Source organism: Larkinella rosea, assembly GCF_003858635.1.
Taxonomy (GTDB): Bacteria; Bacteroidota; Bacteroidia; order Cytophagales; family Spirosomataceae; genus Larkinella; species Larkinella rosea.
This window is the reverse complement of the sequence record NZ_RQJO01000011.1, coordinates 1-57,671: the sequence shown is the minus strand read 5'-3', so window position 1 is coordinate 57,671 and position 57,671 is coordinate 1. Positions and strand designations below refer to the sequence as shown.

The window sequence follows — 57,671 nt, the reverse complement described above, 5'->3', positions numbered from 1 at the left end:
CTTTCAGCAAAGCGACGGTTTTGGGCGTAACGCCGTATTGCACCGCCGGACGAATGTTGCTCAGATGCACCCCGACCAGCAGCACATCGTAGCCTTCCAGTTCTTTCCGAATCCGCTCAATCGTCGTATCTGCCGTGCTGGCCGCGATATTGAACGACTTCACCGCCGTGTAATTGGCGAGCATTTTCTGAAACGACGTTTCCTGAGCCGCATCCAGCGAAACCGACGCAATTCGCTTGGTCCCCAGATTCAGCAACGGAATCAGCGGTTCGCCCGACGGTTCCCTGTCATTTTTCAAAACGGTCAGGGCTTCTTCCGTCAGCAAACGATTGATCAGATTCGATTCCGGTTCATTCAGATCCCGAACGAGGTTCATCAGATCGACCGGTTTGTAGCGATCCAACCCCGACCAGGCTTTGGCCGCCAGCACTTTTCGGCAACGGGCGTCGATGTCGGCCTGCGAAAGTCGTCCGTCGGCGATCGCCTGTTTCACTTCGGCGATGGCCCGCGGAATGTCAAGCGTGTATTCCAGCACATCCATCCCTGCTTCAAGCCCCATCCGATCGGCAATTCCGGACGGGAAATACTTCATGACGCCTTTCATGTTCATGGCGTCGGAATAAATCAGCCCCCCAAAACCCAGTTCATTTTTCAACAAATCAGTGACTACTTTGCGCGAAAGCGTGCTCGGCAGGTTGGGTGTCGAATCCAGTGCCGGAATGTTCAGGTGGGCAATCATCACGCCCGCAGCGCCCGCGTCGATCAGTTTCCGGAACGGATACAGTTCCAGTTGATCCAGTTGTTCGCGGTTTTTCGAAATCAGCGGTAAGTCATAGTGCGAATCCGTTCCGGTGTCTCCGTGGCCGGGAAAGTGTTTCAGCGAGGTCAGTAATCCGTTATCCTGCATGCCTTTCATGTACGCCAGCGCCTTGCGGGCCACGGCTTCCTTGTCTTCGCCAAACGAACGAAAGTTGATAACCGGGTTGTTCGGATTGTTGTTGACGTCGGCCACCGGGGCAAAATTGACGTGAATCCCCAGCCGACGGCTCTGGCGGGCCACGGCCGCGCCCATTTTATAAATCAGGTCGTCGCGCCCCTGAATGGCACCCATCGTCATCTGGTACGGAAACCGCACCGTGCTGTCGAGCCGCATGCCCAATCCCCACTCGCCGTCGAGCGCTACGAGCATCGGCACTTTGGCGACGGTTTGCAGCCGGTTGATCAGTCGGGCCTGCCGGATCGGTCCTCCCTGAAAGAAGACGATGCCCCCAATCTGGTAGGTTCGCACCAGCGTCATCAGCGAATCTTCGTAGGATTGGGTCCGGTTCGAAAAACCGGCCACCATAATGAGCTGCGAAATCCGCTGGTCGGGCGTCATGGCATTAAAAACCGAATCGACCCAGCGCGGATTGGCTTTCAGAAACGAGGGAACGGTCTGGGAATGAACCGTTTGAGCGAAAAATAAAACAGACAGAGTGCAAGCCAGCAATCGCTGACGGACAGACAACGGCATAATCAACAGATTCGTTAGTTACACAAAGTAACAAAAAGAGGGGCTAATCTGCTCAAAAACCGAATTCAAATCCATTATAAGGATTGGTCATACCGCCAGATTGGGCAAATCAGCGGTTAAAACGCTCCTTCGTCGCTACTTCTTCCGGTTTTTAGCCGCCTGCGCTTTCTCCCGCTGTTCTTTTTCGTACGCTTCGCGGTGGCGTTTTTCGGCCGACAGGTTGCGGTAAAGACCGTTCAGGACGTAAATATCGTCCACCTCGTCGATTAGCCGGTGCAGGTGTTCACGGATTTGGTCGATGTTCATAAGTAATTACGAATCAGTCTATTGACTGAATAATTCATCCAATAAAATAACATTTGTGTACCCTCTGGCGCGAAGCCCATCGACCAAAAGTTTATCTCGGGTAAGCAGAGGAACGTCGTACTGCAATGCCAAAGCCAGATAAGAAGTATCGTCTGGATCTATATCGCGGCACAGGAGGAAAGCCTGAAAGTAATACTGAGTCGATATAAGAAAGTTGGGAATAATAGTAATATCTTTAAATATTCGAGCGGCAAATTCATGAAAACGATCTGCAGGAAGCCGCGTCTTCTTCAATATAACGTCTTGATGCTCACGTAATTCATCAACTACGAAATCCGGTGTTGCTATGTTGTAATTAACAAATAGATTTAAATAGTCTTTTCGCCCACTAATCAAACAGCTAAAAAGCACATTAGCGTCAATCACAAAATCATAGGCGGGCTGTTGAACCATCAATCTTTTTTGTTACTCAAAGGCTTCGGGAGGAAGTTTATCTTTAATTGTATACTTATACTTTTCCCAGGCTCGTTTTTTAGCTTCTTTAGCCATTTCATCATAATCAATACCCGCTTCCTGTAGCGCTGTGCTGATTTCCTTCGCCCGTGCACTTAAATCTTCCCACGCCAGCAATTTTTCAAGACGTTCCGCTAATGCCTGTGCGCCATAGCGAGCAACCATCTCGTCGCTGACTTGAATTTGTATTGTTTGCATAACAGAACAACGTTTTTCCAAAGATAACAAATTCCCTGCGGCTTTTGCTCAGTGAAAAAAGAAGTACCCCAGCGCAATGCCGGCGACGACACCCGCCAGATCGGCGATCAGACCCGCCACGATGGCGTACCGGGTTTTCTTGATACCTACGGAGCCGAAATAGAGCGCAACGATGTAAAACGTGGTGTCGGCGGCCCCCTGAAAAATACAGGACAAGCGGCCCACGAACGAATCCGGCCCGAATTCCTTCATCGCGTCGATCATCAACGCCCGCGACGCGCTCCCGCTCAAGGGCCGCATCAGCGCAACCGGGAGCGCATCCGTAAAATCGGTGTTGATACCCACCAGGCCGATCACGTATTTCATGCCGTCGACAATGTAGGCCATCGCCCCGGAATTTCGCAGGGCACTGATGGCCACCAGCATCCCGACCAGATACGGAATAATGCGGACCGAGGTTTCAAAACCGCCTTTGGCCCCTTCGATAAATGCATCGAAAATATCGACTTTCTTCCGCATGGCGCCCAACAGAAAGGCAATGATGATCACAAACAAGGTCACGTTGCCGACCACCTTGGACACCCGCTCGATTTCTTCTTTCGGCAGCGACGACAAATACCATAACGCCAGCGCCAGAAAAGCCGTAATACCGCCCAACCAGCCCATCACCAGCCCATTAAACAGATTGATCCGTTGCCGGAGCGCTACAATAAACATGCTAAAAACCGTCGCGACATACGTTCCGACGAGGCAGGGGATAAAAATATCGGAGGGGTCCTGCGCACCCAGAATGGCGCGCTGGGCCATAATTCCCAAGGGAATGATCGTCAGGCCGGAGGTGTGCAGGACCAGAAACATGATCTGGGCGTTGGAAGCCGTATCTTTCAGCGGATTCAGTTCCTGCAAACTCTGCATGGCTTTCAGACCAAAAGGCGTGGCCGCGTTGTCCAGACCGAGCATGTTCGCCGAAAAATTCATGATCATCTGTCCGTTGGCGGGGTGGTTTTTCGGGACTTCCGGGAAGAGTTTATTGAAAAACGGCCCAATGATCCGGGCCAGAAAATTGATCGCACCGGCTTTTTCGCCGATGTTCAGCAAGCCCAGAAAAAACGTCATCACGCCCGCCAGCGGCAGGGCAATATCCATAACGGCGACTTTGGAGGAATCGAACAAGCCTTCGACGATGGTCTTGAAGATTTCGGTATCGCCCAGAAAAATCAGTTTAAAGAGCGCAATTAGAAAGGCAATCAGAAAAAAAGCTACCCAAATGTAGTTAAGGGCCATAGTAAGGGGACACGTTTAGATAGCAAAATAGGTGGTTTTTCGTTATTTCGCAACGCACTAACCCTGATCAACCCTGATGCACTCTGATTAACTCTGTGTAATACCCGTTTCTCAGGGCTAATCGGAGAACATCAGGGTTAATCAGAGATTTATTCTATTATGAAGTATTTATTGCTTTTGCTGCCCAATATTCTCTTTGCGCAGGGGAAACTCGAACAAGCCATGATCCGGCAGGGCCTGGTGGATATTCAGACGGTTGACCGCACCATTCTGGTGGAGTTGAAGTATTCGACGACCGATAACTTTGTCGGCAAAGACGTCTATGACGATCTGACACGGGCGTACCTGCAACCGATGTCGGCTAAAAAACTGGCGAAAGCAAGCGGTTTTCTCCAGCAGAAAAATCCGGAATTCCGCCTGCTGGTCTACGACGCCACCCGCCCCCGTTCGGCACAGTGGGATTTGTGGAAAACCCTGAGTCATCTGCCGGTCAATGAGCGCGGGAAGTATGTGTCCAACCCGCGCAACGGTTCGGTGCATAACTACGGTTGCGCCGTCGATCTGACGATTGCTACGAAAGACGGAAAACCGCTCGACATGGGCACGAAATTCGATTACTTCGGCGAGCTGGCCTATCCCGAAAAAGAAAACCAATGGCTGAAACAGGGGAAGCTGACCAGAAAACAGGTCGAAAACCGGCGGCTCCTGCGCTCGGTTATGCAGAAAGCCGGTTTTTCGTCGCTCAAAACCGAGTGGTGGCACTTCAACGCGCTGTCGCGGGCCGAGGCCAAAAAGATGTACAAAATTGTGGAATGAACCCTAAATGCTCACCCGCCGGGACTTGATCAGTCCGTGCCGGTCGTTCGTCAGCAGCAGTTCAAAAAGTTTGACGGTAGCGGCCGCGTCGCCATCGGCGCGGTGGCGGTTTTTGACCGGGATTTCGAGGGAGCGACACAACTTGCCGAGGCTATACGAGGGCAGGCCCGGAAAAATCCGGCGGCTAAGCTGCACCGTGCAGAGCCGGTGACGCTCAAACGGCAGGCCAATCCAGGAAAACTCTTTCTTCAGAAAACCGTAGTCGAAGGGCGCATTGTGGGCGACAAAAACCGCCCCTTCCGTGACGCGGGCAATTTCGTGGGCAACGTCCTCAAAATCCGGGGCCGATTGCACCATCTCGTCCGAAATACCGGTCATGCGGGCAATAAACGGCGGAATGGGGCAATGGGGATTGAGCAACGAGTGAAAACGATCGACCACCTCAACGCCGTCGAATCGAAAAATAGCCACCTCTGTCAGACGGGTTTGTCCACCGATTCCCCCCGTCGTTTCTACGTCAACAATTGAAAACATCGTTCTGCAAGATACGTTTTTTTCCAGTTCAGTACGGTTTTCTGGATTGGAAGTGCAGAAAAATGGCAACGACAAAACCGGGTGGCCGATAACAACCGAATCCGTTCAACCCGTTACTTCTTTTTGTAAAAGTTATATACGATCGATACCTGGTACGTGCGGTTATAGTATTTTACAATGGAATTATCGGAGATGTTGTTCAAACCGTAAATATAACGCAGGTTCAGGCTGAATTTCTCGGCCATATCCAGAAAGTCGTAGTGAATGCCAATGGCAATTCCGGTGTCCGAGCGTTGCCCCGGCCCGTTCGTTTTGGGCGTATTGAGGGCGTAGCTGAACTCAGGGCCGGCCTGAATCGCGATGCCTTCGGTCGGAATCCAGCCCAGCATCAGCGGAACTGTCAGGTAATTGTAGTTATTGCGAATGATCTGCGAATTGACACCCAGGCGTTTGAACGTTCCGCCTTTTAATGAGTACAACAGTTCCGGCTGCACAACGAAACTCTTGTAGCGCAGGCGATAAATGCCGCCCAGATGGAATGATGTGTGAAAACGCGAAATATACGGGGTAATTCCTTCCTGGGCGGTGGTCGACGAATTGGCTCCGACTTTAAGACCAAAGACCCCCTGAAACTGAGCAAACGAAGAAAACGAAGCGAACGATAACGCGAATAGTATTAGTAGTCGGACTTTCATTTATGCGGTTTTTGGGAAATAAACGGATCGGTCCATCCTCCTGACGACGAACCGGCAGACAAATAACGGGAGAAATTCAGTTATCTTACGGCAAGAGTCCGAAGTTTCGGGGCATTTTCACAAAAATTAAGAGAATGACCATTGACGAATGACCATTGACCATCGTCAATTGTCGATCGTCGATCGTTGATTTCCCGTTTCAATTCAGGCGCGGGTCGACCGGATAATGCGAAAGTACCCGGTATTGGCCGCCCATCTGGCGCAGAATGCCCCGCCAGAACTGATCGGAGGGCGTATCAAAAATGAAGTTTGAATCGGCCTGGGTCACAATCCAGGCGTTTTGGGCCATTTCGTCGGCCAGTTGCCCGCCCGACCAGCCGGAATAGCCGACAAAAAACCGCACGTCGGTTTCTTTCACTGCCCCGGCATTAATGAGTTGCCGCAACCGGTCGAAATTACCGCTCCAGTAAAGTCCGTTCGGCAAGGCAATGGATTCTTCCAGCGCATGACCCAGCCGGTGAATGTAATGCAGCGTATTTTGCTGAACGGGCCCGCCCACGTACAGCGAATAGTCGTGGTACATCTCATCCGTCAGCACGTCGTTCAGTTTGACCTGCGCAATCTGGTTCAGGACGAGGCCAAAGGTACCGTCGTCGTTATGGTCGCACACCAGCACGACACTTCGTTCAAAATTCGGATCGCCCAGAAACGGTTCGGCGATCAGCAGGCAGCCATTGGAAATCTTTTGCGAGTTCATATCGGTTGTATTCAGGTTATAGCAAAGGTGAATATAAAAATATATACGAAAGACTCCCTCACTTCGGTATACGGTGTTCGCTATTTCCATAACACAATCTTAATACCAGAAATCAGTCTTTGACGGGAACCCTCCCGAAATTTGATTTTTTGGCCCAATCCGGCATCCGAATCGTAAATTGATTAAATTGTCCTCAAACCCACGCGAATGTCCAGCCAAACTAGTTTACGCAATCCGTTCGTTTTTGTCATTTTTGGGGCGGTTGCAGCTTTTTGCACGTATGCCTGCATGTATGCGTTCCGGAAAGGAATTACGGCGGTTATTTTCGACGGGATGAGTTACGCCGGAATCAACTACAAAATCTGGCTCATTACGGCGCAGGTGCTCGGCTATGCGGTTTCCAAGCGGATTGGGGTGAAAGTGGTTTCGGAAATGAAACCGGCCCAACGGGCCCTGAACGTTTTGCTTTTCATCGGTCTGGCCGAACTGGCCCTGCTGGGTTTCGCGCTCACGCCCCCGCCCTACAACATCGTTTTTCTGTTCCTGAACGGCCTGCCGCTGGGCATGGTCTACGGCATTATGCTCGGTTTTCTGGAAGGTCGGCGCCAAACCGATGCGCTCGTTGCGGGGCTGACGGCGTCGTTCATTTTCGCGTCGGGATTTGTCAAAACCGTTGCCCTGACCATCCGCAACGCCTGGGGCATCTCGGAATTCTGGCTGCCGTTTGTCACGGGTTTGCTGTTCGTCGTTCCGCTGTTGATCTCGGTCTGGATGATGACGCTGCTGCCTCCGCCCTCGCCCGAAGACCAAGCCCTCCGAACCGAGCGTCGGCCCATGAACCAGTCCGAACGCCGTCAGTTTTTGCAAACCTTTTCCGTCGGCCTGACGACGCTCATCATTTCCTATGTGCTGCTCTCGGCCTTCCGTGATTTCCGCGACAATTTTGCGCCCGAAATTCTGTCGGCGGTCGGTATCACCAACCCGGCGGTTTTTACAAAAACAGAAACCACCGTCGCCGTCGGGATTCTGGTGGTGATGGGGACGTTGCAACTGGTAAAAGACAACTTTCTGGCTTTCCGGCTGATCAACATCGTGATGCTGCTGTCTACCGCGCTGATTGGGGTGAGCACCTGGTTTTTTCAGCAGGGAATGCTGTCGCCGGGCACCTGGTTTACGCTCGTCGGCCTGGGCTTATACGGGGCGTATGTACCTTGTAACGGGTTGTATTTCGAGCGATTGGTGGCGTCGTTTCGGTACGTCAGCACGGTTGGATTCATCGTCACGCTGGCGGATTATTACGGTTACATGGGCAGCGTGGCGGTTACGCTCTACAAAAACTTCGGCCAGCCCCACATCAGCTTCCTCGATTTCTTCGTGTATTCAGCGTATGTTATTTCTGTTGTCTACGGTGTACTGATCGTCGTTTCGTTCGGTTATTTTCAGCGGAAGTATAATGATGGAGTTGTTTCGCGGAGTTTAGCAGAGTAAAAGGGAGCTTAGCGGAGTAAAAAAAAGAGTTAAACAGAAACTCTGCTTAACTCTTTTTTTTACTCCGCTCAACTGCCGGGCGGCCCCGTCTGCGAAACAAAATCTACTCTACCACGCTCAACTTCACTGTATTCGTTTTCAGGTTTTCCATCAACGGCATGCTGAGCGTGTTGATGAAAATATCGCCCGACGCCAGCACACCGCGTTTCACCAGCAGATCCTTGATTTCAGAAACCGTTTCATCCACCGTATTCGACGGTTTTGGTTCGTAGGGAATCACCTGAACACCCCAATACAAAGCCAGCGTGTTCATCATCTTCTTATTCGACGAAAATACGAACAACCCTGCTTTGGGACGGTGATGCGACAACCGGAAAGCCGTATAACCGGAAGTAGTAATACCAATGATTGCCTTCGCTCTCGTATCACGCGCCAACCGGCACGCACTCATTACCACATTGTCGTTCAGGACGTTTTTGCCCGGTTGTTCATTGACAAAGGCGTGGTAGCGGTAGTAGATTTTATCGCTCAGTTCTTCAACTTTCAGGATGGTATTTGACATGTTCTCGACCGCCAGAATCGGGTATTTACCCGAGGCTGTTTCGGCGCTCAGCATCACGGCATCGGCACCGTCGAGGACGGAGTTGGCAATGTCGTTGACCTCGGCGCGGGTAGGGCGGGGCGAGTCGATCATGCTTTCGAGCATCTGCGTTGCCACAATAACCGGTTTGGCCGCCTTGTTCGATTTCTCGACAATCATTTTCTGAATCATCGGCACCTCTTCGGCGGGCAATTCAACGCCCAGGTCCCCACGGGCAACCATCACACCATCGGTCGCGGCAACGATTTCGTCGATGTTTAGAATGGCTTCCGGTTTTTCAAGTTTCGCGATAACGCGGCACGATTTGCCCCGCGCCCGGATGTATTCTTTGATCTCCAGAATCTCGGATGCCTGCCGAACGAACGACAACGCGATCCAGTCGACTTCGTGTTCCAGACCAAAATCCAGGTCTTCGAAATCTTTTTCGGTTACGGAAGGCATCGAAACCTTCGTATTCGGCAGGTTTACGCCCTTTTTCGATTTCAGCGGACCACCATACACCACTTCCGTAATAACGTCGGTGCCGTCCGTACCGATCACTTTTACTTCCAGTTTGCCATCATCCAGCAGGATGCGCTCGCCGTTCCGAACATCGCGGTACATGCCTTTGTAGGGCGTACTGACGCGTTCGGCTGTTCCAATGACCTCCTCATTGGTAAATACCAGCTTATTACCGGGGTAAATCATGACGCCATTTTCGTCTTCAACTTTACCGATCCGGATCTTAGGGCCTTGCAAATCCTGCAAAATGGCGAGGTTCAGACCGTATTCTTCGTTGATTTCCCGAATGTTTCGAATGCGCGCCAGGTGATCTTCGTGGGAACCGTGGGAAAAATTCAACCGGAAAACATTCACACCGGCGCGGGCCAAAGCCAGCAGTTTTTCTTTGGTGTCGGACGCCGGGCCGACCGTGGCAACAATCTTGGTTTTTTTCAATGACATAGAATTTGACAGAAGTCAGTAGACCATACAAGTGCAAAATAAGCAACCCTTTCCGACAATCCAGCAAATTTTCTGTAAAGGTTGTGTAATGCCTGCCAAAAAAGTCAACCATGTCGGGAAATAAACCGAATAGACGTCTGTTTTTCAACCGGTTTTTTCGCGCATCAATTGCAGATAAACGCCGTTGGTCCAGCCAAAACCGTCCTGGTTGGGGTAGTTTCCTCCGCCCGTCGTCAGGGTGTCGTCTTCTACATTGTATTTCTCCATCAGCTTGCCGGTTCCCCAAAAAACGCGGTCGTTGAGCGCCAGCCAGCGATCCCGGCCTTCGATAGCGGTTTCCGAAAAACCGTAGTTCATCAATCCTTTGTAGACAATCCACTGCAGGGGTGCCCAGCCGTTGGGCGCATCCCACTGCTGCCCGGATCGGACCAGCGTGGTTACCCAGCCGCCCGGTTTCAGAAAGTTTTCGCGCAACCGGTCGTGAACACACGTTGACTGTTCGGGCGTTGCCAGGCCAAAAAACAGCGGAAAAGCGGCTGCCAGTGTCAACGAGGTGGTTGGGCGGTTCGTTGCCAGATCGTAATCCAGGTAAAAGCCCCGGTGTTCGTTCCAGAAAATCCGTTCGATGGCGGTTTTGCGGTTTTCCGAAAGTTGTTCAAACCGCCCGGATTCGGCCAGATCACCTTTTTGCCGGTATGCATCGCCTATCATTCGTTCGAGCGAATACAACAGACAGTTCAGATCGACTGGTAAAATCAGAGCTGCACTCGTGGTGGCCAGCGATTGGCCGTCGCTGAACCACCGGCTGCTGAAATCCCAGCCCGATTCGCAGGCCGCCCGCATGTGTCCGTAAAGCGTCTTGGACTCTATTCCGAGCGCGTTGGCCACTTCGGTCAGCTCAATTTCCTTAAGATAGGCTTCCGGGCGCGGCCGGGGAGTAGCGTCAAAATACCGGTTCAGGACCAAACCGTCTGCCAGTCGGACCACGCGCTGGTTCATCGGATGTTCGTCGGATACGTGTTCGAGTCCGGCCATCCAGAAAGCATATTCCTGCTCCAAATGCGGTAAATACTTCATCAGAACGCCAGGCCCATCCAGTTCGGCCAGCAACTGCACCATCAGCGCAAAAAACGGCGGTTGCGATCGGCTGAGGAAATACGTGCGGTTTCCGTTCGGAATAAAACCGTAGGTATCAATCAGGTACGCAAAATTATCGACCATATTCCGAATCAGGTTGATCCGACCCGCCTGTTTCAGTCCCAGTAGGGTGAAGTAACTATCCCAGTAAAAAATCTCGCGAAACCGTCCACCCGGCACCACGTACGGGTACGGCAGCGGCAGCCGCGAACTGCCTTCGACCGGCAAATCGGGCGAGCGCGTCAGCACGTCCCAAAGCTGGTTGATGTGGACAGTCGTTGGAACGGTCGCATCGCTGGAATAACCGGATGCGGGTGATTCGGGCGAAGTAAAATGCTGATTGACAAAGGCTTTCAGGTAAAAATTCGGCTTGTTTCTCTGCGACTCATACAAGGCCAGAATGGCTTCCGGTGCCATCAGCGGAACGCAATCGACGAATGTTTTGGAATCCGGGAAAATACGGCTCAACTGCACGTCAAGGAAAAAATCGCCGAATAAGTCATCCGGGGCCAGGGCGGTTTGATACGGTTTCAAGGGCATTTTATGGCAATTTTATTTGATTCATTCCACACGTAGAGACGCGATTAATCGCGTCTCTACCGCATTTTCCCAAACATCTCGCTCCTGTATAGGTTAGAATTAATACCTAAAGGACCTGATCCGTGAATCTTGACGAGAAAACTATGGTGACGAAAAAAAAAGTTCTGGACGATAAACTCCATTGGTACAAAGATGCGGTCATTTATGAGTTACATATTAAAGCATTCCGCGACAGTAGCAACGACGGCATAGGCGACTTCCAGGGATTACTCGAAAAACTGGATTATTTGCAGGATTTGGGCGTTACCGCCATTTGGGTCCTGCCCTTTTATCCGTCTCCCCTGCGCGACGACGGCTACGACATCGCCGATTATTACAGCATCAATCCATCCTACGGTAACATCGAACAGTTCCAGGAATTTCTCCAGGAAGCCCACAACCGCAACCTGAAAGTCATTACCGAACTGGTCATCAATCATACCTCCGATCAGCATCCGTGGTTTCAGCGGGCCCGCAAAGCGCCGAAAGGATCGCCGGAACGCAATTATTACGTCTGGACCGACGACCCCAACCAGTATAAGGATGTCCGGATTATTTTTCAGGATTACGAAGCCTCCAACTGGACCTGGGACCCCGTAGCGCAACAATACTACTGGCACCGGTTTTTTCACCACCAGCCCGATCTGAACTACGACAACCCGCTGGTGCAGGAAGAAGTTTTCAAAATTCTCGATTACTGGTGCGCAATGGGCGTCGACGGTTTTCGGCTCGATGCCATTCCCTACCTCTTTGAACGGGAAGGCACGAACGGCGAGAACCTGCCGGAAACCCACGCGTTTCTGAAAAAACTGCGGGCGCACGTTGATCAGACCTATCCCGAAACCGTGCTGCTGGCCGAAGCAAATATGTGGCCCGAAGACTCGGCGTCGTACTTCGGCGACGGCGACGAATGCCACATGAACTACCACTTTCCGGTGATGCCGCGCATGTTCATGGCCGTTCAGATGGAAGACCGCTACCCAATCACCGACATTTTCGACCAGACACCCGAGATTCCGGAAACCTGCCAGTGGGCGATTTTTCTCCGCAATCACGACGAGCTGACGCTCGAAATGGTGACCGACGACGAGCGGGATTACATGTATAAAATGTACGCCAAAAATCCGAAAGCGCGCATTAATCTCGGCATTCGGCACCGGCTGGCTCCGCTCATGGACAACGACCGGCGCAAAATTGAGTTGCTGAACAGTCTGCTGTTTTCACTGGCTGGCACACCGGTTTTGTATTACGGCGACGAAATCGGGATGGGCGATAACGTCTACCTGGGCGACCGCGACGGCGTTCGGACTCCGATGCAATGGTCGCCCGACCGGAATGCCGGCTTTTCGATTACGAATCCGCAGAAACTGTATTTGCCGGTCATTCTCGATCCGGCCTACCATTATGAAGCCGTCAATGTGGAAACGCAGTGGCAAAATACATCTTCATTGCTGTGGTTTACGAAACGGATGATCAACATGCGGAAACGCTACAAAGCGTTTGGACGGGGTAATCTGACGTTTTTGAACGTCGAAAATCCAAAGGTTCTGGCGTATACACGGAGTTACGAAGACGAAACGCTGCTGATTGTGGTCAATCTGTCCAAGCATTCGCAACCGGCAGAAGTTGATTTAAATGCTTACGCGGGCTTCCGACCCGTAGAGGTGTTCAGCAAAAACCGGTTTCCGGTCATTCATGAAAACGAGACCTATCCGTTTACGCTGGCACCTTATGACTATCAGTGGTTTGTGCTGCAAAAAGCACATCCGGACACCGATTTGGAAAGTACGATTCCGTCGCTGACGCTGGCCAAATGGGAAGATCTGACATCGATCAAAGGCCGAACGGCACTCGAAAACGACGTTCTTCCGGGCTATCTGGCGAAAGCTTCCTGGTTTATCGGTAAGGGTCGGGAAATTGACACTTTCACGATTGCCGATCAGTCGGTTATTGCGCTGGATGATAAAACCGGTACGTTGCTGTTGGTTGAGGTTTCGTACGAACAAGGGCTGGCGGAATTGTACCAGGTTCCGGTGACGTTTGTGCAGGGCGACCGAGCCAGCCAGCTTACCAAGAGTTGTCCTCAGGCCGTTTTGGCAAAATTAAAACTTGGCGACGAAGACGGCCTGCTCTGCGATGCATTTTTTACCGCCAGCCTCCAGCAAATGCTCTTTGCAAAGCTCGCAGCAAGCCAAACGGTTTCGGCCAAAAAGGGCAGGCTGGTTTTTATGGGGAACGACGCCCTGAAAAAATACGAACCGGTTTCCGACGGACCCAAATCCAAAATACACACCTCCGACCGGGATTACACGGCCATCACCTACGACAACCGGTTTTTCCTGAAGATGTACCGGAAAGTAGACTGGAACATCAATCCGGATGTGGAAATAACCCGGTTTTTGAGCGAAGAAGCCGGTTTTGAGAACGTTCCACCATTCATTGGTACCATCGAATGGCAGTCTGAAAAAGGCACGATTGCGCTGGGAATGATGGAAGAAATGGTGGAAAACCACGGCGACGGCCACAGCTTCATGCTGGAACGAATTCAGAATTACATCGAACGGATTCTGGCACGGAGCAAGGAAACGCTGGCGGCCATCAGTCGGCAGGGCAGTTGGATCGAACCGCTCGGTTTTGACGATCTGACCACCGAAAGCCGGGAATTGCTCGGCAGTTCGGCCTCGGAACAGGCTCGCTTACTAGGCATCCGAACCGCTCAGATGCACCTCGCGCTGGCGTCGAAGACGAACGCCGATTTTACGCCTGAAGCGTTTTCGCTGCACTACCAGCGGTCGCTGTTTTCCGGCATGCAAACGCTCGTTCGGGAAAGCTACCAGAGTCAGAACAAAAATCTAAAAGATTTGCCGGACGGCAGCAAGCAGGAAATTGAAGCTATTCTGGGGAAAAAACAGGCGGTTTTGGCGGCCATGAAGCGGATTTATGACCATAAATTTGACGCGTTGAAAATCCGTATTCACGGCAATTACCATTTGGGCCAGGTGCTGTTGACGGGCAAAGACCTCGCCATTCAGGACTTTGGCGGTAATCCGCTTCGAAGTTTCAGTACCCGGCGCATCAAACGGTCGCCGTTGCGGGATGTGGCCGCCATGATCCGGTCGTTTTACTACGTGGCCTACAAAGGATTCCGGTCGACCAGCCAGGTACCGAACGCCGGCATTGAAAGTCTCCTGCCGCATGCCGATTGGTGGGCGTTTCAACTCAGCCAAATCTTTGTAAAAGCGTATTTCGATACGGTTCAGGAAGGCGGTTTTTTCCCGGAAAACAAAGACGATCTACAGGTGATGCTGGAAGCTTATTTGCTGGAACGGGCTATTTTTGATCTGAATTATGAGTTACAAAATCGCCCCGATCGCGTACTGGCGCCCGTACGGATCATAAAAACCATTATCGACTAAAGGCTTGTTGTACGGTATCCGGTTATAGCATTCAAACTCTTTTTATATAACTGGATACCAATCAATTACCCTACTCCCTGCCTGCATTTTCAACGATCGAAACTCCGATTAGAATTTCTCTAATCGCGCGGTTTTGCGAACCATTCCGTACAGAATGGCCTTATTTAAGTACGCAATCTGATTCGTATAAAATCGTACGTTATGAAGAACAATCGACTCATCATCGTATCCTACCGTTTACCATTTGCCTTCGAAACCGTCAATGGCGGCACGATCGTAAAAGCCTCTTCCGGTGGATTGGTAACGGCTATGAAATCACTGGATTTTAGCAATGCGACCGAAAAACCGGTCTGGGTCGGTTGCGCCGATTTTTCCCGACGAACCTGGGAGAAAAACAAACACCTGGTCAACGAGGATTTTGAGTATGTACCGGTTTTTTTAGACCGCAAAATCCAGCAGGACTTTTACAACGGCTTCTCCAATTCGGTTATCTGGCCGCTTTTCCACTATTTTACGACGTACGTCGATTACCAGGAAAAGGATTTTGTAGCCTACCAGAAAGCCAACGAAGCGGTGAGCGAAACTGTCGCACAGTTGATGAAACCGCAGGATATTGTCTGGGTACACGATTATCATTTCATGGGGTTGCCCAAACTCATCCGCGAAAAGCAGTCTGACGCAACCATCGGTTTTTTCCTGCATATCCCGTTTCCATCCTACGAACTGATCCGCATTTTACCCCAGAAATGCAAGGAATACCTGCTAACGGGCCTGCTAGGGGCCGATCTGATCGGTTTTCACACGAACGATTACAACATTCACTTCCTGCAATCCGTCCAGATTAACCTGGGTGTTCAGCACAAAATCTGGAAGGTTAATTACCAAAACCGGCTCATTCAGTCGGATGCGTTTCCGGTCGGAATCAACTATTCGCTTTATCACGATTCGTACGACAACGCTGATGTTGTGGAGGAGCGGGCGGCTTTGAAAAAAGCTTACAAAGACAATAAAATCATCTTTTCGGTCGACCGGCTGGACTATACCAAGGGCGTCATGCAGCGACTCGATGCGCTGGAAGCCTTTTTCCGGAAATACCCCGAGTGGACTGAAAAACTAACCTTTATTCTGGTGGTCGTTCCTTCCCGCGACGAAATTCTGAAGTACGGCGAACGGAAAGTGATGATTGAACAGGCGGTTGGACGAATCAACGGAAAATACGGCACGCTGATCTGGCGGCCCATCGTGTATCGTTACGGTTCGGTGTCGTTCCCGCAACTGGTTGCTCTTTACTCCGCCTGCGATGTGGCGCTGATCACCCCCATTCGCGACGGCATGAATCTGGTGGCCAAGGAGTTCGTGGCCTCCCGTAAAGATCATCAGGGTGTACTGATTCTCAGCGAGATGACCGGTGCTGCCAATGAACTCAGTACGGCCTTACACATCAATCCGCTTGACGAAAACGACGTGGCCGATAAAATGCGGATTGCCCTCGAGATGGAACCGGAAGAACAGGCCCGCCGGATTGCCATCATGCAACGCCGACTGAAAGAATACGATGTCAAAAAATGGGCCACCAGTTTTGTCGAATCCCTCCTCAACATGCACAGTGTCCAGCAAATCGAACCAACACCTTTGTTAAAATCAGAAACCAATTTTTCGCTTCAGGAACGCTACGCGCAGGCCCGCTCACGTTTGCTGCTGCTCGACTACGACGGTACGCTGGTGAATTACAAAACGAAACCCGAACAGGCCGCTCCGCCCCTGGAAGTCATTAACGTGTTGGGACGGCTGGCGAGTCGGCGGGAAAATTACGTGGTGATTATCAGCGGCCGCGATCAGCAAACGCTCGACGAGTGGCTCGGTTTTCTGCCCATCGACATGGTCGCCGAACACGGTTCGTACATCAAACAGCAGGGCTTGTGGCGACGCGATATTCTGGACGACGGTTCCTGGAAACAGATTGTCAGCCCGGTTTTGATCGATTTTGTGACGCGCTGTCCGGGCTCGTTTGTCGAAGAAAAGAGTCATTCGCTGGCCTGGCATTACCGCAGTGCCGAATCGGAAACCGGTTTTGTGCGTTCCCGTGAGCTGATCAACACACTGGAAAATCTGCTGCCCTATCAATTGCGGGTCATTGATGGCAATTGCGTGGTTGAAATCAAAAGTACTGAAACCGATAAAGGCAAGGTAGCCAAGCAGTTGTCCCTCGCCCGGCCCTACGATTTTGTACTGGCCATCGGTGATGACCGTACCGATGAAGACATGTTTTCGGCCCTGACGCTGGAAAATCAATATACCGTCAAAGTCGGTCCCGGCACCACCAGTGCCGCCTACCGCGTCGAAGGTGTTCACGAAGTGCTGGGCTTATTAAAAGACTTTACGTCCGAAACCGTGCCGCTGTAATGGCATTGATGAATCCAAAAAAAAGATAGTAAAATACAAGCATTTTGTCCTTTGATGGGGGTACTACGTCAAGCAAACCCACCGATGGATGTCCTCCTTGTTTTACTGCCCCTGGCCTTTTTGATTTTTGTTGCTTACCGGGGATTTAACGTCATTTTATTCGCGCCGATTGCGGCTTTGCTGGCCGTTTTACTGGCCGATCCCGCGCTTGTTCTGCCTTTTTTCTCGGGTGTTTTTCTCGATAAAATGGCCGGTTTTATCAAGCTCTATTTTCCGGTTTTTTTGCTGGGAGCGGTGTTGGGAAAACTGATCGAAATGGCGGGTTATGCCAAATCCATTTCAGTGGCGGTGATTCGTTTAATTGGTAAAGACCGGGCCATTCTGGCGGTTGTGCTGGTTGGGGCCATTCTCAGTTACGGGGGCGTTTCGTTGTTCGTAGTCGTCTTTGCGGTGTATCCGTTTGCGGCCGAACTGTTCAAAGCCAGCGACATTCCCAAACGGCTGATTCCGGCCACCATTGGTCTCGGCGCGTTCACGTTTACGATGGACGCTTTGCCGGGAACTCCTCAGATTCAGAATATTATCCCGACCACCTTTTTTAATACGGATGCGTGGGCGGCTCCGTGGCTGGGCATCTGCGGTAGTATCTTCATCTTCTCAATTGCCCTTTTTTATTTACAATGGCAACGGAATCTGGCGGCAAAACGGGGTGAAGGCTACGGAAAAAACCACATCAACGAGCCGGAAAAACGCGATGAAAAAACATTGCCTTCCGTCTGGATTGCTGTTTTACCGCTGCTGATCGTGACGGTTTTTAACAAAGTATTTACGTGGCGTATTCCGCAATTCTACGGAAAAGCATTTGACTTTTCGAGCGTTGGAATTGACGCAGTACCGGCTATTGATATTTCCAAACTGACGGCTGTCTGGGCGGTTGAAGGGGCATTGGTTCTGGGCATAACGACCGTACTTATTTTCGCTTTTCGGACGATAAAAACCGGTTTTACTGCGGGGCTTAATCTGGCGATTGGAGGTTCATTACTGGCTACGTTAAATACCGCATCGGAATACGGTTTTGGGGCGGTCATTGCGGCTCTTCCCGGATTTAAAGTAGTAAGTGCGGCCATTGCATCGGCGTTCAAGGATCCCCTGGTTAATGAAGCTGTGACGACCACCACATTGGCCGGCATTACCGGCTCGGGTTCGGGCGGACTGAGCATCAGCCTGGCCCTGATGAGTAAAACGTACCTCGAACAGGCGACCCGACTCGGCATTGATCCGGAAGTACTGCACCGGGTGGCTGCCATGGCCTGTGGCGGAATGGATTCGCTGCCGCACAACGGGGCGCTGATTACGTTGCTGGCAGTCACCGGTTTAACGCATCAACAAGCCTACAAAGACATCTTTCTGCTGACGCTCGTTAAAACCGCAGCCGTCTTCTTTGTGATTGCCCTCTATTATCTTTTCGGGATTGTGTAAAAACAGGAAGAAGGGAAAAAAGAAATAAGGGAAATAAGGTGAGGCTACTCCTTCTCTCCTTTACTCCCTTTTTCCCTTCTCCCCTTTTTTAATCTTCAAAAATGCCTTTATAGACCAATGCCGCGACAATACCGCCGACGATGGGGGCTACAATGAACAACCAAAGTTGTTTTAAAGCCAGACCACCTGCAAAAATAGCCGGTCCAAAACTACGGGCCGGATTGACCGACGTTCCCGTTACCGGAATGGCTACCAAATGAATCAGGACTAACGTCAACCCAATGGCCAGACCGGCCATCGTGCTGTTTCCGATCCGGGATGTGGTGTTGAAAATGACCGTTAGAAAAAGGAAAGTCATGACCGCTTCCGTAATGAAAGCTGCGGTTGTATTATACGCTCCGAGGTAACCGGCTCCCCAGCCGTTGGAGCCCAGCGCCCATTCGCCCATCGTAAAACCGGGTGCTCCGCCCTGAATCAGATAGAGAACGCCAGCACCCAGCGTAGCGCCGACGAACTGGGCAATGATGTACCCAACCGCGTCGCCCGCTTTTATTTTTCCGGCCACCAGCATCGAAATCGTAATGGCCGGATTGATGTGACAACCCGAAATCGGGCCGATGGTGTATGCCATGACCACCACGGCCAGCCCAAACGCAAATGAAATTCCAAGAAGGCCGATTCCGGCGGGACCGGTGGAAGAAATCCCGGAAATACTGGCGGCTCCGCACCCAAAGAGTACCAGCGAAAAGGTGCCGATGAGTTCGGCCAACGACTTTTTCATACGAAAGTTTCGAGTTTAAGAGAACGGTTTAGTTAATTTCTCTTTTGACCTCAAAAACCGTATAAAGTCACTGTTAGCAGACTTTCGTTTGCCGCTTCTTACTTCAATTCCTTAATTTTCATATTCTTGAAGTAAATCGGTGCCCCCGCGTGTTTACCCTGAAAACCGACGTAGCCTTCGTTCGGCAGTTCGGCCCAGGGTTTGTTGAGCCAGTTCGGAATGGCCGAGCCGTCGGGGTTATTTTTGCCGGACGTCCACAGGCTCATGTCGATCTGATTGACCAGCTGACCGTTCAACAAAACCGTAATGTTTTTCCCCTGACAGGTGATCGTGTAGCGGTTCCACTCGCCCGCCGACTTCACCACTTTGGGCAGCGTGGCGGGTTTATGACCAAAAAAGGCCCCGCATTGCCACGATGCCGGGGCTTTGGACCACTGGTCGCTGTAGTCGTCGGCAATCTGGATCTCCACCGAATTCGGAATAAAGTTGGCCGTATCGCTGCAATAAACGAAAACGCCACTGTTGGTGCCGGGCGCGTTCTTGAATTCCAGGTCCAGAATGAAGTTTTTATACGGTTTTTTCGTCCAGATCGGAATGTCCTGCGTAGCCGTCAACACACCGTTTTCGACGCTCCAGATGCCTTTCGGAAAACCGGCATCGGACAAATCAGCCGCAAAAAGCGGTTTCCAGTCATTGCCGGACGTATCGGGATGTTTCTGAACGGTTTGGGCAAACGTCAGGCTGGTTACTAAACAGCCAATAAACAGGAGAATTTTGTTCATGGAATCAATTTGTTTCAAAATAGATTAGTTACCCGAAGTTGACAGACTTTTCCGAGAAAAGAAAAGTTTTCTAAAACTATCCGGCTTTTTGAAAGTTAATTATATACCAATCAACGTTCGAAAAAGATGGATAAGGCACAAAAATTTGAGTTAATGAATAAAATCGTTCGTGAACTGGAAGACCTGCAAAACAGTCAGACGGCGCTCATTACGAAGATTAGCCAGATTGAGGTCAACAACATGAACCTGAATGACGCATACCTGGATAAACAACTGGACGAAATGCACATCAAAATTGCCAACAACGTCGATACGGTGAATGACATTTTCACCCATTTTGAGGGCATTCGCGATAATTTCGCCAAAGCCAATCACCTGGATGTTGAGGAAGCCCCAGTGGAATAGACCCGATCGCTAAAGCGTGTCGAGTTAGAATTTTGCTAGTGAATACCGAAAGAATTGCCAGACCTCCCGGTCGGGCCGGACAAAATTGTGAACACGGTTTAGTCCAGCCAGCCCGGGAGGTCTGGTATTGAAACGATACCTCCACTGCATTGGGTCTTACCACCAGACTTGCTGGTTGTCCGAATAGGTAAACACTCGTTCACAGCTCGCTCACCGGAATAGCTTATTGGGAAGTCACTTTATCGAATCCTGATGCGTGGGAATACCGCCTACTGCGTTACTCCAATCACCTCACTCACCGCCGAAACCCCGTTTTCGTTGAAGCTCTCAATCGCAAAATAATACGGCACGCCCACATTCAACGCCCTCAACTCCAGTCTGTTCGGCTGATCGTTCCAGATCTGGTACGTTTGGTAGAGTTTGTCTTTGGCAATCCCCCACAGAATGTTGTAGCCGACCGCACCGGGAACTTTCTCCCACGAAATATCGGCATTCCGCTGGTCTTTTTGCCGCACAACCGACAATTTCGCGGGCGTCGCCGGTGCTTTTCCGAGTCCATTTCCAAACACCCGAAAACCGTTGATGGCGACGTACGGCCCGGCCGTATACACATGTTCATAACGTACGTACCGGGCGCGAACCGGTGCGGGTAATTCGACATAGGCACAGGCCCGGTCGCGTTTCGGTTGTTGAGTCAGATCGGCCACTTTATCCCACTTCTTCCCATCGCGGGAAGCATACAACCGGAATTGGGTATAAACCGTAGAGTCACTATCGAAAACCGTATTCTTATAGTCGACGTAATTGACCTGAATGGCCCGAACGTCGTGGTCGGCACCGAGGTCGGAAGTCAGCGTTTCACCCGGTTTATTCTTCGTCGGCACCCAGAATGTCCGCGGGTTTTCGTCTACGGTTAACTCAGCGCGCAACGTATCCAGTGTCGATGAGGCCCTGACCGGTTTTTTATAATTCAGCAACATCCAGCCGCTAAACAGTTCGTTGCTGTTCGTCCATTTTTTCGTGGAAAGACGGTGCGGAAAATCGCCGAAACGCGTATTGGCGTACAGCTGATCATCTTTATCAAAACCGGCGGGGTGCATCACAATCCGCCGTTCCATGCCCCAGACAATGCCCAGCCAGGTGGTGCCGGTATTCCAGTAGTTTCCGAAATTATCCTGAAACGTATTGCCATGCCCGGTACCGGTGGCATAACCGCCCGGTTTGTAGGCAATCGGGTTATAGGGCGCGTATTCAAACGGCCCCAGCGGGTCTTTGCCAACGTAGGTGCCGTTGGCATACACGTTGTATTCGGTTCCCGGCGCCCCGTATTGCAGGTAGTATTTCCCGTTGTATTTGGTCATCCAGGCGCCTTCCGTAAACGGCTTGATGGGATCGGAATGGTTCGGCCCGAAGCGTTCCCAGCCGTGCTGCCACGGATCGAGCCAGAACATCGGCTGGTAGGCTTTCGACGGTTCGGGATTCAGGTAGGTAAGTCGGCGACGGTGGTCGAGTTCAGCCCCGAAAATGGGGTATACGTTTGAAGAACCCCAGTACATAAACCACTTGTCGGTATCGGGGTCGTGAAAAAGTGCCGGATCCCAGGGACCGATGTCTTTGGGCAGACGCGGCAACCAGCGGTTGTAAAATTTCAGTTTGCCGTTTTCCGGTTCGGTAGAATAAAAAATAGGTCGCTGTTCGAACGTCGATTGGAACAAAAACAGCGTATCGCGCACCGACAAAGCCGCCGGGGCACACATATCTTCCATCGGCCATTTGTCCGGTACGACAAACTGCCAATTGACCAGATCCTTCGATTTCCACCAGCCGCCCGAAATGGTTACAAACAAGAAGTATTCTCCTTTGTGGTTGACAATCACCGGGTCAGCGCCGGAGCGGTAGGAAATCCGCTCGTTCAGCTGTTCGAAATTGTACCGGTAGCTGATGTCCATCGGGTTGCAGTAGGTCCGCTGCTGGGCAAACCCGGATGCTGTTCCGAAAAACAAAAGACCGAGGAAGAAGGCGGTTTTCAGCAGGTTTTTTTCCATATCAATTTTCTTTTACCGGTTTCCGGGTCTTTTCCCAGGCTCAACCATTGCCTAATGGTACAAAAAACCGCTCTCATTTTTATTCTACCTTAACGATCCTTACCAAATCAATGGTGATGTCCGTGTGGCCGATAGAACAAAATGAGGTTACAAGAGTTTTAACAGACGAAGACCGAACACCATACCGTTCATTCCGTTCAGGAAATAGTCTCCTATCTTTTCCCAATTTGGTATGCTTAGAGCTTCTGACATTCGCATTCTTAACCGGCGTTCTCCGTTGAACAAACCCGTGTTCAGTAGCCATAAACCGTATTCACTGGTGTTATGTACGAGTTGGCCAAAATACCGCTAAACAACGAGCAAAGTCTGGTTTTAGCGCACAAACGCACCATGAAGCTGGGCGAATTGGCGGGGCTTTCGCTGGTTGCCCAGACGAGTTTTGCAACGGCTGTTTCCGAAGTTTCGCGGGACGCTATCCAGGATGGCGTCGATGCTTCCCTGACCCTCGGAATCAATCCCGAGCCAGAATCCGAATGCGGCATCGTCGCGAAAATCAACGATCGTCGCCATTTAATTATCAGACAAAAAAACCCGCATATTGATTCGGCTCGTCACCTGGTCGATACCTTTACGATTTCAACGTCCGAAATGGGGTCGGAAGTGCAGCTTGGCGTGCGGTTTCCCGCCGGTTTGTGTTTCAACGATGCCCCAATCGAGTGGTGGAAAAAACAGTTTACTACTGAACCGACCGAGTCGCCATCGGACGAAATCAAGCGCAAAAACAGCCAGTTGCAGGAGCTCGCCGAGCGACTCCGTACCAGTGAAAAAAAGTATCAGGCGCTGACCGATTCGCTGCCGCTGATGATTTTTACGGCCGCGATTGACGGAAAACTCCTCTACGCCAACGACTGGCTGAAGAAATATACCGGTCACTCGGTTGCGTCGCTCAATGAAACAAACTGGGCAACCGTCATTCACGACGACGATGCGGCCATCTGGTGGAGTAACTGGGCCGAAACACCTTCGAACGGAAACACATTCCGGGCCGAGGTCCGAATCAAACATGCCGAAGCGGATGTCTATATCTGGCACCTGGCAACCGTCAAAGCACTTCGGGATGAAAAAGGCGTTCTGTTCTGGAGCGGTTTTCTGGTGGATGTCCAGGCGCAGAAAATGGTGGATCGGACGCTGAAAGACAACCTGGAGCTGATGGAAACCAAACAGAAACTGGAAAAATACCAGCACGAACTGAAGCTCAACATCGGCGAACTGAACCGCAGCAATCAGGAACTGGCGGAGTTTGCGTATGTAGCGTCCCACGACCTGCAGGAACCGCTGCGAAAAATTCAGTCGTTTGGCACGGTGCTGGTCGAGCAGTTTCGAAACGAGTTGAGCCCTCCGGCGCAGGACCTGGTTCAGCGAATGCACCAGGCCGCCGAGCGCATGCACGTCCTGATCAAAGATATTCTGACCTATTCCCGCTTAAATACGCAACACCAGGCGTTCCGGCCGATCGATCTCAATGTGCTGGTGCAGGAGGTGTTGGGAGATCTGGAAGTCAATATCGGCGAGAAAAAAGCCCGGATCGGGGTAGAACCGCTTCCCAGTCTGTACGGGAATCCGCTGCAACTGCGGCAGTTGTTCCAGAATCTGCTCTCGAACGCCCTGAAATTTTCGGCTCCGGATCGTAGCCTGCAAATCCACATCTTTGCCCGCGAAGTCACCATTTTCGACATTCCGACGCCGGTTCGCAACCGTGAACCGGCTTATCTGGCTATCAGTGTGGAAGACAACGGCATCGGGTTCGACGAGCGGTATCATAACCGGATTTTTCAGCTTTTCCAGCGACTCCACGGGAAGGATCAGTACGCTGGTACGGGCATTGGCCTGACCATCTGCAAGAAAGTGGCCGAGATGCACGGCGGAACCATTGCGGCCCAATCTCATCCCGGCCAGGGCGCTACGTTTACGGTTTACCTGCCGCAGCGGGTGGCGGTTTAGGAATCGGATTTCCCGTTGATCGCTTACATCTCCACGACGCACCAACTCGGCGAAAACTATTTTGGGTTGGATTGCCGGGATAAGGTGGCTTGTTTGAAGACAGTACTCCTCATTACAGCCGAATAGTACCCCAATCCCTACTGCCACCTGATTGGGTTGTTCGCTTCAGCCTTGTTTGTCAACACACCCCCATTTTTCTATTTCCGCAGTCATAAAAAAGTTTTTTGGGGACATCGCATAAACGAAAATTTCAATACATTGCAATATTGTATCAAGAAACATTCATATGTTACCGATCATCTTTTTTTGTAAACAATAACTTTACAAAATCTTCAATACAATGAACATAATTGAAATCTTCTATCCAAATCACTTCCGGTAACGTTGATTTTTGTAACCAATTACTTCAATAAAATAGCATTAGGCTTGAAACCTAATGAGTTGATTTAGACCGGTATCATTACGCACCTATTCCCGGCAATATATCTGCTTCGACGTACTAAAAATAGTAGCTTACTTCCACCTTATACGTGCAATGAAAAATCAGTTTTTTAAGAACTCCACCTGGTGTAAATGGGTATCTATACTTATTCTATTTCTTCCTGTCGCATTCTATGGCTCTGTCTTTATACAATCGTTGGTCAATTTCCCATTCTACGATGATTTTTTCTGGTATAATAAGCTTATTCTTCAAGCCCATAACCAACCATTTCTGACCCAGCTTCAATTAATTATCAAGCAACACAGTGATCATCGGCTTATCCTTTTAAAAGGTAGTGCATTACTGATGGCGGCTCTGGGGCCTTTTGATTTCCGATGGCCAATCCTGCTCACCAACGGCATCTTTTTTTTATTTTCGGCCCATCTGGTGGTCACTCTTTATCGGGTCACCCGGTTTTGGCTGTTTGCCGCCCCCTGCGTGTTCATACTCTATCAATTTTTGCCCTACACGGCTGTTTTTTCCTACGGACTGCAGACACTCGGAATTCTATTATTTCTCTACTTTGCTTTTTTTTATGTCTGGAAAACCGACCAGCTTGCCTATATTCTAACGGGACTGGCGGCACTTGCCTGCGTTTTGACCAATACCAATGGCTTACTCGTATTGCCAATCCTGGCGGTATTATATAGCCTGACCCATCGTTTCCGGGCCGCCTTCGTATATGGACTGTTTACGGTACTTGCTTTTGGGACTTATTTTCTGGGTAATTATCAGTGGAATGCCGGTACAATCAATGATGCACATACCCAAAACCGGATTTTTCAGTCTTTTCTATTTTTAGTGGAAATGCTGGGGGCGGTTTCAAATACAAGTCTGGTTTATGGCCATGCAGTGGCGGTTGGACTCGGCTTACTCGTACTATCGTTTATTAGCTGGGCTATTGTGAACCAAATGCAGCAAGTTGACTGGCGGCATTGGTACATAAGCCCGGTAGCAAAGCCTGCCGACGCCAGACGCCATCTCATCCTAACGGCCATTTGTATGTTAGGATTCATCCTGTTTACCTGCCTCTTATTAACCTACAAGCGATTTAATGGTATTGCCACGCAAAACAATATTGCCCCCCATTACCGACAATACTCCTCGTTCGCGCTGTGTTTTTGCTATGTAGTGGGTCTTTTACTTATTTCAAGACCGCGCGTATCATGGATTTACCTGATTGTCTGTACTTCTGTAGCCATTATGATCAATGTATTTTCTTATTTATACATTCATCAGGAACTGCGTTTTTATACGCTATCCTTACGTGCTGATGCATACAATTATAAAGCAAGCCGATCCATTCTGTTCTTTCCACCCATTGATGGGGATCAAGCCAGGAAGACGGTCACAAACGAAATGGTGCTGTCTTATACGAAACACCTGATTGCCCTTCCTCCAGCACCTGTCAAATCCCGCATCATTCCGGGCGTACTTGCCGCCAACGTAAATGAGATCCCCGACGGCCTCACCATTGCGTTGACCGATTCAACGCAAAAGATTCCTTATTTAAGAGACGCTTTCATTATTCTTCGGAATTCCAAAAACGACTTTTACTTTCCTTTTATCAATAAAATCAATACTCCCCGAACAATTTTGCGAAAGCAAGCTGTCGTCGGCCAGGCAGGATATGCCCATATCAGCCGGTACATACCCAATTTTGTATTACCGGCTGGTAGGTATCAGGCGTTTTTATTTGATGAAGGACAGCAAACGATTCAGCAACTTAGTTCACGGATCGAAATACCCTACCGACAAAGCACTACTAACTATTGAAACCGCTTTACTTCCCGGCCCCCGTTACTTTATAAATCCGGCCGTCAGCTTTGGTATAAATGTAGAAATCCTGATTCAGGCCCAGGCCAAACCGCAGATCGGTTTTTTTGCTGCCGCTGAGCGTCTGGAGGTTAGCGGTTTTTCCGGCCACCTGTAATGTAAATTCCTGAATCGGAGCCTGTTTCCCCAGCTTAAGCTGGCTGCTTTCCACGAAGAAAACCCGACCGCTGACAATGTCGCCGAAAATGTATTTCCCCATCAGCGCCGGAATGGCTTTGCTTTCGTAGACAAAACCGGCCGAAAAGGCGTTCCCTTCGTCGTGGTCGTACTGAACAACCGGATAGGTGTATTTGAACTTGGCATCGTCGGCGGGCAGGGCATACACCCGGTCCATGCGCCCCCGGTGGTTGATCACAAACGTCCCTTCCCGCTCCGGCCAGCCATAATCGGCCCCGGCAACGCCCAGATTCAGTTCTTCGGCCTGCGCCTGACCAATGTCCGAAATCAGCATTTTTCCGTCTTGCGCCCAGGTAATCCGGTTTGGATTGCGGAATCCCTGGCAAAAAATTTCCCCCAGATACGCCTTATTGCCCGCAAACGGGTTGCGGGCTGGAATGCCGTACTTGCCATTTTTGCTGTTATTGCCTTTCGGATCAATGCGCAGCACCTTACCCCAGGGGCGGTTTTTGTCCTTGCAGATAAAATAAAAACCGTTTTCCGTCGCGCCACCGTCACCGATGCCGATGTATAACAGGCCGTAATCCGGCGTTCCGGGTTTGGCCAGCGGATTAAACGTAATTTCCTGAACGCCGTGAATCGGACTCACCATGTTGATCCGAAACAGTTCCCGACCCGTTCCGGCAAACTCCTTCGCAGCCGGGTCGTTCACTTTCCACTCGGTCAGCACCCATTGCAGCGTCACCTTGATCGAATCGGCGTAGGCAAAATCGGCGGGTGCGGTATTGGCTTTTTCGGTATGCGTCGTATAAAACAGACCGTTCGTCTGAAAATCCGGGTGAAATGCGTAACTACCGAGACCGGTTGCCAGACCGGGCGTGTGAATGAAATTGGGTCGTTCTTTCGCGAAATCCATGAAAACCCGCAGCGAATTTCCCTCCATTTCGTAAAACGTTCCCCGCAAATCTTCCAGAAAAAGCCGGTCTTTTTTTCCGGGCAACACCTGCATTTTGTTGATGCGGGCCAGCGGGACCTTCTCGGCGCTGGCCGGAGCCGTGGCCACTTCCTGCAATTCGAGGTGCAAACCGGATTGCGGTATTTTGGTTGGAATCGGATCTTTCAGTTCAGCCCCCAGCTTTTCGCTGCCGACATCGACGTTCGATACTTTCCGTTTCGAGTGAATAAAGGCCATTAGCGCTTCCACGTCGCCATCGCTCAGGTGGGTGAACGGCGGCATCGTCTGCTTGTATTCCTCAAAAAGCGCGTACGCCCGGGCGTCGCCACTTTTGATCACTTCCGGCGCGTTGTGAATAAACGTTTTCAGCCAGGCCGCCGGAACTTCCAGCGTTACCGTCGCCAGATTGGGCCCGATGCCTTTCTGCAGAAAATTATGGCAGGCCGTGCAATTCTGCTGGAACAACTGCTGACCTTTGGCCAAAACCGCCTTGTCGGTTGAATAGGCCGGGTTGGCCGGCACGACCGGTTTTGCACTGGACTGCGGTTTAGCGGTTTGCTGCCCGTACGATTGAATCGACAAACTAATGAGCACCAAAGCCCGGAGAACAATGCGTTTCTTGAAAGAGAAGTACGTTGAGGGGAATGAGTTGGCGAAAGGGGTCGGAATGTTCATGCGATTAATTTCATTTTCGTTTGAAAATTAGGTCAATATCTTGCCAAAATCAAACGCGAACCTCTTTCAATCTGTCCTGTTCACGAAAAAATGCTACGCCGGTTCGCCGGTGATGCGGTTTTGCCCGGTAAGAAAGCAATGACCGCCAGAACCAGGTCCATGTGTTCGGAACCAGATTCTGGCGGTAACATTCGCCCGCTTTTTGCCTGAGGAACTTACGCGAAAACCGCTCCGGCCTACGCCTGTTCCAACGTTGCCATATCCAGCTTCGACATTTTCATCATGGCCTGCATCTTACGTTTGGCTTTTTCGGGATCTTTGTCCTGCAGCAATTTCCCTAAATTGGAAGGAATAATCTGCCAGGAGACGCCGAACTTGTCTTTCAGCCAGCCACACCGCCCCGGTTCTCCCCCATCGGCGGTCAGTTTTTCCCAATACGCATCGATTTCTGCCTGCGTCTCGCAATTGACGAACAGCGAAATGCCTTCGGAAAACTTGAAATGCGAACCGCCGTTCAGCGCCGAAAACGGCTGGCCATCCAGCTCAAACGTCACGGACATCACGGTTCCGGCGGGGATCGGGGCGCCTTCGCCGTAGCGGCTGACGCTGGTAATTTTCGAGTTTTTGAAAACCGACGTATACAGTTGAGCGGCTTCTTCGGCCTGGTCGTTGAAGGTCAGAAATGTGGTGATTTTTTGCATGTTGTTTACCGGATTGGTGAATGACTAAGGCAAAGGTAGCGGACGGCTTGGTAACTGCAGGAGGGGAAAAATGACATTGTTGGGGTGGTTTGCGACAAACTGTAAAACAAGCGATTCAATCCGGAATTTTGCCTTCTAGGGTTCCTTCAATCACAACGCAGAAACTGTTTTCTTGGGTCATGAAGCATTCCGGCCAATTTTACACTGCCCGCCAACTACCACCGCTTATTAAACCGCCGAAGCCCTGAATAATCCCAATTGAAACCGCCTACAACGTCTTCCCCGAAAACGTAATGATCGGAAAGCATTCCGGCACGTGGGAATCCCAGACGCGGTGAGCGTTCCAGGCCCAGCCGCCGTGGTCGGTGGCCGGAGCGGCTTCCTTGTAGGTGTTGAAGCGCGAGAAATCAATCCGCCACTGGTCGTTGTTTTTCGGTGGCAGCGCGCGGTGGTCGGCTTTCGCGAGCCAGTCCATGCCTTTCCAGGGAAACGCCAGTTCCACGGTCCACCGGCGGTCGCGGTCGCGGTTGTCGTTCAGCGTGCCGTCGATGGAAACCGCACTTTGCAGGCCCGGAAACCGGAAATCCCAGGACCCGATCCGCAGTCCGCGGGGGTGTTTTTTGAAACCAACGCCATTAAATTTCCGGACGTTCGGATTCGTGAGCGCAAAGATCGGATCAGCACTAAAACCGCCATTTTCGTAGGCTTCCTGCCACACAAAAAACACTTCGTAGCGCGTCCCTAAGGCGTTGATTTCGAACTCGTAATAGGTATCTTTCCCAGCGATAAACACCTCAACATCATTATCGGTATAAATCGGGTCGTTTTGCTTCGTCAGTTTGCCGGTGATCTGCGGTTCTTCCACCCAGAAGGCGATGTACAGATTGTCGGCATCCCAACAGACAGCCGCCCGCGTGTCGTGAATCGTTGGCTCCGCCGACACCAGATCGACAAACCGGGGAGAGCGCGGTATTTTGGCCCAGATTTCTTCGTCTAATTTTCCATCGATGACGGGCGGTTTTGGGGTTCGGTAGGCGGTATACCGTTCGATGGTATTTTTATTACAGGGAAACGCCCAGCCGGTTGTATCGGCAGTTGTCTGATCGGTCGCGCGAAAGGGAAGTTGCAACACCGAACCCTGAAAGAAGAACAAACCAAGAATACTAATCAGAAAGGAAGGCAAGCCGGCGGAGTAGTTTTTTTTCATGCGTATGTAGGGAGCGTCATCCCTAAAAATAGCGCATCGTACGCGAAGTTCGCCAACTATTTTTAAAAAATTTAAAATATTGAACTTTACGAATAAAAACCGTCCAATCAACGCCAGGGCGCTGCTCACGCAAACATCTCCGCGACCACAAACTGCAAATCCGGCACAACGGGAGCAGTTGAGATAACATCCTGGTCTTTGTAGGTTTTTGACTCATCGGGTGAGCTGTACGCGAAGATTTTCCGGCGTTTGGGGGCGATGTACCACACCAATTGAGCCCCACCGTCGAAATAATCCTGCAAGTTGTCCAGCACGTCTTCATACGATTCCGAATCCGACAGAATTTCAATGGCGAAAAGCGCACTGATTCGTTCTTTCCGACGAATGGCCTGATGCTGTTCGGCTGTAATGTATATTAAATCAGGAATCCGCTTTCTGGCGTTATCTACATAAGAATCTCCTTCCGGCATCAAGCTGTGTCCTTGTTGAAAAACCGCTGTGTGGATAAATTGGCGTACTAAAAAGTCGGCGATGTAAAATTCTTCCTGTTTCATGGCGGGCTTTGGTATGATTTGTCCGCGCACAAACTCGTAATTTCCCTCGTGGTGATAGGTCCGCTCCCACGCTTCAAACTCGTCAACGGTTTGCAGGTGAGTTGGCAAGGTAAGTGTAGTTGGCGTGGCTATCATAACGGTTCATTGTTGTGTCTATCCAAATTTACAACATTGGTGGCAGAAATACATGCTTTCCGGTTTGAGGCCCTACCCGCGGTCAAATAAGCACCAATGCCCTCTGTCGGTTAATTGTTGAAGCCGATGGTTCACCGTATGTACTTTTTTAATAAATTGTTACATTAATTCCACAAAACCGGTCAAAACCGCTTTGGTACCCGGTTTTCACTTCCTTAAACCGTCAACCTATACTTCTACCATGAAACCGTCAAGACGTAATTTCCTGCACTCACTGGGTGTGAGCATGGCTGGTTTGGGCCTGGTTCAGGAGTCTGCCGCAGCGGAGTCGCGACCACCTAAAGCCCTGAAACCGGCGGGCGATGAGCAGGTTCTGTTTGTGGGCGACGACATCGCCATTGCCAACACCGAATACGGAAAAGTTCGGGGGTATATTCTCCGGGGCATCCATCACTTCCTGGGCGTACCTTACGGGGCCGATACATCGGGGAAAAACCGGTTTATGCCTCCACAAAAACCCACGCCCTGGACCGAAATCCGGCCCACGCTCTGGTGGGGAAATTCGGCACCCCAGATCATGGAAAAGCGATACGCCAATCCGTACTCTTCGTTCGTCGATCACTGGAATTACGACGATGTGTCGGAAGATTGCCTGAAACTGAACGTGTGGACACCGGCGCTGGATAACCAGAAACGGCCGGTCGTCGTCTGGTTGCACGGGGGTGGCTTCGTCAACGGAAATGCGATTGAACAGGACGGGTATAAGGGCGAAAACCTGGCCCGGTTTGGCAACGTCGTCTTTTGCTCACCCAATCACCGGCTTGGTGCCTTGGGGTATACGCATTTGAAAGCCGCCGGAGGCCATCCGTCTTCCGGTAATGTCGGGAACATGGACCTGGTGGCGGCCCTCGAATGGGTCAAAAACAACATCGCCCATTTTGGCGGAGATCCGAACAACGTCACCATCATCGGTCAGTCCGGCGGGGGTGCTAAAGTGACCACGCTGATGAATATGCCATCGGCGAAAGGGTTGTTCCATAAGGCGGTTGCCCTGAGCGGCAGTTCGCTGACCGGCGTCAATAAGGAATACGCCGAAAAATTAGGATTGAAAGTGCTGGAAGAGGCTGGTTTGAAGCCCGGCGAAATTGACAAACTCCAGCAGATTCCGTGGCGCCAGTACATCGACATCGCGAACCGGGCGATGGAAAAAATGACCGATGAAGCCAAACGGCTCAACCTTCAACGGGGCGGTTTTACCCCGGTGGCCGACGGTACGTCGATGAATGGCGGTGCTTTTTTCAGTGATCCCACTCATTTCTCGGCCGATATTCCCCTGCTCATCTGCTCGACCTTCCATGAGCAAAATCCCAGCCGGACCGATTCGGCCCTGGAAAAGGTTTCGCTGGCGGAAGTCAAGGAAAAACTCAAACCACGTTTTGGCGAAAAATCCGGTGAGATCATCGATGCCTACGCTAAAAACTTCCCGAAGGCGCGTCCCGTCGAAATCTGGGCGTTGGTAGTTTCCAACCGAAAAAACGCCATTGCGGCCGCCAATGCGAAGGCATCACAGCAGAAAGCCCCCGTTTATGTGGCCTGGTTTGGCTGGCAACCGCCCCTGTTCGACGGCCGGATGCGGGCCTTCCACTGCGACGATATCTGCTTCTGGTTCTACAATACGGATCTGATGCTGACCCATACGGGCGGTGGCAAACGGCCCAGAGCATTATCGGAAAAGATGGCCAAATCCTTCCTCAATTTTATCAAAACCGGCAATCCCAACGGCGGTGGTTTGCCCAGCTGGAAGCCCTATTCCATTGAAAACGGTGAAACGATGGTGCTTGACGACACGTCCATGCTGGTCAACGACCCGGACCGGGAAGCCCGGAAATCCCTGGCGTAATACTCAATAAACCGGTATGGGGCGCAGACGTTACCCCATACCGGTTTTTTTCTTTCTATAGCAACTCGTTAGATAAAAGAAGCGAGATTAACGCATTCATTTTAAAGCGATTCGTCTCTTGTCTATTCTCTTTTCTCTTTGTTCTGAATCTCAATACCGCCCCAGCGTCTCCCGCAACGATGTCACGATTGTTTGTGCCAGACTCGCCGGTTTCAGCACTTTCACGTGTTCGCCGTAGCTGCGGAGGTGCATCAACAGGTCGCGATTGGGAGCCAGTCGCAGTTGAACAACACACTCGGTATCGTCGTCGCGCAACACCACCTGCGTCTGATGAATGGGTTTGGCTTTCACGTAATAGCCAAACAGGGGCGAAAACGACAGCACAATTTCTTCCACCGGATCGGTGGTGTCCGTAATCCCGTAAATATGGTCGAATAATTCCGCCACATACGCCAAAACCGCAGGTGGCACGGCGCAGGGTTCGTCCAGAATTTCCAGGTCGCTCATCCGATCCAGGGCGTAGGTTTTTTCCTTCCCGCTGGTGTCATCGTACCCGATCACATACCAGCTATCGGCCACTTCGCGCAGCAAAATCGGATGCAGCGTACGTGGGCGATCGGCCGATTCGGGTAGCGCATCGACGTGCTTGCGGTAGTGAAACGACACCTGCCGGTTCTGGTTGACGGCCCGAATCAAAACCGGTACGTGTTGCCGGTTTCCGCCGAGCACTTTCTCTTCGACATACACCACTTTCCGGCCCGGCCCCACCGCATTGCCATCTTCGGGCCGCACTTCGCGGACTATATCCAGGCTCTGCCGCACTTTCTGGAGGGCGTTGGTCAGTTCGGCCACTACCGACGCCCCCTGGGTAGCCGCCAGCACTTCGCGGGCGTAGTCGAGGGCTTCCATGTCGTCGGGCGTAAGCATGAGCCGCAGAAGCCGGAACTGCGGATCGGTGTAATAATAGCCGTTGCAGCGTTTGTCGTAGGCAATGGGCGCATCATGGTCTTCGCGGAGCCGCTGAATGTCTTTTTCCAGTGACGAAACCGAGCGAATCCCGCAGCGATCGTGCAGTAAGTCAAAGAGTTGCTGTTTGGAATACCGGCGGGGATAGCGACTGATGACTTCATCGATCAGGCGGTACCGTTGGAAAGCGGAACGGGTGATGGGCATAGATCCGGTTTTTTGTCCCGACAAAAAAGGGGAAAATTATTTCAAAAAAACAGAAGGCCGTAAAAAGATTACGTTTTGGCCGGATCAATTTTGTATCGTCCAAACCGGAGATCAGGTCTAAAAACCGCATCGCCGGATCAACGTACTACTGAACACCTTTTGCCATGAACACACTTGCTTCCCTCGCCCCGGCCTTCTACCGCCACTCAACGACTGCCAACACTGGTTTGACCAGCCAGCGTCCCGGTCGCCGACTCCCCAGACTGTCGGCCCGCCAGCTTTTCGATGTTGAACTCGGTCTGTTCCTGCTCTCGGAACTGATGCCCTCGGCCTCGCCCGACGCCCTGCCCGGTTTGCTGAGTACCACCGATTCGGCCTGGACACCCCGGCAGCACAAATTACGGAGCCGCGGGCTGGCCCTGCTGACCCACTTTTCCCAGTATACACACTGGCGGGATTTGCTGGAGACCTACATGGCCGTTCCGGTTCATCTGCAAGCCTACGACATCAGCCGCGACTATAGCTCTTTCCGGTTGAAAACCGTCGGTTTTTCGCGGAATCGATTAAGTGTGCTGCGGAAAGTGCTGAGCTGACTTTTTACCCTTTTCTCTGTCTTACCTTCATTCTTTACGGACATGCTGAATCAACTGCTCCGGCACATAACCCATTTCATTGCTCCTGCCACCTTGCTTAAAACGGTGCCCGCACCGGTCAATCCCAATTCACCCGTTCAAACAGATTCCTCCGCAAAACCGTCTGCTGCTCCCGCAAAAAAACTTCGTACCGTGAAACTGATCATGGTAACCGCCGAAAACAACAACAAATACTATGAAATGCGGGAGCAGCCGGACGACACCTTTACCGTTCATTACGGACGGGTTGGCGGTTCAAAAAGCGTCACTACGTATCCGATGGCCCAATGGGAACGAAAAATTCGGGAGAAAGTAGCCAAAGGCTATTTGGATCAAACCCATCTGTACGCCGAAAAAACGGCAACGGCCGATCCCAACACCATTTCCGATGCCGAGGTGCGCGGTCTGATGAGCCGGTTGATGGAATTTGCCAATCAATCCATTTACCAGAACTACGTTGTAACGGCGCAGGAGGTAACGCGCAAACAGGTCGAAACCGCCCAGCACCTTCTCAATGAACTGGCGGAACTGGTGGCACCCGGCGTAGCCATAGACGCTTACAATCCGAAGCTGCTGGATTTATTCAAGGTCATTCCCCGGAAGATGGGGAAAGTGGGCCGGCATCTGTTGGCCAAATCGCCGGAAACGCCCGAAGACATCCAGCTTTTGCGCGATCAGCTGGCCGCCGAACAGGATACGCTCGACGTCATGCGGGGGCAGGTTGAATTGAATCAGTCGAACGAAACGCCTGATCATCCGTCCGCCAATTTACTCGAAATGATGAAGCTCGAGGTGCAGCCCGTCACCGATAAACGCGTTCTGACGCTGATCAAGCGAATGATGGGGAACGATGCCGACAAGTTCGATGCCGCTTTCAGCATTTGCCAGACGGACACCCAAACCGCGTTTGATACCTACACCCGCAGTCGTTCAAACCGCAAAACCCAGTTGCTCTGGCACGGTAGCCGCAGCGAAAACTGGCTGTCGATTTTAAAAACCGGTTTGTTGCTCCGCCCCGCCAACGCCGTCATTACGGGCAAAATGTTCGGATACGGGATTTATTTCGCCGATCAATTCAGTAAATCACTCAATTATACCTCGTTACACGGTGCCGTCTGGGCCAATGGAAAGCAGCAAGAAGGCTACCTGGGAATTTACGAGGTGCATGTGGGCGAACAGCTGAAATTGACCCAACACGATGCCTGGCACATGCAGCTGGACGGCAATGCCCTGAAAAACATTGACCCCAAATATGACTCGGTGTTTGCTCAACGGGGTGTCAGCCTGCTCAAAAATGAATTTATCGTATATAATTCCGCCCAGTGTACGGTGCGGTATATGGTCCGAATTAAACGCTAACGATGAACGCAGGAGCGAAGAAAATCAACCAGCAGGCCGTGCGCATGGCCGCTACTACCCTGATTCTGGCCGAAGGCAGTACCACGACGCTGGACGTCAAAATCCACCTCCGCAAACGGGGTTATCAGGCTTACCAATCCGACGTATCGGATTTGTTGTTCGCGGTAGCGCAAGGGGAAAACTGGGCCATGAATGACAACGGAACGTACCGGGTTTATTATTTCCCCAACCTGACGGCCCTGCCAAATTATAGGCTCAATCTGCCCAAAAATAATTCAAGAATTTTCTGACAACGTAAAAAGATTACGTTCTAGTGGGTTTATTTTTGTTCAGGTTAAACGTCGAACTGACCGACAGTAAACAACATACTTATGAACGCGCTACCCATTTCCGACATTCTGATTGCCCGCCAGTTGAGCCCGTTTTCGCTGCACTGGCAGGAACCGCTGGCGACGCAACTCCGGTTTCAGTACGAATTGCCGGGGCAGTTGGCCAACCGCTTGCTGAATGTCGAACTGGGGCTTTTTCTGCTGGCGGAGCTGTTGCCCATGGCTCCGCCCCAGGCCCTGCCCAACCTCCTGAACGGTGAGGGAGCGGTTTATGGAGATCGTCCGGTCTGGAAACCGCGCCAGCACCGGTATTTAAACCGCGCCCGCGCCCTGCTGGCTCCGTATCAGGACCGGGCGGTCTGGCTGACGGCCCTGGCAAAATACGATTCGTTGCCAACCAGTCTGCGGGCCTTTTGCGAACACAGCGCGGGGAGTTGCGGGTCGGAAGTAAGCCGGAGCAATCTGCGCAATCGGGAAGAATTGTTTCGGAAAGCACTGGCCTAAACCGATGGCATCTTTTCTCCAATCCGCATCCATTACCCTCGTCATGGCGTTTAAAATTCTCCTGCTGATCGTTTTCCAGAATAAACCGCTGGTGGTTTTCAGACTATTCTGTTACGCCATCAGCATTCGATTGGGCGTACTTATTCAACTGTTTCTCTATCGTCAGGGCCATCCTTTCCGGCTTTACCGACGAGAATGAACTGTAAAAAAAGCCCGCTTTGAAAATCGGTTTTCAAAGCGGGCATCTTATTTCAGTTATCCGAGCTTCTGATCTACAAGGTATCCCACCAGTTTTTGACGGCCTGCGTATCACCGCCAATGTTTTTGGCGGCTGCCGCGCTATTGACGGTATTGCTCACCCGGCTGCTGCTCGGGTATTTCAACCGTTTGGGCACATCTTTTATATCCGGGTCCAGACTGCCGGATGCCGGATCGATAAACAGGATGTCGCCGTTCGGTTTTTTAATATCCAGCCGCAGCCGTTCCATCCAGGCCTGTAAGCCCTGCATATAGAGCGCCAGCCACTTTTGGGTACCAATCACGTTTTTCCAGTTTCCCGCTTTATACGGCACGCTTTCCAGGTAGGTCGCCACCACTTTCGCATCCACCACACCCCATTGCGCCAGGGAAGCGGTCACGGCTTCCTTGTACAAATCTTCCGCCGTGCCGGTTCCGACATTCATGCCACGGGCGGCTGCTTCGGCTTTGGCAAACGCAATTTCGGCGTAAGTGATCATATATCCCTTGGCCGAACCGCTGAAGGCAACCACGCCCGGTTTCGACAACATAGTCATGAGTGGCGAATTGGCTTCGGTACCATACACCTTTCCGATATACGTTCCTTTGGTGTCGTCAGGCCGGGCGTAAATCGGCAAACGGGGATCGTTAATGGATTTCAAATAATCAACCAGCGTGGAGGTAACCGCGAATTCGACCAACGGCCGTTCGACGTCATTGTATGGAAACCGGCTGGTTGTTGCGGTTAGGTTATACGGGAAAAAGGCATCCTGATTAATACCGGTAAAGGTATTCTTCACCGCTTCTTCAATCACCGCTTTCGATTCGGCAGGCTGAACATCGGCGGCCCGTAAAGCAATTCGGATGCGGAGCGCGTTGGCAATCCGGACCCACTGTTTGGCGTCGCCATTGGCAATAATATCGCCCCGAATAGGGTTGGAAGGCGCCCCCAGAACATCTATCTGTTTTTTCAGCGATGCCAGAATCCCGGCATACACATCTTTGCCTTTGTCAAAAACCGGCTGCGGAATGTCGTCACCTTTGAGCGCCTGTGAATACGGAATGTCGATGTAGGCATCGGTCAAAACGTGAAACAGCCAGGCTTTCAGGATTTCGGCGACAGCCAGTGTATGCGGATTGCTTTCTTCCGGATGCCGGTTGTAATAATTCTGAATTTCCTGCAAATCCATCAGCGGGCCGGAATACAGACCCGTCCACAAACCGTCGTTGGTGAACAAAAACCGCGCGTCGGAAGTTTTGTCGGTTCCTGTCCAGTATTGCGACACTTCCATGCCGATTCGTCCGTTTAAATACGTGTCATACATCAGGTCCGACGCTCGTTTCTGGGCACTAGACAGTAAAAATTCCGGTTGGGTTTCGCTGGATCGCGCCGGATCGGTATTTAATTCCTCGAAGTTTTGACATCCTGAAAAAGCGACGAGCAGAGCCGCCAACAGGAAAATGGTATTGAATTTCATGGCGATAATGTTATCAGTTGGAGTTCCCGAACCGGTCTTAGAAAGTCATGTTGATGTTAAAGCCGTAACTGCGCACGGGGGGCAACGCACCGCCTTCAAAACCAATCTGGTTGCTGATGGAATTGGTAATATTGGCCGGGTCCACATTCGGTGCGCTGCTTTTGATGAGCCACAGATTGCGCCCCGTCAGCGTGAATCGCAGTGCCTGCATCCGGATCTTTTTGGCGACGGCATCCGGGAAATTCCAGCCCAGCCGAACTTCGCGTAAGTAGATGTAGCTGCCGTCGTACAGATTGGCGCTGCTGATGCGGTTTCCGCCGTCGGCGTTGAAGTGCGTCCGGGCCGTAACGACCACATCATTCGGCGTTCCGTCAGCTTTTACGCCCGGATTGATCAGTCCCTTTTCCCGAATGTCCCCCTCGGCGGTTTCTTTTAGCATCCCGGATTTATAGCCGTACAAATTGGTGTACGAGAAAAAATCGCCCCCTTTTTGAAAGTCAATTAAAGCCGAAAGATACAGGTTTTTGAAACTAAACGTGTTGGAGAAACCGCCGATGAAGTCCGGATTGGCATCGCCGATGATAACCGGTGCCGGTGTTACATCGTACGTCCCATTGGCGCCAACAATCTTATTTCCTTTGGCATCGTAGACAAAATCGGTGCCCAGCATGGTGCCCAGCGACATGCCTTTCTGCGCCACCATCGACACTTTGTTCGTGCGTCTTTCCGTACCAATAACAAACCGTTCGATGCCCTGGATGTTGTCCGTGTTCAGGTCGAGAACGGTATTTTTGTTTTTCGAAAAATTCAGAGCGGTTCTCCAGCTAAAGCTCCGCGTGGTAACGGGAGCGACCGAAAGTGTCAGTTCAATCCCCTTATTCTGTACGGTACCGCCGTTAACAACCTTGGTCGTAAACCCACTTTCGGCCGGAGTCTGTATATCCCAGATCTGGTTCTTGGTCCGGCGGTCGTAATAGGTCGCATTGATTCCGATCAGATCGCCGAAAAATTTGAAGTCAAAACCGCCTTCGATTTCCGACGAAAGCTCTGGTTTTAATTTGTTATTGAATAATTTGTCGGAGGTACTTTGCAGCGGAAATGTATTGAACGGAGCTACGTAATCATAATAACGGGAAACGCTGTACGGAATGGCGTCATTGCCGACCTGCGCATACGACAAACGCGCTTTGCCGAGAGTCAGCCAGTTGCTTTTGGGCAGCACATCCGAGAAGATAAACGAGCCGGCCAGGGATGGGTAAAAATAAGAGTAGTTGCCAGTCTGCTGCAGGGTCGAAGCCCAGTCGTTTCGCCCCGTTACCGTCAGGTACAGGTATTTTTTGTACCCCAGCGTGGCCGAAGCAAAAATGGAATTGGTTTGCCGATTGCCGTAGTTATTCGTAATCGTGGCCGGTGTAGCCGAATTTTGCAACACATATACCAGCGGATTCTGAAGGCCGCCGTTCGTCGTGCCCGCATCCACACTCGATTTGATGCTCAGGATGTTTCCACCCGCCACGGCTTCCAGCGTGAGTTTGGAATCCAGAAACGATTTGTTGAGATTCAGTGTACCCTGGTAGTTCGTTTCGCTGTTGACGGCCACCCGTTTGGCGTACGATCCGACGAAAAACCCTTTCGCACTTCTGACTTCGTCGAGGTGATTCAGGTAATCCGAAAACATGCGGACGTCAGCCGAAAGCCAGTCGGTGATTTTGTACGTCAATCCGGCATTGCCGAAATACCGGTTGTTCTGGTCGGTATTAAAGCTCTCATACTGATTCCAGTACGGATTTTGCGTAAAGGCCGGTTTTTGGATATTCCAGGCCGTCCGGTTCCACGACTGCTCCGTGCCGTCCGCATATTTATACTCTTTCAGGTACGCATCGTCGATCTGCCGCTGGCCGTACATGACGTAAAACAGCATGGGATTGTTGCCGAAAAAACCGGTGCCGGGCCGCCCCTTGGAGTCGTCGTGCACGTAATTGATTCCCCCGCTGAACGTGAATTTGTCGGTAAACTTGTAAGTCGTATTCAGGCTGATAAAGTAACGATTCAGCTTACTGCCGGGATAAATAAAGTTCTGCTTCGTTTGCCCCAGCGAAAACCGGATGGAGCCTTTGTCGGTGCTGCTGGCGACCGACAAATTGTTGGAAAACGTAAAACCGGTTTTGAAGAAATCCTTCGCATTGTTGGGATGAGCGCTCCAGGGGGCGGTTTTTCCGAAGTTCGGATTGTTCCGGTCCTGGTCCCACGACCAGTAATGCCGCACCAGCGTTCCGTCCAGTTTTGGGCCCCAGGATTCGTCGGTCGCGTAGTCGGGAATCAGGTCGTATTTTCCTTTGCCGTCGTTGTCGTCAAACGTGCCTCCGCCGGGCAAAAAACCGCTTGGATTCTGATTGACGTACAATTTGGTAAACGTAGAGCTCCCTCCTCCCCCGTACGAATTCTGGAGCTTGGGCAGCAGGGAAACCTGATCGACCTGCATGTTGAGGTCGTAATTGATCGAAATGTTGCCCGAGCCTTTTCCCGATTTGGTCGTGATGTAAATGACCCCGTTCTGCCCCCGGCTTCCGTACAGGGCGGTGGCGGCCGCTCCTTTCAGAACCGAAATATTTTCCACGTCATTCGGGTTGATCAACTGCGCCGGGTTGCCGTAATCGTAACCACCGCCACCGGTTCCCTGCCCGCCCGTTACGCCGTAAGAATTGAGGTTCATGTTCGCCATCGGCACGCCGTCCACAATAAACAGCGCGTTGTTGTTACCGGAAATAGATTTCAAACCACGAATAGTAACCCGTGACGAACCGCCCATCGAACCGCTGTTGCCGCCGATCTGCACCCCCGCCAGCTTGCCCTGCAGCGAGTTGATAAAATTGACCTCGCGGGCTTCCTGAATATTTTTGCCGTCAATCTGCTGAACGGCGTACCCCACATTTCGGGTATCCCGCTGAACCCCGAGGGCCGTTACTACGACCTCCGACAGACTTTTAACGTCCGGCAGAAGCTTGACGGTTACCTTCGACATGCCGGGTGAAACGTCGATTTCCTGGGTTTTAAAGCCAATGGACGAAACGATTAAAGTCCGGTTTCCGGCCGGTACCGAAATGGTAAAATTGCCCGCTCCGTCGGTATTGGTTCCGATGGTAGTTCCTTTTGCTACAACGTTGGCACCGGGCACCGCAGCCCCGGTTTCATCAATCACTTTGCCGGCCACCTGCCGGTTTTGGGCCTGAACCTCGATGGTCCAGATAACAAGTCCGAGCAACAACAGAACGCAATTGCGTAACTTTCTTTTCATGGATACGATTTATATAAAATTTCAAGATTAATTGGTAATTACACATATTTAAATGAAAAGATAAAGTCATTATAATGAGTTTGATCGACGAACCATTTGCGAAGAAATCAGCCGGCCGATTTTACTTTTGTAAGTAATTAGCTTATAGCTCGTTAGTCGTATTCAACGGAAAAGAAAATTTTTATCGAATCCGGAAGGATACTGAAAAAAAATACGCCGGGAAGAAAGTGGAAATACACCCAATAAGGTTACACTTTGTCCGAATCAAGAACAAAGTGAAACCATCGGATGGTAAAAGACGAGCCGTTTCGTGGCGTTTGGGAGTCCGAAAAGGCCGGGTAGGAAAGCGGTTTTGGAGCGACGGAACCGCCCCGTTTCCGTATTGAGTTCTTACGCTTTCTTTTTCTCAGCGGCAATTTCGCCGATGGATTTTACGAGTTTATCCAGCTCCGCCAGCGTCGTATAAACGTGCGGAGTTACCCGAACGCAGCTGATGTTTTCCCAAACGGTGGGCGACGTATTGATTTTGTATTTGGCCATGAGCTTGCCTTCCACTTCGCCCGGCGTCATGCCGTCGATGCTTACTCCGCAGATGCCACACGAGAACTGGGGTTTGAGTGAGGTCGACAATTTGACACCGGGAAACTTCAGCACCTTTTCGGCCCAGTAGTTTTTCAAAAACCGTACCCGTTCCTCCTTGCGTTTGCCGCCGATGGCGTTGTGGAAATTGATGGCTTCGCCAATGCCCTGTTCGATGGGGAAACTGCGCGTGCCCAGCGTTTCGAATTTGCGGATGTCGTCGCTTTTGGGTTGACTGTTGCAGAGCAGGGGCCAGATTTTGGATATTTTCTCTTTTTTGATCCACAGCATGCCGGTGCCGACGGGCGCCGACAGGAATTTGTGCAGGCTCGTGCCGAAATAATCGCAGCCCAGCTCCGGAATTTTGAAGTCCAGCAATCCGAAGGAATGCGCGCCGTCGACAACCACTTCAATGCCGTGTTTTTTCGCCATCTGGCAAATTTTCTGCACCGGCATGATCTGGCCCACCCAGTTGATCACGTGGGTGACGTGAATGATTTTGGTGCGGGGCGTAATGGCCTTCTCGTACTCGCGGACAATCTGCTCGTCATCCTCAATCGGGAATTTGAAACTGAGCTGTTTATACACGATGCCTTCCCGCTGCGCGCGTTGCCGGTAAGCCTGAATGATGTTGGGGTAATCCTGAAGCGTCCCGATCACTTCGTCTCCTTTGGCCAGATCGAGTCCATAGATCACGGTATTGAGCGCTTCGGTGGCATTGCGGTTGATGGCAATTTCGTCGGGCAGCGTCCCCGCCAGCAACGCCAGTTTTTCGCGCACGGGTTCGCGCCCCTGATCCAGAATGCGCCACATGTAGTACGACGGCCCCTGATTGACCATCTGATTGTAGCGTTCCACCGCCTGCTGCACCACCAGCGGAGACGGCGACACGCCCCCGTTGTTGAGAATGATGATGCTGGACGACGAAGCCGTATAGCCCTGCTGGATCGTGCTCCAGTAGGTTTCGTCAGCCGCTACTTCCAGCGGACTGAGGTGCTGCACGCGCTGGTTGGCTGCGGCAAAATCGGCCGCGTGGGTGACGTTAAACAGGCTATTGAGCGAAAAGGCGCTGCCCGCGGCAGCCATTTTTTTTACGAAGTCTCGGCGGTTGTGTGCCATTAGGGAAAGGAATATATTGACCGGTTTTTCGGTCTTCAATATACCTTTAAACTCGGAGTCGCGGAAAACCGCTTGAAAAATTTATAAACAATCTACATCCGCTACCACCGTGACGGCTTTCAAACCTTTATCACTCAGCAATTCATAGCTATTACTCAGCTCTGTGATTCTCCCAGTATTCTTTAGGTGACACGATTCGAGTTGACCGAATCCGATCAAATGTAAAATCGTTCGAATTGCCCGTAATAATGAAATGAGCGTTCGCAACTATGGCAGCTTCTAAAAACTTATTATCGTCGAGATCTTTTATCAACAAAACCCGTTCAGTGGGTTCTATTTTTCGGCTAATTCGTCCAGTCGCAGCAACAGGATTTCAGCATTCCTCTTAAAATGGGTGAATCGGGCAAATTTGGCTCGGTTGAGAACTTCGAGATATTCCTCCCAAATAGCCTCTGACAGGATAAGCTGCGCTTTCCGTGCCAATATAATTTCTTCTACAAGTAAGGCGGGATAACTTCGGGCGATCAGGGCGGAAATCAGAACGTTCGTATCAATGACCAGTTTTTGCATTCCGAACAGCCTCAATTTCCGCGTTTATTTCGTCTGACGACATTCCAGACAGGCCATTCGTTTCGGCAATAGACTGACACTTGTGCAACGCATCACGAGCCACTTCCGTTTTGATCTTATCCACCAACTGATCAAGCGTCATTGAGTCAGACTGCAAACCATAACGGGCAGCCTGCTCGTCGGTCAGCGTTATAGTTAACGTACTCATAATCCTGTTTTTTAGAGAAAACTGATTTTGCTTTGGTCTGGTTCCGGCTACAAACAATCCACATCCGCTACCACCGTGACGGCTTTCAAACCTTTATCACTCAGCAGTTCGTTGATTTTTTCGAGGATAAAAACCTTGGCGGCTTTCGGGCTGATGCTGCGTTCGAGTTTGATCAAAACCGTATACAGATACTGGTTTCGGATGCGTTCCACCAGCGGAACTTCCGGTCCCAGCACCCGCGCTTCGCCCAGCTTTTCGGTCAGTTGGGCCACCAGCCGCTCGGCTGCCTGTTGGCTGACCCGCTGCTCGGCATGCCGAACCGTCAGTTTGATGAGCCGCGAGAACGGCGGATAATTGTAGTTTTCCCGCTCAACGATCTCTTCCTCAAACAGTCCTTTGTAATCATTTTCCAGAATTTTCTGTAAAACCGCCTGCTGCGGATTACTGGTCTGAATCAGCACTTTACCGCGTCGGTCGGCGCGCCGGCCCGCCCGACCGCTGACCTGCGTAATCATCTGAAAGGCCCGCTCGATGGCCCGAAATTCCGGGTAGTGAATCATCCGGTCGGAGTCAAAAATCCCCACCAGACTCACGTTCCCAAAATCCAGTCCTTTGCTGATCATCTGCGTTCCGACGAGAATATCGACGTTGCCACCCTCAAACTCCGAAATAATCTGCTGATACGCATTTTTAGCCCGCGTCGTGTCCAGATCCATCCGCTGAATCCGGGCTTCGGGGAACACAATCTGGAGTTGATCCTCCAGCTTTTCGGTCCCGAAACCGATCGTCCGAACCTTGTACGACCCACAGGCCGGGCAACTTTTCGGCACCGGATCTTTGTGACCACAATAGTGACAGCGCAATTCGGCGTCGCGCATGTGGTAGGTCAGGCTGACGTCGCAATTGGGACAGCGTCCCGTCCATTCGCAGTCTTCACACTGCAAATACGGCGAATACCCGCGCCGGTTTTGAAACAGGATGCTCTGCTCCCCGCGCTCCAGATTCTGCTGCAACTGGTCGAGCAAGACCGATGAAAACTCGTTTTTCATCTTCCGCTGCTGTTTTTCCAAACGCGTATTCACCAGCACAATGTCGGGCAGCATGGCGTCGCCGTAACGTTCGAGCAGTTCCACAAAACCGTAGCGCCCCTGCTGGGCGTGGTAATAACTTTCAATGGAAGGTGTTGCCGATCCCAGCAGTACCTTGGCCTTCTGCCAGTGGGCAATCATCATGGCCACGTCGCGGGCGTGGTAGCGCGGAGCCGGGTCGTGCTGTTTATACGACGTTTCGTGTTCTTCGTCCACGATAATCAGCCCCAGGTTGTCGAACGGCAGAAAAACCGCCGAGCGAACACCTACCACAAACTGGTATTGTCCGTCCACAATTCCCTTCCAGACTTCGACGCGTTCGTTGTCCGAGAATTTTGAATGGTAAATTCCCATTTTGTCGCCAAAGACTTTTCGCAGGCGAACCACAATCTGGGTGGTCAGCGCAATTTCGGGCAGCAGGTACAACACCTGGGAGCCGCTTTCCAGCGCATTCTGAATGAGGTTAATGTAGACCTCCGTTTTGCCGCTTCCGGTAATACCGTGCAGCAACACAATGTCTTTTTCGGTGAACGCACTGAGTACCTGATTACAAGCCCGTTGCTGAATCTCAGTTAGTTTCACCTCAACGCTTTGCATATCCTCGTCACCAAACCGGGGAACAATGACCTCGAAGGTTTCAAAAATCTGATTCTTGATCAGGGTTTGCAGCGACGATTGCGAGAGTTCATCGTCCTGGTTCAGAATGGTTTTATCGAGCCCCTTGCGGTTCAGCGCCGGATTGTTCAGTACCGGAATGTAGCTCAGGTATTTCATGATCACCTCCTGCTGTTTCGGCAGCTTTTCCAGTCCGTTAATTAAGGCCAGAATCTGCTCCCGGTTTTCGTAATGGGCCGTCAGCCGGACTTTCCGCACCATTTTCGGCACGTACTTTTCCCGCACTTCGTCGAACACAATTACCGCCCGTTTGCCCACCAGCGATTTGATGGTCGTTGGCACGTTGGTTTCTCCGACCAGTCGGCCCAATTCTTCGTACGACAGCGCCGAGTGCTTTTTGAGTTCGTCCAGCAAGCGCACTTCGTCGTCGGTCAGCAGTTCGGGGTAATCGAAATCCGGGTTGTACTGCACCTTCGACTGGCTCGTAATCTTCAAACCCGACGGCAGGGCCACGTTCAGCACATCGCCGATGTTGCAGAGGTAATATTCTGCCATCCAGCTAAATAGCTCCAGCTGATAGCCGGTAACCAACGGATATTCATCCAGTAGTTCAAGGATGTATTTGGCCTGATACGTATTCGGTGGCTGGTGGTGAATGCGCCCCACGACCGCCGTATACACCCGGTTTTTGCCAAACGGAACAATCACCCGCGCCCCCACTTTCAGCCGTTCCACCATATCGCGCGGGACGCGATAGGTAAACAGTTTCGGAATCGGAACAGGGATGATCAGGTCAGCAAAAAAGGTGGTTTCTTCGTCGAAAGCAACGAGTTGGGGCAGCGATTGCACAATGAATACGGCTTAAATTCTTATACAGCAGACAATCCGACAAAAGAGAAAAGAAGCGAGATTAACTCATCCATGTTAAAGTCAATAGTCGTTCCTCTATTCTCTTTCTTCTTTTGTCTTACTATAGCAAGTTAACAATTGCTGCGATAAGTTCCTCCCGATCTTTCCCAATCTGCCAACGGGCAGTTTTCTGAAACCGCTCCCGTAACCTAAAATCGTTAGTAGTAACTATTGAATAGTTAGGGATAAGCATCGAAATTGGGCGGGTTTCGATAGGCCGGTTTTCCCATTTGACAACGCCTTATTTTACGCCTGAATTCTCTTAAATTGAGAGAAAATTCACCTTTTCCCAACCACATCTGATTGATAATCAAGAAGTCGAAAAAATACTTATACGCTTTTCCTGAAAAACCGCTGACATTAACCCGGTAAGATTGATGAAATCACGGACAACGAACGGGGCGGCTCTTTCGCAGCCTTCATAACCTTTACTTCAGAGTTTTATGCAAACGCAACTTCTTACCTACACATTAAGCCGGAAATTAGGTGAAGGCGGAATGGCCACCGTCTGGTACGCCGAGAATGCGCTCGGAAAACGCTTCGCGATCAAAGTACTGAAGCCGGGGATGGAACTCAAGGAAAAACTGGCCGAGCGTTTCCGGCTGGAAGCCAAAATGATGGTCAGTCTGGAACATCCGCATATTCGCCAGGTAATTGATTACCACGAAGATGCGAGCACGATGGCAATCATTATGGAGTATCTGGAAGGTGAAGACCTGGGGCGGTATCTGATCGAACACGGGCCGGTTTCCGAAAAGCAGGCCCTCAACTGGTTCAACGACATTCTGGATGCGGTGGGCTATGTACACCAGAAGAATTACGTCCATCGCGACATCAAGCCCACGAATCTGTTCCTGACCCGCAACGGTTCGATCAAGGTGATGGACTTCGGCATTGCCAAGATCGTCAACGCCAACCTGGAACTGACCGAAACCCACACCAACATCGGCTCACCCCAGTACATGAGTCCGGAGCAGATTACCACACCCAAATCCATCGATTACCGCACCGATATTTATTCGCTGGGCGTGACGCTCTTCGCCCTGTTGACGGGCAAAAAACCGTATGACGATTCGTATGGTTCGGCCTACACGGTTCAGGCCGAGATTGTTAAAAAACCGCTTCCGTTTATTCCGGGTGTTTCGCAGCGCGTCAACGCGGCCATTCAGAAAGCGACCAGCAAAAATCCCGCCGATCGTTTTCAGAGTTGTGCGGCCTTCAGAGAGGCTCTGGCAGAACCGCAACCGGTTTTTGTGGGCAATGATGACGACAAAACGCTGATCCGGAATCCGAACCAGCATCTGTTTAATCTGCCGGAAGATGTTCGAAAAAAAGAGATGGCGAAACCGGAAGAGGTGAAAGAGGTAATTCTTGACCCGAAAAAACCGGACGATGGTTCGAAGAAACAGGCCGAAAAGAAATCCCACACGCTCCGCAATGTGATCATCGGCTTCGTTGTGCTGCTGGTGCTGGGTGGTGGGCTGTTCGCATTCTGGACGTATGTTGTCAAAGGCGACATTACGAAAGGCGTGGAACTGGCGAACAAAGGGCAATATACCGAAGCGTTTTTTCTGCTTTACAAACACCGGGATTCGCCCTTCATGACGCCCGAAGCGATTCATCATCTGGGTTACATGTACAATACTGGCACGGGTACGCAACGGGATTACAGCGAAGCACTGCGCTGGTACTGGAAAGCGGCCGACCAGGGTTACCTGCTGAGTTTGAGCAACATCGGTGCGATGTATCAATTTGGAATGGGCGTGGCCGTCGATCTTCCGAAAGCCCGGGATTATTACGAAAAAGCCGCAATGGGCGGTATCGCAAAGGCAAAATACAATCTGGGCGAACTGTATTACAACGGCAACGGCGTGAACCGTAACTATTACGAAGCGGTCCGTTATTACCGCGAAGGTGCCGAAGGTGGTGATGCCGGTGCCCAGTATAAACTGGGATTGTGTTACCAGTATGGCAACGGCGTTAGCAGTGACTATTCGCAGGCCGAATATTGGTACCGGAAAGCCGCCAGCCAGAACTATGCGGAAGCACAGAATTCAATTGGTGCGCTTTATTACAAGGGGTATATCGGCGGCAATGGCGCCGATTACGCAACGGCCCGGTTCTGGTACCTGAAAGCGGCTGAGCAGAACAACATCTATTCACTCTATAATCTGGGCTACCTGCACGATTACGGGCAGGGTGTCACCCAAAACTGGACAATCGCTGTCGATTATTACAAACGAGCCGCCCGGTTGGGTTCCGCTGACGCCCAGAAACGGTTGAACCAGTATTCGATACGCTGGTAAATCGGTTTACGGTTTTCAGTATTCGGTTTACGGTGGCTGGCGCATGCTCCAACAAGAACGCGGCAGTAAGCATGCGTCAGTCACCGTAAACTGAATACCGTAAACCGTAAACTATCAAACCTTAAACCCTCAAACCTGAACACCATGACACCCGATGCTTCCCGGCCGACCGCTTTGCGCGTGATCCGGATCGGAAAAAATAAAGACAATGACCTGGTGCTCGAAAAACCGGGCATCAGTCGGTACCACGCCCGACTGACGTTGTATACCGATTTTCTGGGTTTGCTTGAAGACCTCGACTCCACGTACGGAACCGAGGTCGATGGGCGTCGGATTGTGCAGAAAATGATTACGCCGAGCAGCAACGTGGTGCTGGGAACCATCGCCAAACTGGACGTGAAAACGCTTTTTGAGAAGGTCCGCCCCCAGCTTCAACCACCTCCCCCTCCGCCGATCCCCAAACCGGGGGCGGGACCAATACCGGGGCTAACACCCGGACCCATCCCGCAACTGACGCCCCCAGGCGGCAATTTTGCCGAAGAATTGTCCCGACTGAGCTGGCATTATGAACAGTATGTGATGGCGAAACAGGAAATCCTGACCGGCGATCCGAAGAAAAAAGCCTGGATTCGGGTGGCAATCGGCTGGGTGCCGTATGCCGGTTTTCCACTGGCGGCTTTGATCGACGCCTATGTTTTCAATACCAGCGAACGGGTTCAGGTGCTGGACGAAGCGTTCCGGCGCGATTACAAATGCCCGAACCCCGCCTGTCAGCAGTTTTTGGGCTATGTTCCCTACGGCGAACTGGTGCGGCAACGGCAATGCCGGTATTGCAAATGCCTGTGGGTCTGATCACCGAAAAAAGTTTGAAAAATTTTTCACTCAGGCACTGACATTCCGAAAGTGGCCCGGATAAAGAAGTAGAAACCGCAACAAGGCGATTCAAAAAACAGCTCACATACTAAATCATTCCGACCATGCTCCCGACTTCCGACTCCTTCGATCAGCCAACGCAAACAGGAAACGATCAGGCCACGCCAGTAGCCAAAACCGGTGGTAAAAAACTGACCGGCAAACAAAAAGCCGTCCTCTTCGCCGGTTTGGGCGGGGCAGCCGCCATCGCCGGTGGCAGCGCCCTGGCCTGGGGTATGAGCGAAGAAGATGGCAAAGCCAACAACAATCACCCGGAAACCAAACCGGCTGCGGAAACGCCTACCAAAGTGGAAGAACCCAAACCGTCGACCGAAACGCCTTCCGACAGCACGCACGTCAGCACCAGTCCCCGCCCGGAAGTAGCGCCAAATGCCACCTCCTCCCACACCACTCCTTCAGAAACCAGCGAAACGCCTACTCCTCACGAACCCATGGTGGCTACCCACGTTACCGACGACATGTCTTTCGAAGACGCTTTCAAAACCGCCCGCGCAGAAGTTGGCCCCGGTGGTTATTTTGAATGGAACGATCACCTCTACAACACCTACTACAAAGAAGAATGGGAAGCCATGAGCGAAAAACAGCGGGAAGACTATGCCGCTTCACTGAATGACGAAACCAGGTCGGAATCAACTCATTCGGCGAGCGACAATACCAGCAGGGCTGACGTCAAAATCGGTGAATACAACGGACAAACCGTGGCACTGGGCGATGGAGACCACGATGGCGATGCGGAAGCGATTGTTTTCAGCGACGGAAAAACCGGCATCATTGACCGCGACAACGACGGCATCATGGACACCCGCGTGGAGCTGGATCCAGAAACGCATACAATTACGGCCGAAGCTCCACTGGCAACCACTTTCGCAGCACCGAAATTGAGCGATCTGGATTCTTTCAACAACCGACCGGTTTCGAACGAAACTACGCCGGAAACCAAACCGGTGGTTGTCACGACTGAATACCAGGGACACACGATTGTCGCCGGTGACACGGACCACGATGGCGATGCCGAAGTGGTAATTGTCGATGGAACTTCCGGCGCGGTGGATACTGACAACGACGGTATTTTGGAAACCCGGATTGAGTTGGATCCCAACTCGCACGAAGTGATTGCTTCGGCTCCGATGACGGAAGTCTACAATGCACCCGCGCTGAGCGACTTTGGCACCTCTCAAAATCAGACGACGCCCGCGAACGACACGACTCCGGAAGTGGAAGTTGTAACCGTCAATCAAGATGGACACGAGGTTACAATGGGCGATTCTAACCACGATGGCTATGTAGATATTGTGATGCTGGAAGATGGAAAAACCGTTTTCGATGCAGACGGGGATCACCAGTTCGACACGGTTGCTCAGGTTGATATGAACACCGGCGAAGTGTTGTCCGCTGCACCCCTGGAACACCCGATTGAAGCACCAACGATGGATAGTTTTTCGTCCGATGAAAATCGGATGGCCAGCAACGATTATGATAACAACGCCGACGTCAGCGACTGGGTCGCGTAAGCCGGTTTTGTTCGTATTCACTCCGTAAATTGCTTTTCGCCGAAATCATCATGAACGTTCAGGAACTCACTCTCACTTGCGGAAATCCGGCCTGCCGCGCTGGTCTTACCGTTCGGGTCAAAGTCCCCACGCAGGCCAAAGAAGTCAAATGCCCGAAATGTGGTTACTTAAATCCTTTACCCGCGAATTTGTCGGCACCCGACAAACCGGTCCCGGCGGCTTCGGATGAAGAAACGCTGATCAAGGAGAACGACAACGAAAAAACGTGGATACAAGGCGAGGGAAAGACCAAACCGGCGCTGCCGGAAGTGCTCGGCTGGCTGATCGTTCATGATGAAAAAACGGCGTCGCAGACGTTCAATCTGAAAAAAGGGCTCAACACAGTCGGGCGGATTTCCCGGAAATCACCGTCTGATCTGATGATTCAAACGGAGGATCGGTACATGAGCCGCCCGCATTGCACGATTGAAGTAAAGATCAACAAAATGGGGCAGGTGGATTACGTGCTTCAGGACGGTGCCCGCCAGCCCGACGGCACCCGGAAAAAAAGCCAGAACGGCACTTTCCTGAATGGCCAGGAACCGGCGCTGCATCCTTCGGAACAAATCTACCTGAAAGACGGTGACACCGTTCAGATCGGCGAAACCAAAGTGGTGCTGAAAACGTATCAGATGTCCGAGTCCCTCCAGAAAGCGCACCGTCAGGTGGAGGGAACTGACTATACCCGCACCATTTTATCCTTCAACTAGTACCAACCGGCCCACTTCCCATGAAATTAACCATTCACCCGCCTTTGGGGTATTCCTTTCAGGGTGGACGCAGCAATAACGAAGATACTATTTTCCCACAGGCCGACGACGCTACGCAGCAACAGCCGTGGTTTATGGTGTGCGACGGCGTGGGCGGAGCCGCCCGGGGCGAAATCGCCAGCCACATCGCCGTTGAGGGTTTTAACGACTACTTCGTCCGGAATCCGGAACCGGTGGCCACGCCGGTTTATCTGCAAACGGCGCTGGATCACGTCCAGGCTCGGTTCGACGACTACCTGGCGTGGCACCCGGAAGGCAACGGAATGGCGACCACCCTGACCATGCTCTATCTGCACGAAGCCGGAGCCAGCGTGGCTCACATTGGCGACAGCCGGGTCTACCACCTCCGCGATGGCAAGGTGGTCTGGCGAACCGAAGATCATTCGCTGGTGAATCAATTGCTGAAAGCCGGAGTCATTTCCCGCGAAGAAGCGCGTGAACATCCCCAGCGGAACGTCATCGAACGAGCCATTCAGGGCAATACCAAACCGGTCAAAATCGACGTTCAGGTGCTCAATGACGTTCGGCCCGGCGACTATTTTTTCCTTTGTACCGACGGCGTTCTGGAACGGGTCAGCGATGAACTGCTGGAGAATGTATTGGGCACAGCGGCATCCAATGAACAGAAAAAACAAACGCTGATCGATTGCTGTACCGGAAAAACCAAGGATAACTTCTCGGCGTATCTGGTTCAGATTGAAACCGTTAGTGGCGAAGTCTCCGACGAATACCGGTTTTCCGCTCCGGTTTATGCCCATCCGGAAACCGTGGCCGATGAAACCGTGGCCGTGGTGGCGGTTGATTCCGTCCGGACCACCCCGGCTCCGGTCGAAAATAAAGTTCCTCCGCGTATTATTCCGGAACCGCGACCGAATCCCGTTCCCAAGCGCAGCGTTGAACAACCAGCCCCGAAAGACAACCTTTTTCCGGATTCCGATTCACTTCCCCGCCTGCTGACCGTCGCCCTGATTGCCGCCGTATTGACACTGGGTGGCGTGATGACTTACAAATGGGCGAAATCCGACGAAACGGGTCAGGTTCAGGGGGCAGGAACCGCACACAAACCAACGAGACAGAACCCGAAAATTGATGTTTTGCCGCCGAATACCAAACCGGATCAGCCGCTGGATGACACCGAAAGTGTTAGTCAGGCGGTCATCAGTGCCGGAAAAGCACCGGTTCTAATCACCGGAAAGCTTTATAAAAAACAGACCGAAGACGGCTGGATTCTGGTAGACGAAAAGGGGGAGAAAAAACGTAAGACCAAGTCGTACGATGAAATCGGAAAAGCCAGCGATGATTTCATTACCGTACGGAAAGACAACAAATGGGGCTACATCAATCTGGATGGCCAAATAAAAATCCGATGCCAGTTTGACAAAGCTGCCAATTTTGCCGAAGGCCGGGCGCTGGTTTCCAAAGACGGCCAGGAATACTACATCAATAAATCCGGGCAGGTTGCACAACCCGTTGAATCGACGCCCGGCCAGCAAACGGCCGTTTTAAAAATCGACCCAATAGCGGCCTCCTTCCAACCAACTAAAATATTCATCTTCAATAAGATACGCTCATGAAATGGTATTTAGCAACTATTCTGACGCTGGTGACAATTATTAATACATTTGCCCAGCAAACCTACGCCATCGTCATCGGGGTGGCTGATTACGTGGGCACGGTCAACGACCTGCAGTATGCCGATGACGACGCCACGCTGGTCACCCGGTTTTTGCGCGGCCCGAAAGGCGGCAGCGTTCCGGCCGCGAATATCGTGACGTTGGTGAATCAACAAGCCAGCCACGCCAACATCATGCGGGCACTCCAGCTATTTCAGCGCGCCCAACGCAATGACCGGGTGATTATTTTCTTTTCCGGGCACGGCGCCGATGGCACATTTTTCACCGCCGATGGCCAGGAACTCCTGCACGCCGAAGTAAAAACCGCCTTCCGGCAGTCGGCGGCCAACACCAAGATTGTCTGGGCGGATGCCTGCCATTCGGGCAGCATCAGGCGGAAGTCCAACGCCCGCACGGCTTCTCACCAAACCTACAAGCAACTGAATGATCCGTCGCTCAACGTCGTCGTCATGGCGTCGTCGCGCTCGAGTCAGAAATCCGGCGAGTATAATTCGTTGCGGCAGGGTGCTTTCACGTATTATCTGGTGAAAGGAGCCGAGGGAGCCGCCGATAGTGACCGAAACCGGATCGTGACCATCCGCGAACATTTTAAATACGTCAGCAACGGGGTTCGGCAAACCACGCATAACCAGCAAATTCCGATCATCTACGGCAAATTTTCCGATTCAACCCCCGTCACGATTTTATAAGGCGTTTGTTCCCTGTATATTGAGAAGATTTTTGTTAATCAACGATTATGATTCTGCCACCCAATCCGTGCAGTGCCTTTCCCACCGATGAACTGCTTTTTGCCGGTTTAAAAAACAGCGACGACCGGGCCTACGCTTGTCTCTACGCCCAAACATTCCGCTCGTTCGCCCATTATGTGCAAACCAATCAGGGATCGATGGAACACGCGCAGGACGCGTTTCAACAAGGGATGGCGGAGTTCTACGTTGCCGTAAAATCCGGACGCTATCAGTTGTCGCCCTCGGCCCGATTGAAAAGTGTTCTTTTTGAATTTTGCAAACGCAAGTGGATCAACGAATTGCAAAGTGCCCGTCACCGCCATACGCAACCGCTGGATGTGTACGTTGACCGATCTGACGACGACCCGACGGATGCACTGATGACTTTTTCCGAAAATGTCAGCAAAGTCAACCAGTTGCTCCAGCGGATGGGCGAGAATTGCCAGCGCGTGATCGACCTGTTTTATATTCAGGGAAAACCGCTCGTCGAGATTGCCCACATCATGAATTACACGCCCCAAACCGCCCGCACCAAGCGGTATGAATGTACCGAACAACTGAAGAAGCTGTTCTGGGGCAGAGGCCCATTAAACTAGTACGATCATGGCTTTAACTGAATCCGAATACGACCGAATCGAAGCTTACCTGGAAGGCACGCTCTCGCCCGACGAACAACGCCAGTTGGAAGCAGAACTAGCCGCCGATCCCGACCTGCAACAGGCCGTCGACGAACACCGGGTGATCTGGGAAGGGCTGCAGGTACCGGTGGCGGTGGAATATTTTCAGGAAATGCACGGCCAGCTCGAAGAGCAGGGATTGCTCGAATTTGACGATCTCTGGGTGGAAGCGGTTGAGCCATCGCACAGTTCCTCGGAACACCCAGCGCATCCGCACGCGGAGCACGACGAACCGGAAGTTTTTGTAACCTCCGAACCGAAAACCGCTTCGGACGATCCGACCTCACACATCGAAGTGGCGGTTCAGGATGACCTGGACGTTCATCACCCTTCCCCGGAACCGGACCACCAACCCGACGATTGGGATACCCCGCCCGAGTCGGACAACTCCGACCCGCATTTTAATGGTCCGGATGAATAGTAATTGCCTTTTAAAGTTGGTAATGGTTTTTCCGGTAAACCGCTATACGCCATCTGTTAACGGCTGCTGCTATTTTTTAGACTCGATTTGTCTATGTAACAATAGCGTGGTTTGTAAATGGGACGTTAATTAGATTTTCATTTCTGCGTACAAATCCCTTAATGCTTCCTGCTGGGTAACACCCGCACCAACAAAATGCAGGTTTCGGCCGCGCTTCCCAGTGTTGACAGTCTTGGCTATATACCAGTACTGGCCAGACCAATAATACTGCCCGTACCAGCCAATCTTTCTATTTTCCATTCGGACGTTTGTAAGACTTGGTTTTTTCTTTCCCATTTACAACCCTGGACACTTGAAAAGACTCTAAAAGGAAAACTACTCTTTGCTTATTACCATTATGAAACCAATAACTGCCTTTGTAATAATTGCTTTCTCTCTAGGTGGTTGTGAGAAGAATAGTATAAAATCACCCCGATGCGAACTCAAACCGGAAAGTGGACCATGCTTCGCGGCCTTTACCAAATATTATTATGATCCATCCAGAAAGGTATGCAAATCCTTTGTATGGGGTGGTTGTGGGGAGTTGTGCCATTCGAAACTCTCGCCGAGTGTGAGGCATGTTTGCGCCATAATTAAATTGAATCACTCATAAACCAGAGGTTTTGGAAACAATTATATGATTAACATTCATTTTGTCTTTATGATTACATTAACATTTAATCTGAATCCGAATGAGAAAGCTACTCACTCTCTATTTTTTGGTAAGGTTAATGACAAGTTGCAATCGTAACGTTGAACCAGATGCCGCCACGATGATAGCTGGAAAATATGAGGTAGTTAAAGTGAAATACATGGGATTTGATATTACCGGTAACTACAAATCAACAATTACGGTCACCAGGTTGACGGCTAGCACGGTACATGCAGAAACAACCTTCCCCTATGGAACGAGTCCAGTCAGTGATACATGGACAGTAACAAAAGTTGCTAACGACTCAATTGCCATTAAGACCAGTGGACAATATGTAATCCGCAATCAGAATAATGAGATTTATACGCCCTTAGCCGATGGCTCGTTGGAATTGCTTTATAGGAAAAGCAAATGACCACCTAATAGATTTACGTCAATAATTATAAACGGACGTTAGTTTTATAATACCTACTAATCGTTATAAGAATTAGTAGGTTTAGCAGGTAAAAATCGCTCCTCAGCGGAGATTCAGCTATATTTAAAACAGTTTCTTTATTACGGCTTCTATATGAGTTTACTACTGACTAACTACAACTTAGATTTTGTTGAGGATAACAATGATTCCTTAGG

Annotated in this window: 49 protein-coding genes (1 of these 49 running past the window's edge); 24 read left to right on the top strand and 25 right to left on the bottom strand. The window is 51.3% G+C overall.

The features are described 5' to 3' along the window. The 5 genes from EHT25_RS24375 to EHT25_RS24360 all read right to left on the bottom strand — a co-directional run. Positions 1-1,513: the 5' portion of a serine hydrolase domain-containing protein gene (locus EHT25_RS24375; RefSeq protein ID WP_124877800.1), read on the bottom strand. It extends 1,484 nt beyond the left edge of the window; only the first 1,513 of its 2,997 coding nucleotides appear in the window; the start codon lies at positions 1,511-1,513; its stop codon lies off the left edge, out of view. Positions 1,514-1,648: 135 nt separating this feature from the next. After that, on the bottom strand, positions 1,649-1,819 hold the full coding sequence (locus EHT25_RS32775) for a hypothetical protein (RefSeq protein WP_170299262.1): 171 nt from the start codon (positions 1,817-1,819) through the stop codon (positions 1,649-1,651). Positions 1,820-1,837: 18 nt separating this feature from the next. Next, positions 1,838-2,272, bottom strand: a complete 435-nt coding sequence (locus tag EHT25_RS24370; RefSeq protein WP_124877799.1) for a PIN domain-containing protein — start codon at positions 2,270-2,272, stop codon at positions 1,838-1,840. Positions 2,273-2,284: 12 nt separating this feature from the next. Next, a complete protein-coding gene (locus EHT25_RS24365) occupies positions 2,285-2,530 on the bottom strand; it encodes a hypothetical protein (RefSeq protein ID WP_124877798.1) in 246 nt (81 codons plus the stop codon). Between the two features lie 48 nt (positions 2,531-2,578). Then, on the bottom strand, positions 2,579-3,814 hold the full coding sequence (locus EHT25_RS24360; protein WP_124877797.1) for a spore maturation protein: 1,236 nt from the start codon (positions 3,812-3,814) through the stop codon (positions 2,579-2,581). Positions 3,815-3,973: 159 nt separating this feature from the next. Between EHT25_RS24360 and EHT25_RS24355 the strand changes: the two genes are divergently transcribed. Next, positions 3,974-4,630, top strand: a complete 657-nt coding sequence (locus tag EHT25_RS24355) for a M15 family metallopeptidase (RefSeq protein ID WP_229311786.1) — start codon at positions 3,974-3,976, stop codon at positions 4,628-4,630. 3 nt (positions 4,631-4,633) lie between these two features. On the opposite strand, the gene EHT25_RS24350 is transcribed toward EHT25_RS24355, so the two are convergent. The 3 genes from EHT25_RS24350 to EHT25_RS24340 all read right to left on the bottom strand — a co-directional run bounded on the left by EHT25_RS24350 (position 4,634) and on the right by EHT25_RS24340 (position 6,616). Then, positions 4,634-5,164 carry a 3'-5' exonuclease gene (locus tag EHT25_RS24350; RefSeq protein ID WP_124877796.1) on the bottom strand — a complete coding sequence of 177 codons (531 nt, stop codon included), beginning with the start codon at positions 5,162-5,164 and terminating at the stop codon, positions 4,634-4,636. A gap of 113 nt (positions 5,165-5,277) precedes the next feature. Next, positions 5,278-5,859 (bottom strand): porin family protein, encoded by a 582-nt coding sequence (locus EHT25_RS24345; RefSeq protein ID WP_124877795.1) that lies wholly within the window; start codon positions 5,857-5,859, stop codon positions 5,278-5,280. Between the two features lie 199 nt (positions 5,860-6,058). After that, positions 6,059-6,616 carry a YqgE/AlgH family protein gene (locus tag EHT25_RS24340; protein ID WP_124877794.1) on the bottom strand — a complete coding sequence of 186 codons (558 nt, stop codon included), beginning with the start codon at positions 6,614-6,616 and terminating at the stop codon, positions 6,059-6,061. A gap of 207 nt (positions 6,617-6,823) precedes the next feature. Here EHT25_RS24340 and EHT25_RS24335 point away from each other — a divergent pair, with 207 nt between their 5' ends. Beyond that, the gene (locus EHT25_RS24335; RefSeq protein ID WP_124877793.1) at positions 6,824-8,104 is read left to right on the top strand and encodes a DUF5690 family protein; all 1,281 of its coding nucleotides are present in this window, start codon (positions 6,824-6,826) and stop codon (positions 8,102-8,104) included. 103 nt (positions 8,105-8,207) lie between these two features. Here EHT25_RS24335 and pyk read toward each other — a convergent pair whose 3' ends face one another. Together pyk and treF are read right to left on the bottom strand one after the other, a co-directional pair. Continuing rightward, a complete protein-coding gene (gene pyk, locus EHT25_RS24330) occupies positions 8,208-9,647 on the bottom strand; it encodes a pyruvate kinase (protein WP_124877792.1) in 1,440 nt (479 codons plus the stop codon). Between the two features lie 144 nt (positions 9,648-9,791). Next, positions 9,792-11,324 carry an alpha,alpha-trehalase TreF gene (gene treF, locus EHT25_RS24325; protein ID WP_124877791.1) on the bottom strand — a complete coding sequence of 511 codons (1,533 nt, stop codon included), beginning with the start codon at positions 11,322-11,324 and terminating at the stop codon, positions 9,792-9,794. Positions 11,325-11,467: 143 nt separating this feature from the next. On the opposite strand from treF, the gene treS reads away from it, so the two are divergent. The 3 genes from treS to EHT25_RS24310 all read left to right on the top strand — a co-directional run bounded on the left by treS (position 11,468) and on the right by EHT25_RS24310 (position 18,661). Then, entirely contained in the window at positions 11,468-14,779 is a 3,312-nt protein-coding gene (gene treS / locus EHT25_RS24320) for a maltose alpha-D-glucosyltransferase (RefSeq protein ID WP_124877790.1), read from the top strand. Positions 14,780-14,980: 201 nt separating this feature from the next. After that, positions 14,981-17,182, top strand: a complete 2,202-nt coding sequence (locus EHT25_RS24315) for a bifunctional alpha,alpha-trehalose-phosphate synthase (UDP-forming)/trehalose-phosphatase (protein WP_124877789.1) — start codon at positions 14,981-14,983, stop codon at positions 17,180-17,182. An 84-nt stretch (positions 17,183-17,266) separates the two neighbouring features. Then, positions 17,267-18,661, top strand: coding sequence for a GntP family permease (locus EHT25_RS24310; RefSeq protein WP_124877788.1), 1,395 nt, complete (start codon positions 17,267-17,269; stop codon positions 18,659-18,661). Between the two features lie 88 nt (positions 18,662-18,749). On the opposite strand, the gene EHT25_RS24305 is transcribed toward EHT25_RS24310, so the two are convergent. Continuing rightward, the gene (locus tag EHT25_RS24305; protein ID WP_124877787.1) at positions 18,750-19,442 is read right to left on the bottom strand and encodes an MIP family channel protein; all 693 of its coding nucleotides are present in this window, start codon (positions 19,440-19,442) and stop codon (positions 18,750-18,752) included. A 98-nt stretch (positions 19,443-19,540) separates the two neighbouring features. Then, a complete protein-coding gene (locus tag EHT25_RS24300; protein ID WP_124877786.1) occupies positions 19,541-20,224 on the bottom strand; it encodes a 3-keto-disaccharide hydrolase in 684 nt (227 codons plus the stop codon). A gap of 126 nt (positions 20,225-20,350) precedes the next feature. Between EHT25_RS24300 and EHT25_RS24295 the strand changes: the two genes are divergently transcribed. Next, positions 20,351-20,629, top strand: coding sequence for a hypothetical protein (locus tag EHT25_RS24295; RefSeq protein ID WP_124877785.1), 279 nt, complete (start codon positions 20,351-20,353; stop codon positions 20,627-20,629). A 269-nt stretch (positions 20,630-20,898) separates the two neighbouring features. On the opposite strand, the gene EHT25_RS24290 is transcribed toward EHT25_RS24295, so the two are convergent. Continuing rightward, complete coding sequence (locus tag EHT25_RS24290) at positions 20,899-22,674, bottom strand: family 43 glycosylhydrolase (protein WP_124877784.1); 1,776 nt, start codon at positions 22,672-22,674, stop codon at positions 20,899-20,901. Between the two features lie 324 nt (positions 22,675-22,998). Here EHT25_RS24290 and EHT25_RS24285 point away from each other — a divergent pair, with 324 nt between their 5' ends. Continuing rightward, complete coding sequence (locus EHT25_RS24285) at positions 22,999-24,675, top strand: sensor histidine kinase (RefSeq protein WP_124877783.1); 1,677 nt, start codon at positions 22,999-23,001, stop codon at positions 24,673-24,675. A gap of 535 nt (positions 24,676-25,210) precedes the next feature. After that, on the top strand, positions 25,211-26,932 hold the full coding sequence (locus EHT25_RS24280) for a DUF2029 domain-containing protein (protein WP_124877782.1): 1,722 nt from the start codon (positions 25,211-25,213) through the stop codon (positions 26,930-26,932). A 7-nt stretch (positions 26,933-26,939) separates the two neighbouring features. Here EHT25_RS24280 and EHT25_RS24275 read toward each other — a convergent pair whose 3' ends face one another. The 4 genes from EHT25_RS24275 to EHT25_RS24260 form a co-directional block, all read right to left on the bottom strand. Further along, positions 26,940-28,739, bottom strand: coding sequence for a PQQ-dependent sugar dehydrogenase (locus EHT25_RS24275; protein WP_124877781.1), 1,800 nt, complete (start codon positions 28,737-28,739; stop codon positions 26,940-26,942). A gap of 236 nt (positions 28,740-28,975) precedes the next feature. After that, positions 28,976-29,440: a VOC family protein gene (locus EHT25_RS24270; RefSeq protein WP_124877780.1), complete on the bottom strand. Its 465-nt coding sequence runs from the start codon at positions 29,438-29,440 to the stop codon at positions 28,976-28,978. Positions 29,441-29,708: 268 nt separating this feature from the next. Beyond that, a complete protein-coding gene (locus EHT25_RS24265) occupies positions 29,709-30,647 on the bottom strand; it encodes a carbohydrate-binding family 9-like protein (protein ID WP_124877779.1) in 939 nt (312 codons plus the stop codon). Between the two features lie 125 nt (positions 30,648-30,772). After that, the gene (locus EHT25_RS24260) at positions 30,773-31,336 is read right to left on the bottom strand and encodes a Uma2 family endonuclease (protein WP_124877778.1); all 564 of its coding nucleotides are present in this window, start codon (positions 31,334-31,336) and stop codon (positions 30,773-30,775) included. A gap of 241 nt (positions 31,337-31,577) precedes the next feature. Here EHT25_RS24260 and EHT25_RS24255 point away from each other — a divergent pair, with 241 nt between their 5' ends. Continuing rightward, positions 31,578-33,236 carry a carboxylesterase/lipase family protein gene (locus EHT25_RS24255; RefSeq protein WP_124877777.1) on the top strand — a complete coding sequence of 553 codons (1,659 nt, stop codon included), beginning with the start codon at positions 31,578-31,580 and terminating at the stop codon, positions 33,234-33,236. Positions 33,237-33,386: 150 nt separating this feature from the next. Here the strand turns inward: EHT25_RS24255 and EHT25_RS24250 are convergent, their stop codons facing one another. Further along, positions 33,387-34,409 (bottom strand): helix-turn-helix transcriptional regulator, encoded by a 1,023-nt coding sequence (locus tag EHT25_RS24250; RefSeq protein ID WP_124877776.1) that lies wholly within the window; start codon positions 34,407-34,409, stop codon positions 33,387-33,389. 164 nt (positions 34,410-34,573) lie between these two features. Here EHT25_RS24250 and EHT25_RS24245 point away from each other — a divergent pair, with 164 nt between their 5' ends. The 5 genes from EHT25_RS24245 to EHT25_RS24225 all read left to right on the top strand — a co-directional run bounded on the left by EHT25_RS24245 (position 34,574) and on the right by EHT25_RS24225 (position 37,432). Then, positions 34,574-35,002: a pPIWI_RE_Z domain-containing protein gene (locus tag EHT25_RS24245; protein WP_124877775.1), complete on the top strand. Its 429-nt coding sequence runs from the start codon at positions 34,574-34,576 to the stop codon at positions 35,000-35,002. A gap of 42 nt (positions 35,003-35,044) precedes the next feature. Continuing rightward, positions 35,045-36,400, top strand: a complete 1,356-nt coding sequence (locus EHT25_RS24240; RefSeq protein ID WP_124877774.1) for an ADP-ribose polymerase — start codon at positions 35,045-35,047, stop codon at positions 36,398-36,400. Between the two features lie 2 nt (positions 36,401-36,402). Further along, positions 36,403-36,690 carry a hypothetical protein gene (locus EHT25_RS24235; RefSeq protein WP_124877773.1) on the top strand — a complete coding sequence of 96 codons (288 nt, stop codon included), beginning with the start codon at positions 36,403-36,405 and terminating at the stop codon, positions 36,688-36,690. An 81-nt stretch (positions 36,691-36,771) separates the two neighbouring features. Then, on the top strand, positions 36,772-37,233 hold the full coding sequence (locus tag EHT25_RS24230; protein ID WP_185731471.1) for a pPIWI_RE_Z domain-containing protein: 462 nt from the start codon (positions 36,772-36,774) through the stop codon (positions 37,231-37,233). 4 nt (positions 37,234-37,237) lie between these two features. After that, positions 37,238-37,432 carry a hypothetical protein gene (locus EHT25_RS24225; RefSeq protein ID WP_124877772.1) on the top strand — a complete coding sequence of 65 codons (195 nt, stop codon included), beginning with the start codon at positions 37,238-37,240 and terminating at the stop codon, positions 37,430-37,432. Positions 37,433-37,505: 73 nt separating this feature from the next. Here the strand turns inward: EHT25_RS24225 and EHT25_RS24220 are convergent, their stop codons facing one another. From EHT25_RS24220 to priA, 7 genes are all read right to left on the bottom strand, one after another. Continuing rightward, on the bottom strand, positions 37,506-38,948 hold the full coding sequence (locus EHT25_RS24220) for a SusD/RagB family nutrient-binding outer membrane lipoprotein (protein WP_124877771.1): 1,443 nt from the start codon (positions 38,946-38,948) through the stop codon (positions 37,506-37,508). Between the two features lie 37 nt (positions 38,949-38,985). Further along, positions 38,986-42,243, bottom strand: coding sequence for a SusC/RagA family TonB-linked outer membrane protein (locus EHT25_RS24215; protein WP_124877770.1), 3,258 nt, complete (start codon positions 42,241-42,243; stop codon positions 38,986-38,988). A gap of 390 nt (positions 42,244-42,633) precedes the next feature. Beyond that, entirely contained in the window at positions 42,634-43,941 is a 1,308-nt protein-coding gene (locus tag EHT25_RS24210; RefSeq protein ID WP_124877769.1) for an aminotransferase class V-fold PLP-dependent enzyme, read from the bottom strand. Positions 43,942-44,092: 151 nt separating this feature from the next. Further along, positions 44,093-44,254 (bottom strand): hypothetical protein, encoded by a 162-nt coding sequence (locus EHT25_RS33500; protein ID WP_374756171.1) that lies wholly within the window; start codon positions 44,252-44,254, stop codon positions 44,093-44,095. A gap of 20 nt (positions 44,255-44,274) precedes the next feature. Further along, positions 44,275-44,511 (bottom strand): putative toxin-antitoxin system toxin component, PIN family, encoded by a 237-nt coding sequence (locus EHT25_RS24205; RefSeq protein WP_124877768.1) that lies wholly within the window; start codon positions 44,509-44,511, stop codon positions 44,275-44,277. Then, on the bottom strand, positions 44,492-44,719 hold the full coding sequence (locus EHT25_RS24200) for a hypothetical protein (RefSeq protein WP_124877767.1): 228 nt from the start codon (positions 44,717-44,719) through the stop codon (positions 44,492-44,494). Before EHT25_RS24200 ends, EHT25_RS24205 begins: the two co-directional genes overlap by 20 nt. Positions 44,720-44,766: 47 nt before the next feature. Beyond that, positions 44,767-47,271, bottom strand: a complete 2,505-nt coding sequence (gene priA / locus EHT25_RS24195) for a replication restart helicase PriA (protein WP_262707853.1) — start codon at positions 47,269-47,271, stop codon at positions 44,767-44,769. A gap of 503 nt (positions 47,272-47,774) precedes the next feature. Here priA and EHT25_RS24190 point away from each other — a divergent pair. From EHT25_RS24190 to EHT25_RS24145, 10 genes are all read left to right on the top strand, one after another. Beyond that, entirely contained in the window at positions 47,775-49,637 is a 1,863-nt protein-coding gene (locus EHT25_RS24190; RefSeq protein WP_124877766.1) for a serine/threonine-protein kinase, read from the top strand. Between the two features lie 144 nt (positions 49,638-49,781). Continuing rightward, complete coding sequence (locus EHT25_RS24185) at positions 49,782-50,489, top strand: FHA domain-containing protein (protein ID WP_124877765.1); 708 nt, start codon at positions 49,782-49,784, stop codon at positions 50,487-50,489. A 125-nt stretch (positions 50,490-50,614) separates the two neighbouring features. After that, on the top strand, positions 50,615-52,081 hold the full coding sequence (locus EHT25_RS24180) for a hypothetical protein (protein ID WP_124877764.1): 1,467 nt from the start codon (positions 50,615-50,617) through the stop codon (positions 52,079-52,081). A gap of 50 nt (positions 52,082-52,131) precedes the next feature. Continuing rightward, on the top strand, positions 52,132-52,830 hold the full coding sequence (locus EHT25_RS33255; protein WP_229311785.1) for an FHA domain-containing protein: 699 nt from the start codon (positions 52,132-52,134) through the stop codon (positions 52,828-52,830). A gap of 20 nt (positions 52,831-52,850) precedes the next feature. After that, on the top strand, positions 52,851-54,464 hold the full coding sequence (locus EHT25_RS24170; protein WP_124877763.1) for a WG repeat-containing protein: 1,614 nt from the start codon (positions 52,851-52,853) through the stop codon (positions 54,462-54,464). Further along, positions 54,461-55,213: a caspase family protein gene (locus EHT25_RS24165; protein WP_124877762.1), complete on the top strand. Its 753-nt coding sequence runs from the start codon at positions 54,461-54,463 to the stop codon at positions 55,211-55,213. The genes EHT25_RS24170 and EHT25_RS24165 overlap by 4 nt, the downstream gene beginning before the upstream one ends. 47 nt (positions 55,214-55,260) lie before the next feature. Further along, positions 55,261-55,848 carry an RNA polymerase sigma factor gene (locus EHT25_RS24160; RefSeq protein WP_124877761.1) on the top strand — a complete coding sequence of 196 codons (588 nt, stop codon included), beginning with the start codon at positions 55,261-55,263 and terminating at the stop codon, positions 55,846-55,848. Between the two features lie 7 nt (positions 55,849-55,855). Then, complete coding sequence (locus tag EHT25_RS24155; RefSeq protein WP_124877760.1) at positions 55,856-56,350, top strand: anti-sigma factor family protein; 495 nt, start codon at positions 55,856-55,858, stop codon at positions 56,348-56,350. A 397-nt stretch (positions 56,351-56,747) separates the two neighbouring features. Continuing rightward, positions 56,748-57,002, top strand: a complete 255-nt coding sequence (locus tag EHT25_RS24150) for a BPTI/Kunitz-type proteinase inhibitor domain-containing protein (protein WP_229311784.1) — start codon at positions 56,748-56,750, stop codon at positions 57,000-57,002. A 79-nt stretch (positions 57,003-57,081) separates the two neighbouring features. Beyond that, positions 57,082-57,456, top strand: a complete 375-nt coding sequence (locus tag EHT25_RS24145; protein WP_124877759.1) for a hypothetical protein — start codon at positions 57,082-57,084, stop codon at positions 57,454-57,456. Positions 57,457-57,671 lie beyond the last annotated feature (215 nt).

Excerpts from the sequence above, each read along its gene's own strand:
- EHT25_RS32775 (WP_170299262.1), bottom strand. The coding sequence starts at position 1,819 with ATGAACATCGACCAAATCCGTGAACACCTGCACCGGCTAATCGACGAG.
- EHT25_RS24370 (WP_124877799.1), bottom strand. The coding sequence starts at position 2,272 with ATGGTTCAACAGCCCGCCTATGATTTTGTGATTGACGCTAATGTGCTT.
- EHT25_RS24365 (WP_124877798.1), bottom strand. The coding sequence starts at position 2,530 with ATGCAAACAATACAAATTCAAGTCAGCGACGAGATGGTTGCTCGCTAT.
- EHT25_RS24360 (WP_124877797.1), bottom strand. The coding sequence starts at position 3,814 with ATGGCCCTTAACTACATTTGGGTAGCTTTTTTTCTGATTGCCTTTCTA.
- EHT25_RS24355 (WP_229311786.1), top strand. The coding sequence starts at position 3,974 with ATGAAGTATTTATTGCTTTTGCTGCCCAATATTCTCTTTGCGCAGGGG.
- EHT25_RS24350 (WP_124877796.1), bottom strand. The coding sequence starts at position 5,164 with ATGTTTTCAATTGTTGACGTAGAAACGACGGGGGGAATCGGTGGACAA.
- EHT25_RS24345 (WP_124877795.1), bottom strand. The coding sequence starts at position 5,859 with ATGAAAGTCCGACTACTAATACTATTCGCGTTATCGTTCGCTTCGTTT.
- EHT25_RS24340 (WP_124877794.1), bottom strand. The coding sequence starts at position 6,616 with ATGAACTCGCAAAAGATTTCCAATGGCTGCCTGCTGATCGCCGAACCG.
- EHT25_RS24335 (WP_124877793.1), top strand. The coding sequence starts at position 6,824 with ATGTCCAGCCAAACTAGTTTACGCAATCCGTTCGTTTTTGTCATTTTT.
- pyk (WP_124877792.1), bottom strand. The coding sequence starts at position 9,647 with ATGTCATTGAAAAAAACCAAGATTGTTGCCACGGTCGGCCCGGCGTCC.
- treF (WP_124877791.1), bottom strand. The coding sequence starts at position 11,324 with ATGCCCTTGAAACCGTATCAAACCGCCCTGGCCCCGGATGACTTATTC.
- treS (WP_124877790.1), top strand. The coding sequence starts at position 11,468 with ATGGTGACGAAAAAAAAAGTTCTGGACGATAAACTCCATTGGTACAAA.
- EHT25_RS24315 (WP_124877789.1), top strand. The coding sequence starts at position 14,981 with ATGAAGAACAATCGACTCATCATCGTATCCTACCGTTTACCATTTGCC.
- EHT25_RS24310 (WP_124877788.1), top strand. The coding sequence starts at position 17,267 with ATGGATGTCCTCCTTGTTTTACTGCCCCTGGCCTTTTTGATTTTTGTT.
- EHT25_RS24305 (WP_124877787.1), bottom strand. The coding sequence starts at position 19,442 with ATGAAAAAGTCGTTGGCCGAACTCATCGGCACCTTTTCGCTGGTACTC.
- EHT25_RS24300 (WP_124877786.1), bottom strand. The coding sequence starts at position 20,224 with ATGAACAAAATTCTCCTGTTTATTGGCTGTTTAGTAACCAGCCTGACG.
- EHT25_RS24295 (WP_124877785.1), top strand. The coding sequence starts at position 20,351 with ATGGATAAGGCACAAAAATTTGAGTTAATGAATAAAATCGTTCGTGAA.
- EHT25_RS24290 (WP_124877784.1), bottom strand. The coding sequence starts at position 22,674 with ATGGAAAAAAACCTGCTGAAAACCGCCTTCTTCCTCGGTCTTTTGTTT.
- EHT25_RS24285 (WP_124877783.1), top strand. The coding sequence starts at position 22,999 with ATGTACGAGTTGGCCAAAATACCGCTAAACAACGAGCAAAGTCTGGTT.
- EHT25_RS24280 (WP_124877782.1), top strand. The coding sequence starts at position 25,211 with ATGAAAAATCAGTTTTTTAAGAACTCCACCTGGTGTAAATGGGTATCT.
- EHT25_RS24275 (WP_124877781.1), bottom strand. The coding sequence starts at position 28,739 with ATGAACATTCCGACCCCTTTCGCCAACTCATTCCCCTCAACGTACTTC.
- EHT25_RS24270 (WP_124877780.1), bottom strand. The coding sequence starts at position 29,440 with ATGCAAAAAATCACCACATTTCTGACCTTCAACGACCAGGCCGAAGAA.
- EHT25_RS24265 (WP_124877779.1), bottom strand. The coding sequence starts at position 30,647 with ATGAAAAAAAACTACTCCGCCGGCTTGCCTTCCTTTCTGATTAGTATT.
- EHT25_RS24260 (WP_124877778.1), bottom strand. The coding sequence starts at position 31,336 with ATGATAGCCACGCCAACTACACTTACCTTGCCAACTCACCTGCAAACC.
- EHT25_RS24255 (WP_124877777.1), top strand. The coding sequence starts at position 31,578 with ATGAAACCGTCAAGACGTAATTTCCTGCACTCACTGGGTGTGAGCATG.
- EHT25_RS24250 (WP_124877776.1), bottom strand. The coding sequence starts at position 34,409 with ATGCCCATCACCCGTTCCGCTTTCCAACGGTACCGCCTGATCGATGAA.
- EHT25_RS24245 (WP_124877775.1), top strand. The coding sequence starts at position 34,574 with ATGAACACACTTGCTTCCCTCGCCCCGGCCTTCTACCGCCACTCAACG.
- EHT25_RS24240 (WP_124877774.1), top strand. The coding sequence starts at position 35,045 with ATGCTGAATCAACTGCTCCGGCACATAACCCATTTCATTGCTCCTGCC.
- EHT25_RS24235 (WP_124877773.1), top strand. The coding sequence starts at position 36,403 with ATGAACGCAGGAGCGAAGAAAATCAACCAGCAGGCCGTGCGCATGGCC.
- EHT25_RS24230 (WP_185731471.1), top strand. The coding sequence starts at position 36,772 with ATGAACGCGCTACCCATTTCCGACATTCTGATTGCCCGCCAGTTGAGC.
- EHT25_RS24225 (WP_124877772.1), top strand. The coding sequence starts at position 37,238 with ATGGCATCTTTTCTCCAATCCGCATCCATTACCCTCGTCATGGCGTTT.
- EHT25_RS24220 (WP_124877771.1), bottom strand. The coding sequence starts at position 38,948 with ATGAAATTCAATACCATTTTCCTGTTGGCGGCTCTGCTCGTCGCTTTT.
- EHT25_RS24215 (WP_124877770.1), bottom strand. The coding sequence starts at position 42,243 with ATGAAAAGAAAGTTACGCAATTGCGTTCTGTTGTTGCTCGGACTTGTT.
- EHT25_RS24210 (WP_124877769.1), bottom strand. The coding sequence starts at position 43,941 with ATGGCACACAACCGCCGAGACTTCGTAAAAAAAATGGCTGCCGCGGGC.
- EHT25_RS24205 (WP_124877768.1), bottom strand. The coding sequence starts at position 44,511 with ATGCAAAAACTGGTCATTGATACGAACGTTCTGATTTCCGCCCTGATC.
- EHT25_RS24200 (WP_124877767.1), bottom strand. The coding sequence starts at position 44,719 with ATGAGTACGTTAACTATAACGCTGACCGACGAGCAGGCTGCCCGTTAT.
- EHT25_RS24190 (WP_124877766.1), top strand. The coding sequence starts at position 47,775 with ATGCAAACGCAACTTCTTACCTACACATTAAGCCGGAAATTAGGTGAA.
- EHT25_RS24185 (WP_124877765.1), top strand. The coding sequence starts at position 49,782 with ATGACACCCGATGCTTCCCGGCCGACCGCTTTGCGCGTGATCCGGATC.
- EHT25_RS24180 (WP_124877764.1), top strand. The coding sequence starts at position 50,615 with ATGCTCCCGACTTCCGACTCCTTCGATCAGCCAACGCAAACAGGAAAC.
- EHT25_RS33255 (WP_229311785.1), top strand. The coding sequence starts at position 52,132 with ATGAACGTTCAGGAACTCACTCTCACTTGCGGAAATCCGGCCTGCCGC.
- EHT25_RS24170 (WP_124877763.1), top strand. The coding sequence starts at position 52,851 with ATGAAATTAACCATTCACCCGCCTTTGGGGTATTCCTTTCAGGGTGGA.
- EHT25_RS24165 (WP_124877762.1), top strand. The coding sequence starts at position 54,461 with ATGAAATGGTATTTAGCAACTATTCTGACGCTGGTGACAATTATTAAT.
- EHT25_RS24160 (WP_124877761.1), top strand. The coding sequence starts at position 55,261 with ATGATTCTGCCACCCAATCCGTGCAGTGCCTTTCCCACCGATGAACTG.
- EHT25_RS24155 (WP_124877760.1), top strand. The coding sequence starts at position 55,856 with ATGGCTTTAACTGAATCCGAATACGACCGAATCGAAGCTTACCTGGAA.
- EHT25_RS24150 (WP_229311784.1), top strand. The coding sequence starts at position 56,748 with ATGAAACCAATAACTGCCTTTGTAATAATTGCTTTCTCTCTAGGTGGT.
- EHT25_RS24145 (WP_124877759.1), top strand. The coding sequence starts at position 57,082 with ATGAGAAAGCTACTCACTCTCTATTTTTTGGTAAGGTTAATGACAAGT.